The sequence below is a fragment of the Herbaspirillum sp. SJZ106 genome, assembly GCF_006715495.1.
Taxonomy (GTDB): Bacteria; Pseudomonadota; Gammaproteobacteria; order Burkholderiales; family Burkholderiaceae_D; genus Herbaspirillum.
Map to the genome: position 1 here is coordinate 1 of NZ_VFNI01000009.1, position 57,671 is coordinate 57,671.

Annotated in this window: 49 protein-coding genes and 1 pseudogene; 36 read left to right on the plus strand and 14 right to left on the minus strand. The window is 64.2% G+C overall.

Annotated features, from left to right (window positions below; genetic code table 11):
* From FB598_RS19995 to FB598_RS20020, 6 genes and pseudogenes are all read left to right on the plus strand, one after another.
* Positions 1-177, plus strand: a pseudogene (locus FB598_RS19995) (ABC transporter ATP-binding protein); the annotation flags it as partial.
* 203 nt (positions 178-380) lie between these two features.
* A complete protein-coding gene (locus tag FB598_RS20000; protein ID WP_141918218.1) occupies positions 381-1,406 on the plus strand; it encodes an acyltransferase family protein in 1,026 nt (341 codons plus the stop codon).
* A 195-nt stretch (positions 1,407-1,601) separates the two neighbouring features.
* Positions 1,602-5,303, plus strand: coding sequence for a trifunctional transcriptional regulator/proline dehydrogenase/L-glutamate gamma-semialdehyde dehydrogenase (gene putA / locus FB598_RS20005; RefSeq protein WP_141918221.1), 3,702 nt, complete (start codon positions 1,602-1,604; stop codon positions 5,301-5,303).
* Between the two features lie 234 nt (positions 5,304-5,537).
* Positions 5,538-6,074, plus strand: coding sequence for an ATP-dependent protease subunit HslV (gene hslV / locus FB598_RS20010; protein ID WP_141918224.1), 537 nt, complete (start codon positions 5,538-5,540; stop codon positions 6,072-6,074).
* Between the two features lie 89 nt (positions 6,075-6,163).
* Positions 6,164-7,516, plus strand: a complete 1,353-nt coding sequence (hslU, locus tag FB598_RS20015; protein WP_141918226.1) for an ATP-dependent protease ATPase subunit HslU — start codon at positions 6,164-6,166, stop codon at positions 7,514-7,516.
* Positions 7,517-7,522: 6 nt separating this feature from the next.
* The gene (locus tag FB598_RS20020) at positions 7,523-7,729 is read left to right on the plus strand and encodes a hypothetical protein (RefSeq protein ID WP_141918228.1); all 207 of its coding nucleotides are present in this window, start codon (positions 7,523-7,525) and stop codon (positions 7,727-7,729) included.
* Between the two features lie 84 nt (positions 7,730-7,813).
* Here the strand turns inward: FB598_RS20020 and FB598_RS20025 are convergent, their stop codons facing one another.
* From FB598_RS20025 to cyaY, 3 genes are all read right to left on the minus strand, one after another.
* Positions 7,814-9,958, minus strand: a complete 2,145-nt coding sequence (locus tag FB598_RS20025; RefSeq protein ID WP_141918230.1) for a TonB-dependent siderophore receptor — start codon at positions 9,956-9,958, stop codon at positions 7,814-7,816.
* Positions 9,959-10,203: 245 nt separating this feature from the next.
* Positions 10,204-10,671, minus strand: a complete 468-nt coding sequence (gene gspG, locus FB598_RS20030; protein WP_141918233.1) for a type II secretion system major pseudopilin GspG — start codon at positions 10,669-10,671, stop codon at positions 10,204-10,206.
* Between the two features lie 60 nt (positions 10,672-10,731).
* Positions 10,732-11,064: an iron donor protein CyaY gene (gene cyaY, locus FB598_RS20035; RefSeq protein ID WP_050470177.1), complete on the minus strand. Its 333-nt coding sequence runs from the start codon at positions 11,062-11,064 to the stop codon at positions 10,732-10,734.
* A 50-nt stretch (positions 11,065-11,114) separates the two neighbouring features.
* Here cyaY and FB598_RS20040 point away from each other — a divergent pair, with 50 nt between their 5' ends.
* From FB598_RS20040 to FB598_RS20145, 22 genes are all read left to right on the plus strand, one after another.
* A complete protein-coding gene (locus tag FB598_RS20040) occupies positions 11,115-11,339 on the plus strand; it encodes a lipoprotein (RefSeq protein ID WP_141918235.1) in 225 nt (74 codons plus the stop codon).
* Between the two features lie 56 nt (positions 11,340-11,395).
* Positions 11,396-12,679, plus strand: coding sequence for a diaminopimelate decarboxylase (gene lysA, locus FB598_RS20045; protein WP_141918237.1), 1,284 nt, complete (start codon positions 11,396-11,398; stop codon positions 12,677-12,679).
* A 461-nt stretch (positions 12,680-13,140) separates the two neighbouring features.
* Positions 13,141-13,950: a phage tail protein gene (locus FB598_RS20050; protein WP_255464014.1), complete on the plus strand. Its 810-nt coding sequence runs from the start codon at positions 13,141-13,143 to the stop codon at positions 13,948-13,950.
* 262 nt (positions 13,951-14,212) lie between these two features.
* Complete coding sequence (locus tag FB598_RS20055; RefSeq protein ID WP_141918244.1) at positions 14,213-15,670, plus strand: sodium:solute symporter family protein; 1,458 nt, start codon at positions 14,213-14,215, stop codon at positions 15,668-15,670.
* Between the two features lie 232 nt (positions 15,671-15,902).
* On the plus strand, positions 15,903-16,652 hold the full coding sequence (otsB, locus tag FB598_RS20060) for a trehalose-phosphatase (protein ID WP_141918246.1): 750 nt from the start codon (positions 15,903-15,905) through the stop codon (positions 16,650-16,652).
* A gap of 90 nt (positions 16,653-16,742) precedes the next feature.
* Complete coding sequence (locus FB598_RS20065; RefSeq protein WP_141918248.1) at positions 16,743-18,632, plus strand: glycoside hydrolase family 15 protein; 1,890 nt, start codon at positions 16,743-16,745, stop codon at positions 18,630-18,632.
* Positions 18,632-20,026, plus strand: a complete 1,395-nt coding sequence (gene otsA, locus FB598_RS20070; RefSeq protein ID WP_141918250.1) for an alpha,alpha-trehalose-phosphate synthase (UDP-forming) — start codon at positions 18,632-18,634, stop codon at positions 20,024-20,026. Before FB598_RS20065 ends, otsA begins: the two co-directional genes overlap by 1 nt.
* 187 nt (positions 20,027-20,213) lie before the next feature.
* On the plus strand, positions 20,214-20,576 hold the full coding sequence (locus tag FB598_RS20075) for an FmdB family zinc ribbon protein (protein WP_141918252.1): 363 nt from the start codon (positions 20,214-20,216) through the stop codon (positions 20,574-20,576).
* A 25-nt stretch (positions 20,577-20,601) separates the two neighbouring features.
* Positions 20,602-21,237, plus strand: a complete 636-nt coding sequence (locus tag FB598_RS20080) for a DUF502 domain-containing protein (RefSeq protein WP_141918255.1) — start codon at positions 20,602-20,604, stop codon at positions 21,235-21,237.
* Positions 21,238-21,331: 94 nt separating this feature from the next.
* Positions 21,332-23,137 (plus strand): aspartate--tRNA ligase, encoded by a 1,806-nt coding sequence (gene aspS / locus FB598_RS20085; protein ID WP_141918257.1) that lies wholly within the window; start codon positions 21,332-21,334, stop codon positions 23,135-23,137.
* Positions 23,138-23,224: 87 nt separating this feature from the next.
* Positions 23,225-23,725, plus strand: coding sequence for a dihydroneopterin triphosphate diphosphatase (gene nudB / locus FB598_RS20090; RefSeq protein WP_141918259.1), 501 nt, complete (start codon positions 23,225-23,227; stop codon positions 23,723-23,725).
* A gap of 50 nt (positions 23,726-23,775) precedes the next feature.
* Positions 23,776-24,567 carry an endonuclease/exonuclease/phosphatase family protein gene (locus FB598_RS20095; protein WP_141918262.1) on the plus strand — a complete coding sequence of 264 codons (792 nt, stop codon included), beginning with the start codon at positions 23,776-23,778 and terminating at the stop codon, positions 24,565-24,567.
* Positions 24,568-24,694: 127 nt separating this feature from the next.
* Positions 24,695-25,858 carry a phosphatidylserine/phosphatidylglycerophosphate/cardiolipin synthase family protein gene (locus FB598_RS20100; protein ID WP_141918264.1) on the plus strand — a complete coding sequence of 388 codons (1,164 nt, stop codon included), beginning with the start codon at positions 24,695-24,697 and terminating at the stop codon, positions 25,856-25,858.
* A gap of 166 nt (positions 25,859-26,024) precedes the next feature.
* Positions 26,025-27,200 carry an acetyl-CoA C-acetyltransferase gene (locus FB598_RS20105; protein WP_141918266.1) on the plus strand — a complete coding sequence of 392 codons (1,176 nt, stop codon included), beginning with the start codon at positions 26,025-26,027 and terminating at the stop codon, positions 27,198-27,200.
* A gap of 151 nt (positions 27,201-27,351) precedes the next feature.
* A complete protein-coding gene (locus FB598_RS20110; protein ID WP_141918268.1) occupies positions 27,352-27,726 on the plus strand; it encodes an RNA-binding S4 domain-containing protein in 375 nt (124 codons plus the stop codon).
* A 75-nt stretch (positions 27,727-27,801) separates the two neighbouring features.
* Positions 27,802-28,251, plus strand: coding sequence for a hypothetical protein (locus FB598_RS20115; protein WP_141918270.1), 450 nt, complete (start codon positions 27,802-27,804; stop codon positions 28,249-28,251).
* 199 nt (positions 28,252-28,450) lie between these two features.
* A complete protein-coding gene (locus FB598_RS20120; protein WP_141918272.1) occupies positions 28,451-29,164 on the plus strand; it encodes a TetR/AcrR family transcriptional regulator in 714 nt (237 codons plus the stop codon).
* Positions 29,165-29,182: 18 nt separating this feature from the next.
* A complete protein-coding gene (locus FB598_RS20125; protein ID WP_141918274.1) occupies positions 29,183-30,973 on the plus strand; it encodes an acyl-CoA dehydrogenase C-terminal domain-containing protein in 1,791 nt (596 codons plus the stop codon).
* Positions 30,974-31,198: 225 nt separating this feature from the next.
* Entirely contained in the window at positions 31,199-33,586 is a 2,388-nt protein-coding gene (locus tag FB598_RS20130; protein WP_141918276.1) for a 3-hydroxyacyl-CoA dehydrogenase/enoyl-CoA hydratase family protein, read from the plus strand.
* Positions 33,587-33,737: 151 nt separating this feature from the next.
* A complete protein-coding gene (locus FB598_RS20135; protein WP_141918279.1) occupies positions 33,738-34,103 on the plus strand; it encodes an endonuclease domain-containing protein in 366 nt (121 codons plus the stop codon).
* A 27-nt stretch (positions 34,104-34,130) separates the two neighbouring features.
* Positions 34,131-35,327 carry an acetyl-CoA C-acyltransferase gene (locus FB598_RS20140; protein WP_141918281.1) on the plus strand — a complete coding sequence of 399 codons (1,197 nt, stop codon included), beginning with the start codon at positions 34,131-34,133 and terminating at the stop codon, positions 35,325-35,327.
* Positions 35,328-35,424: 97 nt separating this feature from the next.
* Positions 35,425-36,189 (plus strand): enoyl-CoA hydratase, encoded by a 765-nt coding sequence (locus FB598_RS20145; protein ID WP_141918284.1) that lies wholly within the window; start codon positions 35,425-35,427, stop codon positions 36,187-36,189.
* Between the two features lie 93 nt (positions 36,190-36,282).
* Here the strand turns inward: FB598_RS20145 and FB598_RS20150 are convergent, their stop codons facing one another.
* Positions 36,283-37,356 carry a sensor domain-containing diguanylate cyclase gene (locus FB598_RS20150; RefSeq protein ID WP_255464013.1) on the minus strand — a complete coding sequence of 358 codons (1,074 nt, stop codon included), beginning with the start codon at positions 37,354-37,356 and terminating at the stop codon, positions 36,283-36,285.
* Between the two features lie 565 nt (positions 37,357-37,921).
* Here FB598_RS20150 and FB598_RS20155 point away from each other — a divergent pair.
* Entirely contained in the window at positions 37,922-38,317 is a 396-nt protein-coding gene (locus tag FB598_RS20155; protein WP_141918287.1) for a hypothetical protein, read from the plus strand.
* Positions 38,318-38,447: 130 nt separating this feature from the next.
* On the opposite strand, the gene FB598_RS20160 is transcribed toward FB598_RS20155, so the two are convergent.
* From FB598_RS20160 to FB598_RS20200, 9 genes are all read right to left on the minus strand, one after another.
* Entirely contained in the window at positions 38,448-38,804 is a 357-nt protein-coding gene (locus tag FB598_RS20160; RefSeq protein WP_141918289.1) for a 5-carboxymethyl-2-hydroxymuconate Delta-isomerase, read from the minus strand.
* 47 nt (positions 38,805-38,851) lie between these two features.
* Complete coding sequence (locus tag FB598_RS20165; protein ID WP_141918292.1) at positions 38,852-39,832, minus strand: threo-3-hydroxy-L-aspartate ammonia-lyase; 981 nt, start codon at positions 39,830-39,832, stop codon at positions 38,852-38,854.
* A 52-nt stretch (positions 39,833-39,884) separates the two neighbouring features.
* Positions 39,885-40,547 (minus strand): transcriptional regulator, encoded by a 663-nt coding sequence (locus FB598_RS20170; RefSeq protein WP_141918294.1) that lies wholly within the window; start codon positions 40,545-40,547, stop codon positions 39,885-39,887.
* Positions 40,548-40,684: 137 nt separating this feature from the next.
* Positions 40,685-41,923 carry a phospholipase D-like domain-containing protein gene (locus FB598_RS20175; protein WP_141918296.1) on the minus strand — a complete coding sequence of 413 codons (1,239 nt, stop codon included), beginning with the start codon at positions 41,921-41,923 and terminating at the stop codon, positions 40,685-40,687.
* A 32-nt stretch (positions 41,924-41,955) separates the two neighbouring features.
* The gene (locus FB598_RS20180; RefSeq protein ID WP_141918298.1) at positions 41,956-42,600 is read right to left on the minus strand and encodes a MotA/TolQ/ExbB proton channel family protein; all 645 of its coding nucleotides are present in this window, start codon (positions 42,598-42,600) and stop codon (positions 41,956-41,958) included.
* Positions 42,601-42,668: 68 nt separating this feature from the next.
* Positions 42,669-45,071, minus strand: coding sequence for a TonB-dependent receptor (locus FB598_RS20185; RefSeq protein ID WP_141918301.1), 2,403 nt, complete (start codon positions 45,069-45,071; stop codon positions 42,669-42,671).
* 69 nt (positions 45,072-45,140) lie between these two features.
* Entirely contained in the window at positions 45,141-45,872 is a 732-nt protein-coding gene (locus tag FB598_RS20190) for a TonB family protein (RefSeq protein ID WP_141918303.1), read from the minus strand.
* Between the two features lie 2 nt (positions 45,873-45,874).
* The gene (locus FB598_RS20195; protein ID WP_141918306.1) at positions 45,875-46,279 is read right to left on the minus strand and encodes a biopolymer transporter ExbD; all 405 of its coding nucleotides are present in this window, start codon (positions 46,277-46,279) and stop codon (positions 45,875-45,877) included.
* Between the two features lie 141 nt (positions 46,280-46,420).
* On the minus strand, positions 46,421-47,017 hold the full coding sequence (locus FB598_RS20200; RefSeq protein WP_255464011.1) for a hypothetical protein: 597 nt from the start codon (positions 47,015-47,017) through the stop codon (positions 46,421-46,423).
* Positions 47,018-47,218: 201 nt separating this feature from the next.
* Between FB598_RS20200 and FB598_RS20205 the strand changes: the two genes are divergently transcribed.
* From FB598_RS20205 to FB598_RS20235, 6 genes are all read left to right on the plus strand, one after another.
* Positions 47,219-47,581 carry a winged helix-turn-helix domain-containing protein gene (locus FB598_RS20205; RefSeq protein ID WP_141918308.1) on the plus strand — a complete coding sequence of 121 codons (363 nt, stop codon included), beginning with the start codon at positions 47,219-47,221 and terminating at the stop codon, positions 47,579-47,581.
* Positions 47,582-47,695: 114 nt separating this feature from the next.
* Entirely contained in the window at positions 47,696-47,920 is a 225-nt protein-coding gene (locus FB598_RS20825) for a hypothetical protein (protein WP_183405841.1), read from the plus strand.
* Between the two features lie 75 nt (positions 47,921-47,995).
* Positions 47,996-49,252 carry an Hsp70 family protein gene (locus tag FB598_RS20215; RefSeq protein ID WP_141918311.1) on the plus strand — a complete coding sequence of 419 codons (1,257 nt, stop codon included), beginning with the start codon at positions 47,996-47,998 and terminating at the stop codon, positions 49,250-49,252.
* A gap of 857 nt (positions 49,253-50,109) precedes the next feature.
* Positions 50,110-50,955 carry a MurR/RpiR family transcriptional regulator gene (locus tag FB598_RS20225; RefSeq protein ID WP_141918317.1) on the plus strand — a complete coding sequence of 282 codons (846 nt, stop codon included), beginning with the start codon at positions 50,110-50,112 and terminating at the stop codon, positions 50,953-50,955.
* A 481-nt stretch (positions 50,956-51,436) separates the two neighbouring features.
* Positions 51,437-52,882: an MFS transporter gene (locus FB598_RS20230; protein WP_141918346.1), complete on the plus strand. Its 1,446-nt coding sequence runs from the start codon at positions 51,437-51,439 to the stop codon at positions 52,880-52,882.
* A gap of 36 nt (positions 52,883-52,918) precedes the next feature.
* The gene (locus FB598_RS20235) at positions 52,919-53,590 is read left to right on the plus strand and encodes an aspartate/glutamate racemase family protein (RefSeq protein WP_141918319.1); all 672 of its coding nucleotides are present in this window, start codon (positions 52,919-52,921) and stop codon (positions 53,588-53,590) included.
* A 26-nt stretch (positions 53,591-53,616) separates the two neighbouring features.
* Here FB598_RS20235 and FB598_RS20240 read toward each other — a convergent pair whose 3' ends face one another.
* Entirely contained in the window at positions 53,617-54,459 is an 843-nt protein-coding gene (locus FB598_RS20240) for an aldo/keto reductase (RefSeq protein WP_141918322.1), read from the minus strand.
* Positions 54,460-54,928: 469 nt separating this feature from the next.
* Between FB598_RS20240 and FB598_RS20250 the strand changes: the two genes are divergently transcribed.
* On the plus strand, positions 54,929-57,202 hold the full coding sequence (locus FB598_RS20250) for a CHASE2 domain-containing protein (RefSeq protein WP_141918325.1): 2,274 nt from the start codon (positions 54,929-54,931) through the stop codon (positions 57,200-57,202).
* The last annotated feature ends 469 nt before the right edge of the window (positions 57,203-57,671 follow it).

A 57,671-nucleotide genomic window follows, 5' to 3' on the forward strand; every position in this document is an offset into this window, starting at 1 on the left:
CGCAATGTATCGGCGCAGGGGATCACGATCCTGCTGGTGGAGCAGAACGCCAAGCTGGCGCTGGAGGCGGCGCACCGGGGCTATGTGATGGAGTCTGGGCTGATCACCATGGAGGGCAAGGCCGGCGAGATGCTGAACGATCCGCGGGTCAAGGCGGCGTACCTGGGCGAGGGCTGAGACAGCACGCCCATCACGAACTGCAGCACCATGACGCCGCATGTGCCACGCATGCGGCGTTTCTATTGTTGGGCTTATTGATGGGCTGCTGGCCGTTCCCCATTGCCGCCAATCAAGCAAGGTCAGGCGCCGGCGCATCCGCCTGAACTCATGTCCGTTGCACGCTGTCCCTCCACACACCAGGTCACCGCAAAGGACAGCGCATGCAACGCGAGCAATGGATCGACGTTTTCCGCGGCATCGGCATCGTGCTGGTGGTATGGGGCCACGTCTACGGCGGCTACAGTTTCGACCTGATCTTCCTGTTCCACATGCCGCTGTTCTTCTTCATCAGCGGCTACCTGTTCCGTCCGGTCGGCGACATCGCGGCATTCGCCCGCCGCAAGGCGATACAGCTGCTGATTCCTTATGCGGTGTTCCTGCTGGCCATTCACATCCCGCTGGCCATCGACCTGTTTGCCAACAAACCGCACGACCAGGCGGCCCTGCTCGATTTTGCCGGCGACTTGTTGCTGGGCGGCAGCCGCCTGTCGTCGTGGGTGGCGGCGTTCTGGTTCGTGACCTGCTTTTATGCGGTGCTGCTGGTGGAAGCCTGGTTGCTGGGGCGCTATCGCCGCCGCACGCTGCTGTGGCTGCATGCGCTCATGCTGGCGTTGAGTTATGCCAACAGTTGGTTCTTCCCGGCCCTGCAGGTGCCGTGGGCGCTCAATGTGGCGCTGGCGGCGGCGCCGTTCTTCTACGCCGGCTACCTGTTGCGCGCCATGCCGCAGCCACCGCGCACCTACCGCGCAGCGGCACTGGCGGCCGGGCTGGCATGCGCGGTGCTGGTTGCCAACCGCTACTTTGGCTGGAACCTCGGCCTGGGTTACGACATGAAGGTGGCCCACTATGGCGTACCGGTCCTGACCTTCGCCGCCGCCTTGGCCTGCTGCGTGACGCTGGTGCGCATCGCCCGCCACATCGCTTCCGGCGATACGCTGGTTGCGCGTTGCCTGGCCGAACTGGGGCAGGCGGCACTGGTGATCATGTTCATGCACATGGTGTTCACCATGGGCGCGGCGGCGCTGCTTGGCGAGCGCTATCTGTTTGCCCGTTTTGCGCTGGGCCTCATGGGCAGTTACCTGGTGTATCGAGAAAGCCGCAAGCATGTATGGAGCCGCGCCTTGCTGCTCGGCTCGGCGACCGATTTCGCGCTGCTGCGCGGGCGCCGCGGGCAGGCGCACGGCTGAGTCAGGCGGCAGGCCGATGCCGGGCGGTTTCTTGCTTGCCTGATTAAAATTTAATTCAGCAATAAATGGAATGGCTAAATTAAATACTGGTTATGACGATCAAATACAGAATTAATATTGGTTGTTCCCGCATAGAATCCGGGTGCGAAAACCGCTTCCAATTCACCGGCATTCACTGATATTTCCAGTCTATCCATGACCACCGCTGCCCCGACCGCCACCACGGATGACACCTCCGTTTCCTCTCCCGGCCTGCCTTTCGGCGCCTTCCACGCCGAGGTGCAGCACGCTCCCGGCGCGCTGCGCGCGGCCATTACCGCCGCCTATCGCCGCGACGAATCCGAAGCGGTGCAGTGGCTGCTGGGCCAGGTCAAAAGCCAGGCGCCCTGGCAGGAGCAGACGCAGCAGCTGGCCAAAAAGCTGGTGCAGCAGGTGCGCGAGAAGCGCACGCGCTCTTCCGGCGTGGATGCGCTGATGCATGAATTCTCGCTGTCCTCCGAAGAAGGCGTGGCGCTGATGTGCCTGGCCGAGGCGCTCCTGCGCATTCCCGACCGCCAGACCGCCGACCGCCTGATCGCCGACAAGATCAGCAAGGGCGACTGGCGCAAGCACCTGGGCGAGTCGCCGTCGCTGTTCGTCAATGCCGCCACCTGGGGGCTGTTGATCACCGGCAAGCTGGTCTCCACCAATAGCGAAAGCAGCCTGAGCTCGGCCATCACGCGCCTGATCGGCCGCGGCGGCGAGCCACTGATCCGCAAGGGCGTGGACCTGGCCATGCGCATGCTGGGCAACCAGTTCGTCACCGGCCAGACCATCGAGGAAGCGCTCGACAACAGCCGCGACAACGAGAAGCGCGGCTACCGCTATTCCTACGACATGCTGGGCGAGGCGGCACTGACCATGCACGACGCCGACGCCTATTACCAATCCTACGAGGACGCGATCCACGCCATCGGCCTCGCCTCCAACGGCCGCGGCATCAAGGATGGCCCGGGCATCTCGGTCAAGCTGTCGGCGCTGCACCCGCGCTATGCGCGCGCCCAGCAATCGCGCGTGATGGAGGAGTTGCTGCCGCGCCTGAAGCAACTGCTGCTGCTGGCCAAGCAATACGACATCGGCCTGAACATCGACGCCGAGGAAGCCGACCGCCTGGAGCTGTCGCTGGACATGATGGAAGCGCTGGCGGCCGACCCCGACCTGGCCGGTTTCGACGGCCTGGGCTTCGTGGTGCAGGGCTACCAGAAGCGCTGCCCGTTCGTGATCGACTACCTGGTCGACCTGGCGCGCCGCAACGGCCGCCGCCTGATGATCCGCCTGGTCAAGGGTGCCTACTGGGACAGCGAAATCAAGCGCGCCCAGGTCGACGGCTTGGAAGGCTATCCGGTCTACACCCGCAAGGTGCATACCGACCTCTCTTACCTGACTTGCGCGCAAAAGCTGCTGGCCGCCACCGACGTCATTTATCCGCAGTTCGCCACGCACAACGCGCACACCCTGGCGGCGATCTGGAACTGGGCCAGGCTGCACAACATCGACGATTACGAATTCCAGTGCCTGCACGGCATGGGCGAGACCCTGTATGACCAGGTGGTCGGCCAGGACAAGCTGGGCAAGGCTTGCCGCGTCTACGCGCCGGTCGGTTCGCACCAGACGCTGTTGGCCTACCTGGTGCGCCGCCTGCTGGAGAACGGCGCCAACTCGTCCTTCGTCAACCAGATCGTCGACGAAGCCGTGGCGCTGGACACGCTGGTGGCCGATCCCATCGATACCGTGCGCGCCCAGGGCGGGCTGCCGCACCCGGCCATCGCATTGCCGCCTAACCTCTACGGGCAGGAGCGCAAGAATTCGGCCGGCATCGACCTCTCCAACGAAGACCGCCTGCGCCAGCTGGACCAGTTGTTCGGCCGCATGGTCGAGCGCCGCTGGCAAGCCGCGCCGCTGATCGTCGGGGACGTCGCCGCCACTGAAAAGCAGGCCGTGCGCAACCCGGCCGACCGCCGCGAAGTGGTGGGCGAGGTCATCGAGGCGACACTGCCGGATGTTGAAACCGCGCTGGCCGCCGCCACTGCTTTCGCGCCGCAATGGCAAGCCACGCCGGCAGCCGAACGCGCCGCGTTGCTGGAGCGCGCGGCCGACCTGCTGGAAGCCAACATGGCCGAACTGATGGCGCTGGCCGTGCGCGAAGCCGGCAAGTCGCTGCCCAACGCGATTGCCGAAGTGCGCGAGGCGGTGGACTTCCTGCGCTACTACGCCATCGCCTCGCGCCATGACGGCAATGCGCTAGCCTGGGGCCCGATGGTGTGCATCAGCCCGTGGAACTTCCCGTTGGCCATCTTCATCGGCGAGGTCAGCGCCGCGCTGGCCGCCGGTAACGTGGTGCTGGCCAAGCCGGCCGAGCAGACGGCGCTGATCGCGCACCGCGCCGTGCAATTGCTGCATGAAGCTGGCGTGCCGCGCGCCGCGCTGCAACTGCTGCCGGGCCGCGGCGAGAGCGTCGGCGCCGCGCTGACCTCCGACGAGCGCGTCAAGGGCGTGATCTTCACCGGCTCCACCGAAGTGGCGCAACTGATCAACCGTACCTTGGCCAGGCGCAACCATGGTGAAAACGGCGAGCACGGCGACGTGCCGCTGATCGCCGAGACCGGCGGCCAGAACGCGCTGATCGTCGACTCCAGCGCGCTGGCCGAGCAGGTGGTGGTGGACGTGCTGTCATCCGCCTTCGACAGCGCCGGCCAGCGCTGCTCGGCGCTGCGCGTGCTGTGCCTGCAGGAAGACATCGCCGAGCGCACGATCGACATGCTCAAGGGCGCCATGGCCGAACTGCGCATGGGCCGCCCCGACCGCCTGGCCACCGACATCGGCCCGGTGATCGACGCCGAGGCGCAGCACAACCTGCTGGCCCACATCGAGCGCATGCGCGGCAGCGCCCGCTCGGTGCACCAGCTGAAGCTGGATGCCGCCTGCGAGCACGGCACCTTCGTGCCGCCGACCGTGATCGAGATCGACAGACTGGACCAGTTGCAGCGCGAAGTGTTCGGCCCCGTGCTGCACGTGCTGCGCTACCGCCGCGACCAGTTGCCGCAACTGGTCGACGCCATCAACGCCACCGGCTACGGCCTGACCCTGGGCGTGCATTCGCGCATCGACGAGACCATCGATTTCGTGGCCGGGCGCGCGCACGTGGGCAACATCTATGTCAACCGCAACATCGTCGGCGCCGTGGTGGGCGTACAGCCCTTCGGCGGCGAAGGCAAGTCCGGCACCGGCCCCAAGGCCGGCGGGCCGCTCTACCTCAAGCGCCTGCAGCGCAATCCGCAGTTGCAGGAAGAGTTGCAAAAGGCACAGCCGACCGCGGTCGCCAACACGCTGCTGGACAGCCTGCTGCACTGGGCCGGGACGCACGGCCATGAGCGCCTGGCCGCCGCCGGCCAACGCTACCGCGGCGACAGCCTGCTGCAGCGCAGCCTGCTGTTGCCCGGCCCGACCGGCGAGCGCAACACCCTGGCCTTCGCCCCGCGCGGCCTGGTGCTGTGCGTGGCCGGCAGCGTCGGCACGTTGTTGAACCAGTTGGCAGCGGCTTTGGCCACCGGCAATACGGTGGTGGTCGATGCGGCCAGCGCGGCCTTCATCCCGGCCGGCCTGCCGCAGCAGGTGCGCGCCGCCATCCGCCAGTCGGACAAGCTGGAAGGCGAGCCGCTGCAAGCCGCGCTGGTGGACAGCCACGCCGCGCAAGCCTGGCGCGGCAAGCTGGCCGCCCGCGACGGCGCGCTGGTGCCCATCATCGTGTGCAGCGAAGACACGGCGATCCCGCTGTGGCGCCTGCTGGCCGAGCGCGCGCTGTGCGTCAACACCACCGCGGCCGGCGGCAACGCCAGCCTGATGACGATCTCGGTGTAAGGCGTAGCACCCACGATTCGCCCTCCCGCGGGCGCTTCGGCAGCGATGCCGCAGCGCCCGTTTTTATTGCGGGCGTAAAATACCGTCCTCCGATGGCATTCTGGCAATGCCTTGCAATCCGCCCGACCAACCCCATCTCGAAAAAACGCGGACGGCTCGGCCCGCCCGAATGGGACGAGGGGCGACCCGGCATCCGCAGGCAGCACACAACGCACATATTGAACAGAGGCAAGCATGGAACAATTTCACGGCACCACCATCCTTTCCGTTCGCCGCGGCAACCAGGTCGCGCTGGGCGGCGACGGCCAGGTGACGCTCGGCAACATCGTCATGAAGGGCACCGCGCGCAAGGTGCGCAAGCTGTACCACGGCAAGGTCCTGGTCGGCTTCGCCGGCGGCACGGCCGATGCCTTCACACTGCTCGACCTGTTCGAGGCCAAGCTGGAAAAGCACCAGGGCAACCTGATGCGCGCCTCGGTCGAACTGGCCAAGGACTGGCGCACCGACCGCATGCTGCGTCGCCTGGAGGCGATGCTGCTGTGCGCCGACAAGGACACGACGCTGGTCATCACCGGCAACGGCGACGTGCTGGAGCCCAACGACGGCATCGGCGCCATCGGTTCGGGCGGCAGCTACGCGCAGTCGGCCGCCAAGGCGCTGCAGGAAAACACCGACCTGTCGCCGGCCGAGATCGTCAAGAAGTCGCTGACCATCGCCGGCGAACTGTGTATCTACACCAACCTGAACCACATCATCGAAACGCTCGAATAAGGTGAGCGAGAGCTTGGGCCGGGCAGGGCAAGCATGCCTGCCGGCTCCTTTTTCACCCGACGGACCGCCCCAGCGAAAAGAACATTGCCATGAACATGACCCCCAACGAAATCGTCTCCGAACTCGACAAGCACGTCGTCGGCCAGGGCCGCGCCAAGCGCGCGGTGGCCATCGCGCTGCGCAACCGCTGGCGCCGCCAGCAGGTCGAGGAACCGCTGCGCCATGAGATCACGCCCAAGAACATCCTGATGATCGGCCCCACCGGCGTGGGCAAGACCGAGATCGCGCGCCGCCTGGCCAAGCTGGCCGACGCGCCCTTCATCAAGATCGAAGCGACCAAGTTCACCGAGGTCGGCTATGTCGGCCGCGACGTCGACACCATCATCCGCGACCTGGTCGACATCGGCATCAAGCAGACCCGCGAAATGGAAGTGCGCAAGGTGCGCGCCCGCGCCGAGGACGCCGCCGAAGACCGCATCCTCGACATCCTGCTGCCGCCGGCGCGCGACTTCGGCTTCACGCCGGAAGGCAGCGGCGGCAGCGGCGGCGCCGACAAGGACGAGAAGAACACCACCCGCCAGACTTTCCGCAAGCGCCTGCGCGAGGGGGCGCTGGATGACCGCGAGATCGAGATCGAGCTGGCCGAAGGCGCGCCGCAGATGGAAATCATGGCGCCGCCGGGCATGGAAGAGATGACCGAGCAGATCAAGTCGATGTTCTCGGGCCTGGGCAACCAGCGCAAGAAAGCGCGCAAGGTCAAGATCAAGGAAGCCATGAAGTTCCTGATCGACGAGGAAGCCGCCAAGCTGGTCAACGAGGACGAGCTGAAGAAGAATGCGATCGCCAACGTCGAGCAGAACGGCATCGTGTTCCTGGATGAGATCGACAAGATCGCCACCCGCTCGCAGAACGGCAATGCCGACGTCTCGCGCGCCGGCGTGCAGCGCGACCTGCTGCCGCTGGTGGAAGGCACGACCGTCAATACCAAGTACGGCATGATCAAGACCGACCACATCCTGTTCATCGCCTCGGGCGCGTTCCACCTGTCCAAGCCGTCGGACCTGATTCCCGAGCTGCAGGGCCGCTTCCCGATCCGCGTCGAGCTGGACTCGCTGTCGATCGCCGACTTCGAGCGCATCCTGACCGGCACCGACGCCTGCCTGACCAAGCAGTACCAGGCCCTGCTGGCCACCGAAGGCGTGCAGATCGAGTTCGCCGACAGCGGCATCAAGCGCCTGGCGGAGATTTCCTACTCGGTCAACGAAAAGACCGAGAACATCGGCGCCCGCCGCCTGTACACGGTGATGGAAAAGCTGCTGGAAGAGATCTCCTTCACCGCCGGCGAAGCCGGCGTGGGCGGCTTCACCATCGACGACGCTTACGTCAATGAGCGCCTGGGCGAACTGGCGGTCAACGAAGACTTGTCGCGTTACGTGCTGTAAAGAGCGATGGCCAACAAGGGACTGGCGACGCGGCAGAAGCTGAGTTTCCGCGTGGAGCCCTCGCAGCGCGCATCCAAGCCGCGCAACCCGGTGGCCGTCGCCGCGCAGCAGCGCGCCGGCGGCGCCGGGCCGCATCGCAAGAGCCAGTCGGGCGAGCGGCAGCAGCTCAAGTCGGAACTGTTGAAGAAACTGGCGGGTCGCGAAGAAAAGTAGCCGGCCGTTTCGTTGCAGCCTCAAAAAAACCTCCGCAGGATTGCTCCTGCGGAGGTTTTTTATTGCCTGCTATTGCTGCCGTGCTTACATGTGGTAGCGCAGGGTCAGCGCCACGTTGCGCGGCGCGCCCGGCAAGCTCAGGTTGGGGCTGGTGCCGTGGCCGGAGACGATGTAGCCGGTGTTGAAGATGTTGCCGATGTTGAGCTGGATGTCGTACTTGGCGGTGCGGTAGGCCGCCATCGCGTCGGCCGTCACGTAGCCGGGCAGGGTCACGGTGTTGCCGGGATTGGCGAAGCGCGCACCCACGGCATTGGCGCCGCCGCCGACGGTAAAGCCGCTGCCCAGGTCCTTGGTCAGCCACAGGTTGGCGCTGTGCTTGGGCGTGAGGGTGGCGTTCTTGCCTTTGAACGGGACATCGCCGGTACCGTTCACGCTGCGATCCACAGCGATCGAATCGGTAACGACGGCATCCAGATAGGCGTAGCCTGCCATCACCTTCCAGCCGCCCTTGAGGTCTGCGCTCAGGGTGAATTCCATGCCGTCAGTGCGTTGCTTGCCGACCGGCACCACGTTGTTGTTGGTTGGATCGGTGGCCTTGATATTGTCACGCTCAAGACGGAAGACCGATACCGTGGCACTGGCGCGGCCATCCAGGAAATCATATTTGGCGCCTGCTTCGGTGTTGCGGGTCACTTCAGGTGCCAGGTTGGCATTGGTGACCGCCAGCGGCAGCAGTTCGGCGGACGGCTGGAAAGAGCGGCTCCAAGACAGGTAATAGGACTGAGTCTCGGTCGGCTGCCATACCAGTCCTGCGCGCGGGCTGTAAGCATTGTCGGTGCGCGACAGGTTGCCCGGCGCGGTGCCGCCGACGATACGCGATTTCTGCTTGAAGCTGTCGTAGCGCAGGCCGACCAATGCCTTCCATTGCTCGTTCAAAGCGATGCTGTCCTGCAAGTAGGTGCCGAAGGTATCGTAGGTGCCGTAGGTGGTGGTCAGTGCGCCTAGCGTGTTGGGATTGACCACCGGCAGCACCGGGTTGAAGATCGACACGGGCGGGAGTCCGGAGCCCGTACCGGCGACTGGCACGCCGTTGTAGCTATAGGCATCCTTGCTTTGGCTGCCGAACTCGACGCCATACAGGATCTCGTGTTTGGTGGAGCCCAGCTTCAGTTTCTGCGTCAGCTCGCTCTGGTTGAACCAGCCATTCTCGTCGCGCACCAGTTTGGCGTGGCTCATGTTCATCGTACCGGCAGCTTCGTTGACGTTGCCGCTGATGTTGGTGTTGTTACGGTTCAGGTGATAGTCGTAATAACGGAAGCCATTGCGGAACGAGAATTCATCGTTGAAGCGATGCGTGAAGGTCGCCGTGGTCGACATGACGCGCGACTGGCTGAAGTCGGCGTCGCGCGCATTGGCGGCGCCATAGTAGGTGCCCGGATCCACACTGACCGGGCGGCCATGGTAAGACGGGATGCCGAAGTCGGTCAGGCGGCGGTCTTCCAGGTAATCGGCCTGCAGCAGCAGCTTGGTATCGGCGGAGAAACGCAATTCCATCGACGGCGCGATCGCGGTGCGGTCGATGAATTGCTGGGCGCGGTAGCTGTCGCCGCGTTCCACGGCGCCGGTCAGGCGCCAGGACAGCACGCCGTTGTCGCTGGCGCCGCGCCCCAGGTCCAGTTCGGCGCGGCGGCCGGCGGTGCTGTTGGCGGTGACGCTGACATCGGACACGTCCACGCCCGGCTTCTTGGTCATGCGGTTGATCAGGCCGCCCGAGGAGCCGCGGCCATACAGCACGGCCGCCGGGCCCTTGATGACTTCCAGCGTTTCGACGTTGGAGAGGTCGCGGAAATACAGCGCATCGTCGCGGAAACCGTCGACGAACTGGTCGCCGATGGCGGTGAAGCCGCGGATGAACACCTGGTCGCGCTGGCCGTCGCCGGTCGACATGCCCAGGCCCGGCACGTTCTTCAGCACATCCTGCAGCGAGGTGGCGTTCTGGTCCTTGATCACCTGTGCCGGCACGACGTTAATGGTTTGCGGAATATCGCGCAGCGGCGCTTCGCTCTTGGTGCCGCTGACGGCGGTGGGTGCGACATAGCTGTCGTTGGTGCGCGATCCGCTGACCTGCACCTGGGGCAGGCTGTCTGTCGTTTGGGCGAAACCGGGGGCGGAGCATGCGGAGAGGGCGGCCAGCACAGCGAGGCGGCCGGGCTTGAGACGGGACTTCATGGGATGTCGTATTTATTTGGATAGTTAATAGGAATTGTTTTTATTAATATTACTGATTAACTGTAAATCGAGGTAAGGATTTTGCGAGCGGGTGCATGCGTACAACACTCGCGGGGGGATTTGAGGGCGGGGCTTGATGGCAGCGTGGGCGCCATGCTAGGGCCTGTCGGTTATCGCCCGATGGGAATGCGAGGGGCAAAAAAAGAGCGGCCAGTGGCCGCGGCAGGATCGGAGCGGTGTTGTCTTCAGTGCAGGCGGATCACGTGGGCATCGTCTTCGCCGCCTTCGGGGCCGGCTTCGCCGAAAGAGAACAATTGGTAGCTGGCGCCGTCTTCGTCCGCGCCGTACTGGTAGGGGTGGCCCCAGGGGTCGCGCGGCAGGCGTTCGACGTAGCCGCCGATGGCCCAGTTGGCCGGCACCGGGGCGCGCGCCGGCTTGATCACCAGCGCCAGCAGGCCTTGCTGGGTGCTGGGGTAGCGGCCGTTGTCCTTGCGGTATTGTTCCAGGCCGGCGCTGATGTCGCGCATGGCCGATTCGGCCGCTTGCGTTTGCGGGCTGTGGTCGTGGCTGATGCGCGAGACCAGTTGCGGCAGGCCCAGCGCGGCTACCACTGCCAGCACCGTCAGCACGATGATCCAGCGCAGGCGCGCGAGGCCGCGTTGCAGGAACAGGAAGGCAGGGTGCCGTTGGGGAGGAAAGAGGGAACGGCGCATGGGTGCTGCTGGCTTCGGGTCAGGTGGCTGGGGTTGGGAAAGAGGCAAGTATAGGGCGCATCAAGCCTGCAAGGTGACTTGCACGCCGCTCTGGCTGCTGACCACTTCCGACAAGGCGGCGTACATTTCGGAACCGTCGCGGGTGTTGAGCCAGCGTTGGCCGTCGTACTTGTAATGGAAGCCGCCGGAGCGGGCGGCAATCCACAGCTCTTGCATCGGCGCCTGGCTGTTGACGATGATCTTGGAGCCGTTGTCGATGCATTCGATTTCCAGGACGTTGCCGCTGCGGCTGCATTCGACGTCCAGGTCGCCATCGTCGCAGGCCTTTTCCAGCGCGCCTTCGATGGCATTGAGCGTGGCGTCGGCCAAGTCCAGGAATTCCGTTTCCGTCATGCTAAACTCCAAAGCATTCTCAAGATTTTTCAGTAATCCTCCATTCTATCGTGAAGTCACCCAATTCTCCCGTTCGCCGCGCGACCCTGCTGGCAGCTTCGTCGTTGCTCCTGATGCTGGCTGGCTGCGGCCAGAAGGGGCCGCTGTACATGCCCAGGATCCCGCCCGATCCGCTGGCCCAGACTTCGCCCAAACCGGATACCTCCAAACCTGCCGCGACGCAGGCCGCAGGCACTGCCGGCGCCGCGTCCAAACCGGCCGCAGGCAACGAGTAAGCGCTTACCGCCGGCGACGCCGGACCGAACCAACCGATTTCGTTACTCCGACTTCCATGTCCCATTTTTCCTATCGCAATGGCGTGCTGCACGCCGAACAAGTGTCGTTGCAGGCATTGGCCGCGCAATTCGGTTCACCGCTTTACGTCTATTCCAAGGCGGCGCTGGTCGAGAATTTCTCGGCTTACGCCGATGCCTGCCGCGCCGCCGGCCGGGGCGAGGATGGCGCCCTGGTGTGCTACTCGGTCAAGTCCAACTCCAACCTGGCGGTGCTGAACCTGCTGGGCAAGCTGGGTTCGGGCTTCGACATCGTCTCCGGCGGCGAACTGCTGCGCGTGGTGGCGGCCGGCGGCGATGCGCGCAAGGTGATTTTCTCGGGCGTGGGCAAGGGCCGCGACGAGATGAAGCTGGCGCTGGAGCACGACATCCTGTGCTTCAACGTCGAGTCCATTCCCGAAGTGGCGCGCCTGAACGAGGTGGCCGGCGAACTGGGCAAGCGCGCGCGCATCTCGCTGCGCGTGAACCCCAACGTTGATGCCCGGACCCATCCCTACATTTCCACCGGCCTGAAGGAAAACAAGTTCGGCGTGGCCTATGAGGATGCGCTCAACTGCTATCGCACCGCCGCCGCCTTGCCCAACATCGAAGTGGTCGGCATCGACTGCCACATCGGCTCGCAGCTGCTGGACGATTCGCCGTTGCTGGAGGCGCTGGACAAGGTGATCGAGATGGTCGATACGCTGGAAGCGGAAGGCATCGCCATCCATCACCTCGACATTGGCGGCGGCATCGGCATCGTTTATGACGACGAACAGCCGGTCGCAGTCGGCGACTACCTGGCGCGCGTGTTCGCCCGGGTCGATGCCTGGCGCAAGCAGAAATACGGCGGCCGACGGATCCAGGTGATGTTCGAGCCGGGGCGCTCGATCGTCGGCAATGCCGGCGTACTGTTGACCGAGGTGCAATACCTCAAGCACGGTGAAGGCAAGAATTTTGCCGTGGTCGACGCCGCCATGAACGACCTGATGCGCCCGGCCATGTATGAAGCCTGGCATGGCGTGAAGACGGTCAGGCAAAACGCCGGCCATGCCCAGGTCTACGACGTGGTCGGCCCGGTATGCGAATCCGGGGACTGGCTGGCGCGCGCGCGCGAACTGGCCATCGCGGAGGGCGATTTGCTGGCGCTGATGTCGGCCGGCGCTTATGGCATGACCATGGCGTCCAACTACAACAGCCGCGGCCGCGCGGCCGAAGTGCTGGTCGATGGCGAGCGTGCGCACCTGATCCGCCAGCGCGAAAAACCCGCCGACCTGTTTGCCCTGGAAAGCATCGTCGGCTGATGTGAGCGGTTGACGTTTTTGTGCACGGCAGCCCCGGCGACGCGGCTGCCGTTTGTTTTTGTTGACGGTGCGGCAACGCCGCCCGCGCATGACATGGCAACAAGCCCTATGTAGAAATTTTGCTGCACCTGCATTCTTTGTATTTGCCTTTCAGAAATTTGGGCGCAAAATAAACTCCCGTTGAAAAATACGCCCGCAGAAATGCCGGTATCGAGGTTGATATCGGCCACCAAGGAGACCGGGCAGAACATACACAAACGAACGGGAGGTGTCCGGTTCGGTCGGGACGGCGCGGACGGGAGCGTGAACAGGTTTAGAGAGCCTATTCAGGATCTCAAACACAGGGGAAGTCAATGCAGGCCCTGCATCGCAATGGGGAAGGTCGCGATCAAGGTGTAGGCGTCGATGCGCATGCCGACGCCGGCGCCGGCTCGTCCGTGCCGCAGGAGGCAGGCCGCTCCATGTCTGCCGTTGCCGACGATGAACTCGAAATTCGCGCATCCCAGATTACCGCTGCGGCCGTCGCCGCTGCCGCGGTGACAGCGGCGGTGGCTACGGCCGCCGAAGCGGATACGCCTGGCCGCTTCGACGCGCCGGCGACAGCGCCGATTCCCCAGCCACAATCCCGGCTCCAAACAGGGCCGGGAACTGCCGCATCGGTGGCCGATGCGCAGGAGCCGATGCCGCATGGCGCGGCGGCATCGCCGCAACGGGCCTTGCCGGTTTCGCTGCTGACCTTGGTGGCGATCGGCCTGGCCCTGTGGTGGAGCGCCCAATGGCCGTGGCCGGAGCGCGCCTTGAAACCGATGGCGCCGCACTTGCCCTCGTTGAGAAAGCAGAAGGTCGCACCGCCTGTCGCCGCGCCGCTTGCTGCCGCGGCGACAGAATCGCGAGCGACCCTGGCCGGCGACGAGATCGCCATCTTGCAGCAGGAGGCGGAGCAAAAAGCCCAATTGCTGGCGCAAAAGCGGGCCGCCGCCGAGGCCCGCCGCCGGCGCGAAGATACCGCCCTGGCGTTGCGCGAACAGCGTCGCCGCGAAGCCGAAGCCCAATTGGCCGCTGCCCGCGCCAAGGCCGAGCGCATCCAGCAGGCGGCACCCCAGCAGCCTATGGTGGCGGATACCCCGGCCGTTCCCACGCTGGCCGAACAGGTCCAGCAATGCCGCGCGTTATCCCTGTTTGCGCGCGAAGGCTGCCTGTGGAAGTTGTGCAACGGCAATTGGGGCAAGGATGGCTGCCCTTCCTACGAGCGCAATAACGAAGGCGCCTGATCTTGCGGCCGGCCGCGGATGCGGCGCGGCGGCGGGGTTTCCCCCGAACCATCATTCCTGCTCCCGGCCTGCGCATGGGAGCGTTTCTTGCTTATCGACAAACCGACTGTTGGGTGTCCGCCACCCATCGGCGAGCCATGCGTAAATGTGTGGCCGCGAGCGGCTTTTCGCGCCGGACTTGCCGCTATAATGCGCGTTTTTCTTTTACCCCCAAGGCCTCGGCATCTGTCCGCGAACAGCTGCTTATTGCAAGGATCAAGGCATGAATGCACTCCTCTGGTTCGTCGTTCTCTATTGGATCATTTCGGTGGGCATCGGCCTGTATGCCACCAAGTTCGTCAAGAATTCGAAGGATTACGCCGTCGCCGGACGCTCGCTGCCGATGTCGGTGGTGACCGCTACGGTATTTGCCACCTGGTTCGGTTCCGAGGCCGTGCTCGGCGTATCGTCGACCTTCCTGCAGGAGGGGTTGCGCGGCATCGTGGCCGACCCCTTCGGTTCTTCGCTGTGCCTGATCCTGGTCGGCCTGTTCTTCGCCAAGAAGCTGTACCGCATGAACCTGCTGACCATCGGCGACTATTACAAGAAGCGCTACGGCCGCGCCGCCGAAATGCTGGTCACCATCTGTATCGTGATTTCCTACCTGGGCTGGGTGGCGGCGCAGATCAAGGCGCTGGGACTGGTGTTCAATGTCGTCTCCGGCGGTTACATCCCCATGCACTGGGGCATGATCATCGGCGCCGGCAGCGTGCTGATCTATACCCTGATGGGCGGCATGTGGGCCGTGGCGATCACCGATTTCCTGCAGATGATCATCGTGGTGGTCGGCATGCTCTACATCGGCTGGGAAGTCTCCGGCATGGTCGGCGGCCCCGGCGTGGTGATCCAGCATGCGTTCGATGCCGGCAAGTTCGACTTCTGGCCGGCGCCCAACGCCAGGGAGGTGCTGTGGTTCTTTGCCGCCTGGATCACCATGATGCTGGGTTCCATCCCGCAGCAGGACGTGTTCCAGCGCGTGATGTCGTCCAAGAATGAAAACGTGGCCCGCAACGCCTCCATCCTGGGCGGCGTGATTTATTTCTTCTTCGTCTTCATCCCCATCTTCCTCGCTTACTCGGCCACGCTGATCGATCCGGGCATGGTGTCCAAGCTGCTGGAGACCGATTCCCAACTGGTGCTGCCCACGCTGATCATGGAAAAGATGCCGGTGTTCGCCCAGGTGATGTTCTTCGGCGCGCTGCTGTCGGCCATCAAGAGCTGCGCCAGCGCGACCTTGCTGGCGCCGTCGGTGACCTTCACCGAAAACGTGCTCAAGGAAATCCGCCCATGGAAGAGCGACCGCGAATTCCTGCTTTCGATGCGTATCGTGGTGCTGGTGTTTACCGTGGGCGTGACCTGGCTGGCGCTGAGCAGCCAGTCCAGCATTTACCAGATGGTGGAGAGTGCCTATAAGGTCACGCTGGTGGCCGCCTTCGTGCCGCTGGCCTTCGGCGTCTACTGGAAGCGCGCCACCCGCCAGGGCGCGCTGATGGCCATGGTATTCGGCCTGATCTCCTGGATCACGCTGGAGTACACCGCGCCCGAAGGTTTCTGGCCGCCGCAATTGATGGGCCTCTTGTGCAGCATCGGCGGCATGGTGGCCGGCTCCCTGATGCCGCAGTTGCTGGCGCCGATGCCGCCGATGCTGGCCGGCGCGCCCGAAGGCGGCAGCCAGTCCTGATCTTCCGCCCTTCCGCCTCTGTGACACGGCCGCCCGGCAATGCCGCGCGGCCGTTTTCATTGGTCGGGACTGTGGCGTGTCGGGCAGGATTCTTGCTGTATATCGGTATGGCGGACTCAGGCAGTGTTCGCACGGCCCGTCTCCTGGCTGATTTCGTTTTTGTCCTGTAGATCAATGAAAGTTGTTCGATAGGCAATTGGAACTTATTTGCTTTTCATTAACCTGAAATACCATGACTGAGCAAACTCACCCCTACGATTTTGCTGCCGATGCGTTATTTCTGGACTTCGACGGCACACTGGTCGATCTTGCGCCACATCCTGAAGAGATTGTCGTGCCGCCGGAACTGATCACGCTCTTGCAGCGAATACAACAAGAATCCAACGGTGCGCTGGCCATTGTCAGCGGCCGCCCGCTGGATCAGCTCGACTTTTTCCTGGCCCCCCTGCGCTTGCCGCTGGCGGGGGTGCACGGCGCCGAGCGGCGCACTGCCGACGGGCGCATCATCGCCCAGCCGGTGGCCGATGTGCACCACCTGCGCGAGCGACTGCTGCCGCTGGTCAATTCGCATCAGGGCCTGCAGCTGGAGATCAAGCGCGGCGCCCTGGCCTTGCACTATCGCCATGCCGCCCATCTTCAGCAGCGCTGCATCGAGACCATGATCGATGCCTTGAAGCACGAGCCCGGCTTCACCATGCTCAATGGCAAGATGGTGGTGGAGGCCAAACCTCACGTGAACAAGGGCGACGCCGTCGCGGCCTTTTTGCATGAGCCGCCATTCCGCGGCCGGCGGCCGGTGTTCATCGGCGACGACATCACCGATGAGGCCGGTTTTGCCATCGTCCAATCGGAAACCATGAACGGCCTGGGCATCAAGGTGGGGCCGGGACCCAGCCAGGCCTTGGCGCGCGTGGACGATCCGGCCGCCGTGCTCGGCCTGTTGCGCCAGGCGTTGGGCCCATATCGGGCTGCCGCCTTTTAGTTCGCCGCCATCTGCGTCAGGGCTCGTCGGCAGCCCGGCAGCGCATCAGTCTTCCACCAAGAAATCTGGACAACAGAGCATGAGGGAACCATGAGCCAGCCAAGCACCGATCCGCAGCAAGAACCCCAGCCATCGCCGCATTCCCAATCGCAGCACTCCGAACAGCCGCACCTGGCGGCCCAGGCGCACGACAATCCTTCTACTTCCTCCCTCGACCTCGGCGTAATCGGCAACTGCGCCTTCTCGGCGCTGGTCGACAAGATGGGGCGCATCGTCTGGTGCTGCCTGCCGCGCTTCGACGGCGACCCGATCTTCAACGCGCTGCTCGACCCCAGCGACAACGGCAGCCTGTGGGCTTTCCAACTGGAGAATTTCTCGCACAGCGAGCAATGGTATGAACCCAATACCGCGGTGCTGCGCACGCGCCTGTACGACACCCTGGGCCAAGGCATCGAGATCACCGACCTGGCGCCGCGCTTCTACAGCCGCGGCCGCTTCTTCCGGCCATTGCAGGTGGTGCGCCGTATCCATCCGCTGTCGGGCGCGCCGCGCATGCGCGTCATCTTGCGTCCCAAGTTCGACTGGGGCCGCGAAGCGCCGCTGGAAACGCGCGGCAGCAATCACATCCGCTACGTCGGCAATGGGCAGACGCTGCGCCTGAACACCGATGCGCCCATCAGCTACATCGTCGGCGAGACCGCCTTTGTGGTCAGTCGCCCCTTCAATTTCATCCTCGGCCCCGACGAGACCCTGCACGGCGGCATCAACGACACCGCGCGCGATTTCGAACAGGAGACATTGGCCTATTGGCGCAACTGGAGCCGCGCGCTGGCCACGCCGCTGGAATGGCAGGACGCGGTGATCCGCGCCGCCATCACGCTCAAGCTGTCGGTGTTCGAGGACACCGGCGCCATCATCGCCGCCATGACCACCAGCGTGCCGGAAGCGCCCGGCAGCCAGCGCAACTGGGATTACCGCTATTGCTGGCTGCGCGATGCCTTCTTCGTGGTGCGCGCATTGAACAGCCTGTCCGAACTCGGCACCATGGAAGACTACCTGCGCTGGCTGACCAATGTGGTGGTGCGCTCCGGCGGCGGCCATGTGCAGCCGCTGTACGGCATCGGCCTGGAAGAGGCGTTGCCAGAACATATCCTCGACCATCTGCCCGGCTACCGGAACTACCCGCCGGTGCGCGTGGGCAACCAGGCCTACGAGCACTTCCAGCACGACGTCTACGGCAACATCGTGCTCGGCGCGGCGCAGGCCTTCCATGACATGCGCCTGCATCATCGCGCCGGCGCGGAACATTTCCAGCATCTGGAAGCGGTCGGCGAACGCGCCTATGAAGTCTATGACCAGCCCGACGCCGGCATGTGGGAGCTGCGCACGCGCTCGCGCATCCATACTTCGTCGGCGCTGATGAGCTGGGCTGCCTGCGACCGCCTGGCCAAGATCGCCGCGCGGCTGGACCTGGATGAGCGCAAGCAATACTGGCGCGCCCGCGCCGACGAAATCGGCGCGCGCATCCTGGCCGAAGCCTGGAATGAGCAGCGCCAAGCCTACGCCGAAAGTTTCGGCGGCCGCGACCTCGACGCCAGTGTGTTGCTGATGGTCGAAGTCGGCCTGATCGCGCCAACCGACCAGCGTTTCATCTCCACCGTCGACGCATTGGAAAAATATCTGTGCGACGGTCCCTACATGCGCCGTTACGAAGCGCCGGACGACTTCGGCCGGCCCGAGACGGCGTTCAACATCTGTACCTTCTGGCGCATCGACGCATTGGCGCGCATCGGCCGCAAGGAACAGGCGCGCGAGATCTTCAATGCCATGCTCGACGCGCGCAACCACCTCGGCCTGCTGTCGGAAGACACGCATCCGGTCACACGCGAGATGTGGGGCAATTTCCCGCAGACCTATTCGATGGTGGGCATTATCAATTGTGCGATGCGCTTGTCGGCATCGTGGGAGGCGGTGATCTGATGGGCAGATTGGTGGTGGTATCGAATCGCCTGGTCGACCCGCGCAAGCCGGCCGCCGGCGGGCTCGCAGTGGCGCTGGGCGAAACCTTGAAAAAGACCGGCGGCATGTGGTTCGGCTGGAGCGGCAAGGTGGTGGAGCAAGGCACGCCCGGCGAAGGCGAACTGCGCGTGCACCAGGCCGGCACGGTGACGCTGGCCGAGCTCGACCTGTGCCAGGAAGACCACGACGCTTATTACCGCGGCTACGCCAACGGCGTGTTGTGGCCGGTATTCCACTACCGGCTCGACCTGGCCAAATTCGAGTCCGGCCACCTGGGCGGCTACCGCCGCGTGAACCAGCTGTTCGCGCGCAAGCTGTTCCCGCTGCTCAAGCGCGACGACATCATCTGGATCCACGACTATCACCTCATCCCGCTGGCTGCCGAGCTGCGCGCCATGGGTTGCGAGGCGCGCATCGGCTTCTTCCTGCACATCCCGCTGCCGCCGCCGCCGATCCTGGTGGCGATCCCCTCGCATGAATGGCTCATGCGCGCGCTGTTCGCCTACGACCTGGTCGGTTTCCAAAACCATGCCGACCTGCAGCACTTCGCGCAATACGTGCAGGCCGAAGCCACCGCCGAACCGGTCGGCGCCAACCAGTACCGCGCCTTCAACAGCACCGTGCATGCCGGGGCCTTCCCGATCGGCATCGACGTGGCCGACTTCCAGCGCCTGGGCCGCGCCAAGGAAGCGCGCGACACCTTTGAAAGCACCAAGCAGGAATATTCGCGCCGGCGGCTATTGATCGGCGTCGACCGCCTCGACTACTCCAAGGGCCTGCCGCAGCGCATCCGCGCCTTCCGCGAGCTGCTGCGCCTGTACCCGGAGAACCGCCACAGCGCCACGCTGCTGCAGATCGCCTCGCCCAGCCGCGAGGACGTCGAAGCCTACGGCGACATCCAGCGCGAACTGGAAAGCCTGTGCGGCGCCATCAACGGCGATTTCGGCGACTTCGACTGGATGCCGATCCGCTACATCCACCGCACCGTCGCGCGCCGCCGCCTGCCGGGTTTGTACCGCGCCTGCGCGGTGGCGCTGGTCACGCCGCTGCGCGACGGCATGAACCTGGTCGCCAAGGAATTCGTCGCCGCCCAGGATGAAGAAGACCCCGGCGTGCTGGTGCTGTCCCGCTTCGCCGGCGCCGCCGAGCAGATGAAGGAAGCCCTCATCATCAACCCCTACGATACCCACGGCACCGCCCAGGTGATCCAGCACGCCTTGCAGATGTCGCTGACGGAGCGGCGCGAGCGGCATGCGGCGCTGATGAGCAATATCCGCGAGTTTGATGTGCATTGGTGGTGCCGGGAGTTTTTGCGTACGCTGAAAAACTCCCGCCCCCAGGCAGTTGCAGGCTGAGGATTGCCTAAAGGCAAGTGTGGCGGGTCTGATCGGATGGCGTTTTTCCTTGTGTTGCCAAAATGTTCATTGAAGACCGGGACATGGCCCAAAGCGCAGCTTGTGGACAAGCCGCCGCACCGGCCGCAAAAATCCCGCCAAAACCCTTTATAATTCAGGGTTTTGGAAGTTTTTTGCGGAGTTAGTCATGCCGATTTACGCGTATCGCTGCGAAGCGTGTGGTTTTGCCAAGGATGTCTTGCAGAAGATCTCCGACGATGCGTTGACCGTTTGCCCGTCCTGCAACAAGGACAGCTTCAGGAAGCAACTGACCGCAGCCGGTTTCCAGTTGAAGGGTTCCGGCTGGTATGTGACCGATTTCCGCGGCGCCGGCAGCGGCACCGCCAACAGCGTGGGCGCTACCGGCACCGGGCTGGCCTCGGGCGAGGCTGCCGCTAGCGCCGGTTCCACGCCGGCGGCGGCCGCTCCCGCTGCTGCGCCCGCACCTGCTGCGCCCGCTCCGGCTGCAGCTCCATCGACCCCGACCGCTTCTTCTTCCAGCGCCAGCTGAGAAGCAGCGTCACCGACCCCGACCCATGCGCAAATATTTCATTACCGGCCTGCTGATCCTGGTGCCCCTGGCCATTACGGTCTGGGTGCTCAACCTGATCATCAGCACGATGGACCAGTCGCTGCTGCTGTTGCCGCCGAGCTGGCGTCCGGAATCCCTGCTGGGCTTCTACATCCCCGGCCTGGGCACCATCCTCACGCTGCTGATCATCTTCCTGACGGGCCTGGCCGCGCGCAACTTCATCGGCCGCCAGATCGTCTCGGTGTGGGAAGGCATCCTGACCCGCATCCCGGTGGTCAAGTCGATCTATTCCAGCGTCAAGCAGGTATCGGATACGCTGTTCTCGTCGTCGGGCAACGCCTTCCGCAAGGCGGTGCTGATCCAGTACCCGCGCCATGGCTCCTGGACCATCGCCTTCCTGACCGGCACGCCGGGCGGCGAGGTGAAGAACCATCTGACGGGCGACTACATCAGCGTGTACGTGCCGACGACCCCCAACCCCACTTCGGGTTTCTTCCTGATGTTGCCGCGCGCGGAATCGATCGAGCTTGAGATGTCGGTCGACGAGGCGCTGAAGTACATCGTCTCCATGGGCGTGGTGGCCCCGGAAATGCTGGCCGACAAGAAAATCATCACCGAACCGGCGGCGCCCCGCAATTGATGGGGCGGCCGGCGCCATCGCGCCGGCCAGCCCCGCCTTCGCTCCCAATCAATACCTCGAATCACACAAGAACACTGTCAACGGAATCAGAACCATGTCCATGCGAACCCAATACTGTGGCCTCACTACCGAGGCATTGCTCGGCCAAACCGTCAGCCTGTGCGGCTGGGTGCACCGTCGCCGCGACCACGGCGGCGTGATCTTCATCGACCTGCGCGACCGCGAGGGCCTGGTGCAGGTGGTGTGCGACCCGGACCGCGCCGACGTTTTCAAGAACGCCGAAGCGGTGCGCAACGAATTCTGCCTGCGCATCACCGGCGTGGTGCGCAACCGTCCTGAAGGCACCACTAACGCCAACCTGAAGTCGGGCAAGATCGAAGTGCTGTGCCACGAGCTGGAAGTGCTCAACCCGTCGGTCACGCCGCCGTTCCAGCTGGACGACGACAGCCTGTCGGAAACCACCCGCCTGACGCACCGCGTGCTGGACCTGCGCCGTCCGCAGATGCAGAACAACCTGCGCCTGCGCTACAAGGTGGCGATGGAAGTGCGCAAGTTCCTGGACGCGCAAGGCTTCATCGACATCGAAACCCCGATGCTGACCAAGTCGACCCCGGAAGGCGCGCGCGACTACCTGGTGCCCTCGCGCGTGAACGCCGGCGAATTCTTCGCCCTGCCGCAGTCGCCGCAGCTGTTCAAGCAGTTGCTGATGGTGGCCAACTTCGACCGCTATTACCAGATCACCAAGTGCTTCCGCGACGAAGACCTGCGCGCCGACCGCCAGCCTGAATTCACCCAGATCGACTGCGAGACTTCCTTCCTGAACGAGCAGGAAATCCGCGACCTGTTCGAAGGCATGATCCGCCTGGTGTTCAAGAACGCGCTCGACATCGACCTGCCGAACCCGTTCCCGGTGATGGACTTCGCCACCGCCATGGGCATGTACGGCTCGGACAAGCCGGACATGCGCGTGAAGCTGGAATTCACCGAACTGACCGATGTCATGAAGGATGTCGACTTCAAGGTCTTCTCCGGCGCGGCCAACAGCGAAGGCGGCCGCGTGGTCGGCCTGCGCGTGCCGGGCGGCGCGGAAATGCCGCGTTCGGAAATCGATGCCTATACCCAGTTCGTCGCCATCTACGGCGCCAAGGGCCTGGCCTACATCAAGGTCAACGAGAAGGCCAAGGGGCGCGACGGCCTGCAGTCGCCGATCGTCAAGAACATCCATGACGCCGCCCTGGCCGCGATCATCGAAAAGACCGGCGCGCAAGACGGCGACCTGATCTTCTTCGGCGCCGATAAGGCTAAGGTCGTCAACGACGCCATCGGCGCGCTGCGCGTGAAGATCGGCCACAGCGACTTCGGCAAGAAGAACGGCCTGTTCGACGACCAGTGGCGTCCGCTGTGGGTGGTCGACTTCCCGATGTTCGAATACGACGAGGACAACCAGCGCTGGGTCGCGCTGCACCATCCGTTCACCTCGCCCAAGGATGGCCACGAGGACTTCATCTCGACCAATCCGGGCGCGGCCATCGCCAAGGCCTACGACCTGGTGCTGAACGGCTGGGAACTGGGCGGCGGCTCGGTGCGTATCCACCGCGCCGAGGTGCAGAGCAAGGTGTTCCGCGCGCTGAAGATCGACGACGAGGAAGCGCGCCTGAAGTTCGGCTTCCTGCTGGACGCGCTGCAATACGGCGCGCCCCCGCACGGCGGCATCGCCTTCGGCCTGGATCGCCTGGTGACCATGATGGCCGGCGCCGAGTCGATCCGCGACGTGATCGCTTTCCCCAAGACCCAGCGTGCGCAGTGCCTGCTGACCCAGGCGCCGTCGGCGGTCGACGAGAAGCAATTGCGCGAGCTGCACATTCGCCTGCGCAATGCCGAGCCGGCAGTCAAGGCATAAGAACCCGTTCAATATCTTCTTGCCCGCTGTTTTGGGCATAATGAAAGGCGCCGGTTTCCCCGGCGCCTTTTTTCTTTTGCGAGTGCAATGAACGACCGTCCCTACAAGATTCCCGAATCGGTGCTGGTGGTGATCCACACCGCCGAACGCGAAGTGCTGCTGATCGAACGCGCCGACAAGGCCGGTTTCTGGCAGTCGGTGACCGGCTCCAAGGACACGCCGGAAGAAGACCTGTCGGAAACCGCCCGACGCGAAGTGCAGGAAGAAACCGGCATCGTGGTGGCGGCCGCAGGGGCACAATCCCGGCAAGCGCCCGGGAATGCCTTGCCGGCGGCCAACCTGCGCGACTGGCAACTTTCCAACATCTATGAAATCTATCCGGTCTGGCGGCATCGTTACGCGCCCGGCGTGACCAGGAACACCGAGCACGTTTTCGGGCTGCTGGTACCGCGCGATATTCCGGTGACGCTGGCCCCGCGCGAACACACGCGCTACCAGTGGCTGCCGTACCGCGAAGCGGCCGACCGCTGTTTCTCGCCTTCCAATGCGGAAGCGATCCTGCAGTTGCCGGCCTATATGCAAGCTTGAGTGCAAGGCCGAGCCGGGCAGGGTGGCGGGCCGAACAAGAAAGGTGTCCCATGAAGTTGCGTGTCGCGACATACAACATCCACAAAGGCGTGACTTCGTTCGGCGGCCGGCCGCGTATCCTGGCGCTCAAGCAGGCGCTGGCCCAGCTCGATGCCGATATCCTGTTCCTGCAGGAAGTGCAGGGCCGGCACGACCTGAACGCCTTGCGCCACGCCTCCAACTGGCCGCAGCTGGGCCAGCATGAATACCTGGCCGGCGAAACCCATCATTCGGCGTATGGCATGAATGCCGTGTACGACCACGGGCACCACGGCAATGCGCTGATTTCGCGCTTCGCCATCGCTTCCATCCGCAACCAGGATGTCTCCGACCATGCCTATGAATCGCGCGGCATCCTGCATTGCGTGGTGCCGGTGGAGGGCGTCGACGTGCATTGCTATGTGGTCCACCTCGGCCTGTTCGCCGGCAGCCGCCGCCGCCAGACGGCGGCGCTGATCGAGGCGGTGCGCTCTTCCTCGCCGCCCGATGCGCCGTTGATCATCGCCGGCGATTTCAACGACTGGACCAACCAGCTGAGCAAGCTGCTATATCAGCGCCTGGGCGTGATCGAGGTGTTCGACCAGCCGCTCACCAAGGGGCTGATGCAGAGCCTGCGCAGGATGGGCGGATTGTCGGCGCCGATCCGTCCGGCGCGCACCTTTCCGGCGATGCTGCCGTGGCTGCGGCTGGATCGGATTTACCTGCGCGGCTTCAAGGTCGAGACCGCGCAAGTGTTGAGGGAGGGACCGTGGACGCGCTTGTCCGACCATGCGCCTATCGTCAGCGAACTGCACTTGGCGTAGACTTGGAGCCGCCAGCAAAACGCTGCGGGCTGCGTTGCGCCGGCGGCTCGTGGAAGCTGTCTGCAGTACGCCTTTGCTGCCGTTGGCGGTTCGTCCCGACTGAACAGAACCAAGAAAAAAGTCCCGCATGCGCCATCTGAATTTCACCGACGGCAACGAGATTGCGCTGCTGCACAGCGGCGCAGGCTACTACCCCGCGCTGATCGCCGCCATCGACGCGGCGCGCGTGGAGATCTACCTTGAAACCTATATCTTCGCCATCGACGACACCGGCATCCTGGTGCGCGACGCATTGCAGCGCGCGGCCCGGCGCGGGGTGGTGGTGTATGTGATCAACGACTGGCTGGGCACCGGCCGCGTGCAGACCCGGCAGCTCAAGCAGACCCTGGCGGGAGCCGGCGTGCAGCACCGCTCCTTCAACCCCTGGTTCAGGCGCGGCGTGGCGCGCAGCCACCGCAAGCTGTGCGTGGTGGACCGCCAGGTGGCTTTCGTCGGCGGGCTCAACATCAACGACGATTTCCTGTCCGACCGCGATTTTGCGACCGTGCTGCCGGCGCCGCGCTGGGACTTCGCGGTGCGCATCACCGGCCCGCTGGTGCATGAGATCTATCGCGAGATGGATGCCCAGTGGCGGCGCGTGGGTCGCATGAAGCTCAAGGCGCGCTGGGAGAATTTCAAGCGCTTGCGGCATCGCCTGGTGGTGCCGGTCCATGGCGCGGCCCAGGCCGCGCTGGTGGTGCGCGACAACTTCCGCAACCGCCGCACCATCCAGCACGCTTACCTGCAGGCCTTGGGGCACGCGCGCGACAGCGCTTTTCTGGTCACCCCCTATTTCGCTCCGGGGCGCAAGATGCGGCGCGCGCTGGAACAAGCGGCGCAGCGCGGCGTGAAGGTGACCTTGCTGCTGGGCGTGGGCCAGTTCGCCATGCAGGATGCGGTGGCGCATTCCTTCTATCCCAAGCTGCTGGGCGCCGGGGTGCGCATCGTCGAATACATCAAGACCGATTTGCATGCCAAGGTGGCGGTAGTGGACGACAAGTGGTCCACGGTCGGCTCCAGCAACTACGACGGCCTGTCCCTGTTCGTCAACCAGGAGGCCAATGTGGTCATCCAGGACCCGGCGTTCTCGCGCTACCTGAGGGAAGAGATCGAGGCCGGCGCCGCCGAGGGGCGCGTGATCCACCTGTCCGACTTCACGCATGCGCCCTGGTACAAGCGCGCCTGGTATGGCGCCGCCTTCCTGCTTTACCGCACGGTGATCCACATCATCACGCTGGGGCAGGACGCCTGAGGGGCGGCAGCGGCGGTTGCCGGCGCCTGGATGGCGCTGCGCAATGTACGCAAATACCGAAAATTCACCGTATCGCATTCCATGATGAAATGGACTAAGATGGCCGTCCGGGTTTCCCACGGAAGGCCGCGTGGCTTTCCCGCCAATTCAATAAAAGGAGCGCATTATGGATGACGTCGTCATTGTTGCAGCACAGAGAACAGCAATCGGTAAGTTCGGCGGTTCCCTTTCCAAGATCGCCGCCGCCGATCTCGGTGCGCAAGTCATCAAGGCGTTGCTGGCCAAGACCGGCATCAAGCCGGAAGCCATCAGCGAAGTCATCCTCGGCCAGGTGCTGACCGCCGGCGTGGGCCAGAACCCGGCGCGCCAGGCGGTGATCAAGTCCGGCCTGCCCGACATGGTGCCGGCCTTCGTGGTCGGCAAGGTCTGCGGCAGCGGCCTGAAGGCGGTGCAACTGGCGGCCCAGGCCATCAAGTGCGGCGACGCCCAGATCGTCATCGCCGGCGGCCAGGAAAACATGAGCGCCTCGCCGCATGTGCTCAACAATTCGCGCGACGGCTTCCGCATGGGCGACGCCAAGCTGACCGACACCATGATCGTCGATGGCCTGTGGGACGTCTACAACCAGTACCACATGGGCATCACCGCCGAGAACGTGGCCAAGAAGTTCGACATCTCGCGCGCCGAGCAGGACGCCTTCGCCGCCGCCTCGCAGAACAAGGCCGAAGCCGCGCAAAAGGCCGGCAAGTTCAAGGATGAGATCGTCCCCATCGAGATCAAGGGCAAGAAGGAAACCGTGCTGTTCGACACCGACGAGTTCGTCAAGCACGGCGTGACCGCCGACGCGCTGGGCGCGCTGCGCCCGGCCTTCGACAAGGCCGGCACGGTGACCGCCGGCAACGCTTCGGGCATCAACGACGGCGCCGCCGCGGTGGTGGTCACTTCCGCCAGGCTGGCGGCCGAGCTGGGCCTGCCGGTGCTGGCGAAGATCAAGTCCTACTCGTCGGCCGGCCTCGACCCCAGCATCATGGGCATGGGCCCGGTGCCGGCGTCGCAGCTGACCCTGAAGAAGGCCGGCTGGAACCCGCAAGACCTGGACCTGATGGAAATCAACGAAGCCTTCGCGGCCCAGGCCATCGCCGTCAACAAGCAAATGGGCTGGGACACCGGCAAGATCAACGTCAACGGCGGCGCGATTGCGCTGGGCCACCCGATCGGCGCCTCCGGCTGCCGCGTGCTGGTGACCCTGCTGCACGAGATGGCGCGTCGCGACGCCAAGCGCGGCCTGGCCAGCCTGTGTATCGGCGGCGGCATGGGCGTGGCGCTGGCGGTTGAGCGCTGATCCCGGCCCGGGTCTGGCATGAATGGAAAGCGCCGGCGATTCGCCGGCGTTTTTCTTGCCCGGCCGCAATCGCCGCCATCCCGGCGCAGGCCGGCGCATGCGCCGTACAATCCACATCACGCGACATCGCATCATTACCCGCAGGATAACCATGGACACCATCCGCATCGACAAATGGTGCTGGGCCGCACGCTTTTTCAAGACGCGCTCGCTCGCCACCGAGGCCATCGAGCGCGGCCGCGTCAGGCTCAATGGCGAGCGCACCAAGCCCGCGCATAGCGTCAAGGCCGGCGACAGGCTGGCCATCGATAACGGCGCCACCGAATGGGAAGTGGTGGTGACCGGCGTAGCCGACAAGCGCGGCTCGGCCGCCATCGCCGCCACGCTCTACAGCGAGACCGAAGACAGCCTGCGCCGCCGCGCAACAGAGGCGGAGCGGCACCGTCTGTTCCGCGAACCCGCCGCCGAGATCAAGGGGCGGCCGACCAAGCGCGACCGCCGCCTGCTCGACCGCTCCTCATCCTGACCGGTCGCCGCCGCCCGTTGTAAGATGGAGAAGATTTTCCCGGCCAATCTTAGAACCTGTTCAGAGTAGGCGCAGATGTCCCAGGCAGTCCTGTTCCAACCGACCATCCGCAAAGAGTGCCCGCCAGGCGCGTGCGTGTGCGAGCGCGAGCAGTTGATGGACCGGTTGCATTCGGAGGCGGCGCGGGTGCTGCTGCTGACCCGCGAGGAAGAAAAGCGGCTGATTGAGCGCATCATGCGCATCGGTTCCTACGAAGACCTGCTGCATATCGGCCGGCTGATGCGGAAGAACTTGGGCATCGTCCTGCAGATCGCCCCTGCCGCGCTGGAGGTGCGCAGCGTGCGCGGCCTGCAGATCCGGCTGGCCGAACAGCCCGGCCTGTGCCGCAAGACCCGCGAAACCGTCCCGGCCGCCATCCGCAAATGCCTGGAAAACAATCCCGCCATCGTCTACGCCATCCTGGACGCCCATGACCTGCTGGGCGGCTCCGCATCCGCCCCGCAAGAAGGGGCGGACGGGCCCTGAGTTTTCCCGGCGGCAAGCCCGGCGCCGTTGCACGCCGGCTTGTCCGGTTCACGCCGATTTTTTGTTTGACATTTACGGCGCGATGAATAATAGTACGATCGTTCGAATAAATTCCGGAAGCATCGTGCCGCAAAGGGCAGACCTGCCTATCCGAACCGTTCCCGCCGCCTTCCACGCGGCGGATACCAAAGAGACAATGATGACAGAGACAAGCAAGGCGACGACCGCCACTCCTGCGACCACCCGGCCGAAATTCCTGCGCAAGGGCGAGCAGACCCGCGCCGCCATCCTCGACGTGGCGCTGGAGCTGGCCAGCCGCGACGGCCTGGAAGGGCTCACCATCGGCCTGTTGGCCGAGAAGATGAAGATGAGCAAGTCCGGCGTGTTCGCCCATTTCGGCTCGCGCGAAGACCTGCAGATCGAAGTCGTGCGCCTGTACCACAACCGCTTCGAGCAGGACGTGTTCTACCCGTCCATCAAGGAAGTGCGCGGCCTGCCGCGCCTGGAAGCAATGTTCGCGCGCTGGGTCAAGCAGGTCACGGTCGAAATCGCGCTGGGCTGCATCTACATCAGCGGCGCGGTCGAGTACGACGACCGCCCGGGCGCCATCCGCGACCACCTGGTGGCGATGGTCCAGGCCTGGCGCGATGCGCTGGAGCGCTGCATCAAGCAGGCCATGGAAGCCGGCCACATCCGCGCCGATATCGACGTCGGCCAGATGGTCTATGAAATGTACGGCCTGATCCTGGCGCTGCACCACGACGCCCGCTTCCTCAATATTCCCGGCAGCGTCGAACGCGCCCAGGCCAGCTTCGACCGCCTGATCGACAGTTACCGCCCGCTGGACAGCAGCGCCAAGACTGCCGCCACACCCGCCAAGAATTCCAAATCGGCTGCCAAAAAAGCCGCCTAACCTGTTCCGGAGACATACATGCCCCAATACAACGCCCCCCTGCGCGACATGCAATTCGTCCTGCACGAGCTGCTCAAGGTCGAAGAGGTATTCAAAGAGTTGCCGCCGCACGCCGAAACCAACCGCGAGCTGATCGACCAGGTGCTGGAAGAGGGCGGCAAGTTCACCTCGCAGGTGCTGTTCCCGCTGAACCATTCGGGCGACCGCGAAGGCTGCCATTTCGACCGCGAGACCAAGGCCGTCACCACCCCCAAGGGTTTCAAGGAAGCCTACAAGCAGTACGTCGAAGCCGGCTGGGCGGCGCTGTCCTGCGACACCGAATATGGCGGCCAGGGCCTGCCGCTGACGCTGAACAATTCGTTCTACGAAATGCTCAATTCAAGCAACCAGGCCTGGACCATGTATCCCGGCCTGTCGCACGGCGCCTACGAGTGCCTGCACGCGCACGGCTCCGACGAGCAGAAGGCGCTGTACCTGCCCAAGCTGGTCTCGGGCGAATGGACCGGCACCATGTGCCTGACCGAAGCGCATTGCGGCACCGACCTGGGCCTGTTGCGCAGCAAGGCCGAGCCGCAGGCCGACGGCTCCTACAAGATCACCGGCAACAAGATCTTCATCTCGGCCGGCGAAAACGACGTCTCCGACAACATCGTCCACCTGGTGCTGGCGCGCCTGCCGGATGCGCCGCAAGGCTCCAAGGGCATCTCGCTGTTCATCGTGCCCAAGTTCCTGCCCAATGCCGACGGCTCGCTGGGCGCGCGCAACCCGATCTTCTGCGGCGCCATCGAAGAGAAGATGGGCATCCATGGCAACGCCACTTGCCAGATGAACCTGGACGGCGCCACCGGCTGGCTGATCGGCCAGCCGCACAAGGGCCTGCAGGCGATGTTCGTGTTCATGAACGCGGCCCGCCTGGGCGTGGGCATGCAAGGCCTGGGCCTGACCGAAGTGGCGTACCAGAACGCCCTGGTGTACGCCAAGGATCGCCTGCAGATGCGCAGCCTGACCGGCATCAAGGCCGCCGACAAGCCGGCCGACCCGATCATCGTGCACCCCGACGTGCGCCGCATGCTGCTGACCGCCAAGGCCTTTGCCGAAGGCGGCCGCGCCTTCACCTCCTACGTCGCGCTGGAGCTGGACAAGGAACTGTCCCACCCGGACGAGCAGGTGCGCAAGGATTCGGCCGACATCGTCGCGCTGCTGACCCCGGTGATCAAGGCCTTCCTGACCGACAACGCCTGGATCGCCACTTCCGAATGCCTGCAGGTCTACGGCGGCCACGGCTACATCGCCGAATGGGGCATGGAGCAATACGTGCGCGACGCCCGCATCAACATGATCTACGAAGGCACCAACACCATCCAGTCGCTGGACCTGCTGGGCCGCAAGATCCTGATGGACAACGGCGCCAAGCTCAAGAAGTTCGGCGCGCAGATCCAGGCCTTCGTCGAAGAGAACGGTACCGACGAAGCCATGTCCGAATTCATCACGCCGCTGGCCGACATCGGCGACAAGGTCACCAAGCTGACCATGGAAATCGGCATGAAGTCCTTCGCCAACCAGGATGAGGCCGGCGCTGCCGCCGTGCCTTACCTGCGCGTGGTCGGCCACCTGGTGTTCTCCTACCTGTTTGCCCAAATGGCCAAGATCGCGCTGGAAAAGCAGGGCTCCGGCGATACCTTCTACACCGCCAAGCTGGCCACCGCGCGCTTCTACTTCGCGCGCCTGCTGCCGGAAACCGCGATGCTGATCCGCCAGGCGCGCTCCGGCGCGGCCAACCTGATGGCGCTGGACGCGGATTTGTTCTGAGTTGTCGAGTAAGGACGCGGGGCGGCCAGTTTGGCGCCTTGCGACATTGATCTGCCGCAATAAGATAAGACAAGGCCGTGGCATGGCGTCATGGCTATGTCACCCCGGCACGGCATGCTGTAGAAAGCGGTCGGAAGGCGTACAGTAACGGCACGCCTTGCGCCACGTTTTGCATTGCCCTGCCCCGAATTCATGTTTGAAGCATCAGCAAAAAAGGAGACTTGCGTGTCCAATTTCATCGTCAAAAAAGTGGCCGTGCTCGGCGCCGGCGTCATGGGCGCCCAGATTGCCGCGCACTGCATCAACGCGCGCGTGCCGGTCGTGCTGTTCGACCTGCCGGCCAAGGAAGGCCCGAAGAACGGCATCGTGCTGCGCGCCATCGAGAACCTGAAGAAGCTCAGCCCGGCGCCGCTGGGCAACAAGGATGACGCGGCCCTGATCCAGGTCGCCAACTACGAGGACGACCTGGCGCAGCTGGCCGGCTGCGACCTGATCATCGAAGCCATCGCCGAGCGCATGGACTGGAAGCACGACCTGTACAAGAAGGTCGCGCCGCACATCGGCCCCAACACCATCTTCGCCTCCAACACCTCGGGCCTGTCGATCAACGCGCTGGCCGAAGGCTTCGACGCCGAGCTGAAGGCGCGCTTTTGCGGCGTGCACTTCTTCAACCCGCCGCGCTACATGCACCTGGTCGAGCTGATCCCGACCACCTCCACCCAGCCGCAGATCCTGGACAAGCTGGAAGCCTTCCTCACCACCACCCTGGGCAAGGGCGTGGTGCGCGCCTTCGATACGCCGAACTTCGTGGCCAACCGCATCGGCGTGTTCGGCATCCTGGCCACCGTGATCGAAGCCGAGAAATATGGCCTTTCCGTGGACGTGGTCGACGACCTCACCGGTTCCAAGCTGGGCCGCGCCAAGTCCGGCACTTTCCGCACCGCCGACGTGGTGGGCCTGGACACCATGGGCCACGTCATCAAGACCATGCAGGACAACCTGAAGGACGACCCGTTCTATGCTGCCTATGCCACGCCGCCGCTGTTGGCCAAGCTGGTCGAGCAGGGCGCGCTGGGCCAGAAGAGCGGCGCCGGCTTCTACAAGAAGGTGGGCAAGGATATCCTGCGCATCGACCCGGCCAAGGGCGACTACGTCCCCGGCGGCGCCAAGGCCGACGACATCATCGCCCGCATCCTGAAAGAAAAGGACCCGGTCAAGCGTATGAAGGCGCTGCACGATTCGACCAACCCGCAAGGCCAGTTCCTGTGGGCCATCTTCCGCGACGCCTTCCATTACATCGCGGTGCACCTGGAGTCGGTCGCCGATAACGCGCGCGACCTCGACTTCGCCATGCGCTGGGGCTTCGGCTGGAGCGTCGGCCCGTTCGAGACCTGGCAGGCCTCCGGCTGGAAGCAGGTCGCGCAGTGGGTCAAGGAAGACATCGACGCCGGCAAGGCGCTGTCGAGCGCGCCGCTGCCGGATTGGGTATTCGATGGCCGTGATGGCGTGCACAGCGCCAAGGGTTCGTACTCGCCCTCCAGGAAGGCCGATGTGGCGCGTTCCGAACTGCCGGTCTACCAGCGCCAGCCTTTCCGCGCGCCGCTGGTGGGCGAAGGCGCAGCCGACGGCAAGACCGCCGGCGCCACCTTCTTCGAAGACGACTCGGTGCGCATCTGGCACCAGAACGACGAAGTCCTGATCCTGTCGTTCAAGACCAAGATGCACGTGATCGGCCAGGGCGTGATCGACGGCATGAACAAGGCCGTCGACGAAGCGGAGAAGAACTTCAAGGGCCTGGTGATCTGGCATCCGGATGCGGCCGAAGGCGGCGCCTTCTCGGCCGGCGCCGACCTGCAGTCGATGCTGCCGCTGTTCATGTCGGGCGGCGTCAAGGCTATCGAGCCGGTGGTGCACCATCTGCAGCAGGCGCACCAGCGCCTGAAGTACGCCAGCGTGCCGGTGATCGCTGCGGTGGCCGGCCTGGCCCTGGGCGGCGGCTGCGAGCTGCTGCTGCACACCGCCAAGCGCGTGGCCTCGATCGAGTCCTACATCGGCCTGGTGGAAGTGGGCGTGGGCCTGATCCCGGCCGGCGGCGGCCTGAAGGAAGCGGCGGTGCGCGCGGCCAAGGAAGCCAAAGGTAACGACATCCTGCAATTCCTCAAGGAATACATGCTGGCCGCGGCCACCGCCAATGTGTCGAAATCGGCGCTGGAAGCGCGCAAGCTGGGCTACCTGCGCGAAGACGACGTGATCGTGTTCAACCCCTATGAGCTGCTGCACGTGGCCAAGGTCGAGGCGCGCGCGCTGTTCGACGCCGGCTACCGCCCGCAATTGCCGCCGCAGGTGCCGGTCATCGGCCGTAACGGCCTGGCCACCATCATGGCGCAACTGGTCAACATGCGCGACGGCGGCTTCATCTCGGCGCACGACTACAAGCTGGGCAAGATGATCGCCGAGACGGTCGCCGGCGGCGAAGTGGAAGAAGGCAGCATCGTCAACGAACAATGGTTGCTCGACATCGAGCGCAAGTTCTTCATGGAGTTGCTCAACAATCCCAAGACGCAAGAGCGGATCATGGGAATGATGCAAACCGGAAAACCAGTGCGTAATTAAAGAGTCTGGTGACTGGAACGCGTTGCACCCATCCCCACCCTAGCCCTCCCCTTGAAGGGGAGGGGACGTGGAGGTGGTGAATTGAGATCGAAACTCCCTCCCCTTCAAGGGGAGGGCTAGGGTGGGGATGGGTTACGCAGGAGCAGTTCCAATGCAAGGCCAAACCAACGCGTTCACGAAACAAGCAGCAAAGGCGTTGCGCAAGACGATGACCGAAGCCGAACAGCGTCTGTGGCATCGCCTGCGCGGCCAGCAAATGGATGTGAAGTTTCGCCGTCAACACCCCTTTGAAAATTATGTATTCGATTTTGTCTGCCTGGAACGGCGCCTGGTAATCGAAGTGGACGGTTCGCAGCACGTCAACAATCAGCATGACGAGCAACGAACCCAGAGATTGAATCAGGCTGGCTTCACGGTTCTGCGTTTTTGGAATAACGAAGTATTGAATGAGACGGATGTGGTCGTTCAGGAAATCTGGAATGCCTTGAACCCATCCCCACCCCAGCCCTCCCCTTGAAGGGGCGGGAGCCCAAGGAGATTTGTAATGAGTAAACAACTGCAAGACGCCTACATCGTCGCCGCCACCCGTACCCCGATCGGCAAGGCGCCGCGCGGCATGTTCAAGAACACGCGCCCGGACGACCTGCTGGTGCGCGCCATCCAGTCCGCCGTGGCGCAAGTGCCCGGCCTGGATCCGAAACTGATCGAGGACGCCATCGTCGGCTGCTCCTTCCCCGAAGGCGCGCAAGGCCTGAACATGGCGCGCAACGCCGTGCTGCTGGCCGGCCTGCCCAATACCATCGGCGGCGTCACCATCAACCGCTACTGCGCCTCCGGCATCACCGCGATTGCCATGGCGGCCGACCGCATCCGCGTCGGTGAGGCCGATGTCATGATCGCCGCCGGCGCCGAGTCGATGTCGATGGTGCCGATGATGGGCTTCCACCCGTCCATCAACATCAACGCCTTCAAGGATGAGAACGTCGGCATGGCCTACGGCATGGGCCTGACCGCCGAGAAGGTGGCGCAGCAGTGGAAGGTGTCGCGCGAAGCGCAGGACGAGTTCTCGCTGGCTTCGCACCAGAAGGCGATCGCCGCCCAGCAGGCCGGCGAGTTCAACGACGAGATGACCCCGGTCGAGATCGTCGAGCGCTTCCCCAACCTGGCCAGCGGCCAGATCGACATCAAGACCCGCACGGTGAACCTGGACGAAGGCCCGCGCGCCGACTCCAACATCGCCGCGCTGGCCAAGCTGAAACCGGTGTTCGCCGCCAAGGGCAGCGTCACCGCCGGCAACAGTTCGCAGACCTCGGACGGCGCCGGCGCGCTGATCATCGTCTCGGAAAAGATCCTCAAGCAATTCAACCTGACCCCGCTGGCGCGTTTCGTCTCCTTCGCGGTGCGCGGCGTGCCGCCGGAAATCATGGGCATTGGCCCCAAGGAAGCGATTCCTGCGGCACTGAAGGCCGGCGGCCTGACCCAGGACCAGATCGACTGGATCGAGCTGAACGAAGCCTTCGCCGCCCAGGCGCTGGCGGTGATCGGCGACCTGGGCCTCGATCCGTCCAAGGTCAACCCGATGGGCGGCGCCATCGCCCTGGGCCACCCGCTGGGCGCCACCGGCGCCATCCGCGCGGCCACCACCATCCACGCCCTGCGCCGCAAGAACCTGAAGTACGGCATGGTGACCATGTGCGTGGGCACCGGCATGGGCGCGGCCGGCATTTTCGAACGCGTGTAAGCGACGTCCGAAGCCGACCATCCCCAAGCCGCACTGCTCGCGCCGTGCGGCTTTTTTCATCGTCGTTACTGAATAACAAAGACACAGCAGGAGACCCATGGATATCCAACTGAGCAAGGAAAACGGCATCCTCACGATCCACTTCGATCGCGAAGCCAAGAAGAATGCCCTCACCGCCGCCATGTACCAGCAACTGGCCGATGCCCTGAAGGAGGCCGAGGCCGACAGCGCGGTGCGCGCCATCCTGTTCACCGGGAAACCGCAAGCCTTCTCGGCCGGCAACGACCTGGAAGATTTCCTGAAGAACCCGCCCAACAGCAAGGACGCGCCGGTGTTCCAGTTCCTGTGGCAGATCAGCCATGCCGCCAAGCCCATCGTGGCCGCGGTGTCGGGCGTGGCGGTGGGCATCGGCACCACATTGCTGTTGCATTGCGACCTGGTCTATGCGGCCGACAATGCCCGGTTCTCGCTGCCGTTCACGCAATTGGGGTTGTGCCCGGAGGCGGCCTCGTCGCTGTTGCTGCCGCACCTGGTCGGCTACCAGCGCGCCGCCGAGAAGCTGTTGCTGGGCGAAGCCTTCCTCGCCGCCGAAGCGCAGGAGATGGGCATCGTCAACCGCGTGCTGCCGCTGGAAGAGCTGCTGCCCTATGCCCAACAGCAGGCCGCCAAGCTGGCCGCGCTGCCGGCCGGCTCGATCCGCGTCACCAAGCAACTGATGAAGAAGAACCGTGTGGCCGCCACCGAGCAGCAGATGACGGCCGAGATCGAGCACTTCGCCAGGATGTTGACCGGGCCGGAAGCCAAGGAAGCGTTTACCGCTTTCCTGGAAAAGCGCAAGCCGGACTTCAGCAAGTTCGTCTGAGAAAAAACCTGGGGGAAGGTCATCCGGAAAGTAAAAATGCCGCTGGCGTCAGCGGCATTTTCTTTGGAACATCCGGCATCCGGAGAGAGAAGCTCAGGCGTGCCCGCCCGGATTGCGCCCATGCTTGCGCAGGTACATCGCCTTGTCGGCCGCTTGCAGCAGCGCGTGGAAATCGCACATCTCGGACGGCGTGACGGTAGCCGCGCCCAGGCTGATCTCGATCTCGGTGTGCGGCCATTTCACCATCGATACCGCGCGCTTGATGCGCTCTGCCACCTGGTGGGCGCCGATCTCTTCGGTGTCGGGCAGGATCAGCGCGAACTCATCGCCGCCGTAGCGCGACAGGAAGTCGCTGGCGCGCAGGGGCGAGCGCAGCACGCGCGCCAGTTGCGCCAGCAGCGCATCGCCGGCCGGATGGCCGTAGGTGTCGTTGTATTGCTTGAAGTAATCCACATCCACCATCAGCATCGACAGCGGACGCGCATTGCGCAGGTGGCGCGTCCATTCCTCGCGCAGGCGCAGGTCGAAGCTGCGACGGTTGCCGATGCCGGTCAGGGCATCGGTCAGCGTCTGCTGCTCCAGTTTTTGCATGGTGCGGCGGCTGTCGAGCTGGCTTTCCAACTGGCGGCCCAGCTTCAAGAAGGCGTCGCGCTGGGAGGGCGACAGCGTGCGCGGCTGGCGATCCATCACGCACAGCGTGCCCAGCACGTCGCCGTTGGCGGCCACCAGCGGCACCGCGGCGTAAAAGCGCACCTGGGGCGGATTGTTGGCCAGGGCCGATTCGCCGAAGCGGCTGTCGGCGCGCAGGTCGGCAATCTCGGCCAGTTCGCGCGGGCGGCGGGCGGCGGCTTCGCATACCGAGAAATCCACCGCGGTGCGCGACACGCCGGTCTGGCCGGGGAAGCGCCACCATTGGTTGCGGATGTCGCCGCGGCCGTTGGCCACCGACACGAAGGGCTCCTGCAAGCCGATGTCGGCATGCAGTTGCGTCATCATGCCGAACGGGGCATCGCACAGGTTGCAGGCCAGCGAGATGAAGTCGGCCAGCATCGGCTCCAGCCAGGCGTCGGCTTGGCCGCCGTTATTGGCCAGTGGGATGCGCGAGCCGGAGACGGTGCGCTTGAAGGCGCTGTCGGGTGTGAAAAAGGAGCGCAGGTTTCTGGTCATGGTGCGAGTCAGATGGTTAATCTGCCGGAATGTGATTGACAAGCCATGTACTGAGGCGAAGTCCCGGGGGCGGATGGTTTATCCGTTGCGGCAAGACACGGGACGGTTCCACGTTCGCCTTTTGTTTTTCGACTGTTTGCGAACGCGCCTTATTGCCTTGCAACATCAAATTAGCAGATGGGATTGCGAAGTAAACATGCTGGAACATCCTCTTACAATTTAAACCGGCTTGTAGCAGAAACGATGTATTTTCAATCACATTGGCCGACATTGGGGTGATCATCGTGACAATTGGCGCTTTGCCATCAGCCCGGCAATGCATCTTCAAGAACCGACAGTACGCTTTTGCGCTGTTGTTGTGGGTAGGATGACGGCGCTAACGCGTGTCGGAAAAGTCTGATATTGCGAAGCAGCATGGCATCGAAAACAATGTCGCCCGCAGGCGACAAGCTCGCATGTTGAACCCGGGGTTTCCCCCGGCATGGGAATGTGGATGGACAGGCTTGCCAACCGCTGCCGACAAAAATAAACTCTGCCGTTTCGTTCTTCGTTTTTGAAAGCAGAGATGTCGACCCAGCCCAAAGCAGGCGCAGTCCTGTTTGCCAAAGATGTAGCCCGCCTTGCCGCATTCTATGCGCAGGTGCTGGCGGTGGTGCCCAAGCATGCCGAGTCCGAGAAGGTGGTGATCGAAGCGCAGGATTTCTTGCTGGTGATCCACGCCATGCCGCCGGCCGTCGCCGCCAAGGTGCAGATCGCTACGCCGCCGGTATTGCGTGAAGCGGTCCCCGTCAAGCTGTTCCTGCCGGTGCGTTCGCTGGCGCAGGCGCGCATCGGCGCGCAGGCCCAGGGCGGCGGCGTCAAGCCGGTCGAGGCCGAATGGAGTGCGGCGGATTTTCGCGCCTGCGACGGCTTCGATCCCGAAGGCAACGTGGTGCAGTTCCGCGAAGCGCTGGCGCACTGACACTGGAACGCTGAACTCCGCATCGGTTTCCGCATGAAAGCAGCCGTGGCGACTGGCGTCGGCACGGCTGCTTGTCGGTACGCCTTGTCCATCCCCTTCCGCTCCAGGACGGAAGGGGATGGACAGGTTGTTACAGCTTCAGCTTTCCGTAAATCTCGCGCTGCATGTCGCTCACGTCCGCCGTGATCTGCACCTGCATTCCGTCCGGCCATTCCTGCTCTTTTTGCACGGTCGCCACCAGCAGGTCGGTGATCTCTTTCTTCACTTCCAGCGTCCGTCCAGAAAGGATGGTCAGGCGCAGGTGCAGGAAGGCGCGCCTGGCTTGCGGCTGGGTGCCGACGACATAATCGTCCAGCCGGATGGCGCGCGCCTTGATGGAGTTCTCGTCGAAGTGGCCGCTGCCGACCAGCGCCTCATTGAGGCGCAGCAGGGTGGCTTGGGTGTCGATGTTGAGGTTGTCGGTATATTCAAGAAAGAGATGGGGCATGGCGGTTCCCGTCGTTAAAAATCTGGAGTGAAGAATGCAGGCGCGGTTCAGTGCGCCAGGTAGGCGGAGAGTTTGCCGAGGTCGATATTGCCGCCGCTGACGATCACGCCCACGCGTTTTCCCTGCAATTGCGCGCGGTGCTTGCGCGCCGCCGCGAAGGCCAGGCAGCCGGTGGGTTCCACCACCATCTTCATGCGCTCGGCGAAGAAGCGCATGCAAGCCACCAGTTCCTCGTCGGAGACGGTCAGGATGTCGTCGACATCGCGCTTGATGACGGCAAAGGTGTATTTGCCCAGGCTCTGGGTCTGGGCGCCGTCGGCAATGGTCTTGGGCGTGGCGATGCTGACCAGGCTGCCGCTGCGCAGGGATTGCTGGCCATCGTTGCCGGCTTCCGGCTCCACGCCATAAATCTTGCAGCCCGGCGCCAGGGCGCGTGCCGCCAGCGCCGCGCCCGAGAGCAGGCCGCCGCCGCCCACGCAGACGAACAACGCATCCAGCGGGCCGGTTTCTTCCAGCAATTCCTTGGTAGCGGTGCCCTGGCCGGCCATCACATGCGGATGGTCGTAGGGCGGGACCACGGTCAATTTCTTTTCTTCGGCCAGGCGCGCGCAGATCTGTTCGCGGTCTTCCGTGTAGCGGTCGTAGGTGACGACGTTGGCGCCATAGCCGCGGGTGGCCGCCACCTTGGCGGCGGGCGCGTCCAGCGGCATCACGATGGTGGCGGGAATGCCCAGCAGTTGCGCCGCCAGCGCCGTGCCTTGCGCGTGGTTGCCGGAGGAAAAGGTGATCACGCCGGCGCGGCGCTGCGCCTCATCGAATTGCGCCAGCGCATTCATCGCGCCGCGGAACTTGAAGGCGCCCATGCGCTGGAAGTTTTCGCACTTGAAGAACAGGCTGGCGCCGAGCTCGGCGTCGGCGGTGCGCGAGGTCAGCACCGGCGTCCGGTGCGCCCAGGGTTTGATGCGCTCGGCCGCCAGCAGGACGTCGGCGAAGGTAGGCAATTCGGTGGCGCTTGAAACGGGGATCACGGCAGCTTCCTTTCGATCGGAGATGTCATTAGGGATGTCGGAGGGGAAAGCTTCAATCCCGCTCGTCGTTGTAGACAGTGGCGCGCGATACGCCCAGGTGGGCGGCGACCACCTCGGCCGCGCGCCGCACCTCCATGCAGCCGGACTCGCGCAGTTCGCGCATCAGCGCGCGCCGCTCGTCGGCCTTGAGGCTGCGCGGCGTGGCCGACAGGCGCGCCGCGAAGGCGTCGATCTTGTGGCGGATCGCCTGGGCGCCGGTCGGCTCCAGCGTTTCCGCCACGCGCGCGTTGCCGTCGATGCCGCCGAACTGGCGCAGCATGCCTTGCAGCGCGCCGAACAGGGTCAGGTCGATGTTCATGCACAGCGCCGCCACGTACTTGCCGTCGGCATCCTTGATGCCGACCGACGTGCTCTTGGCCTGGCGGCCGTCGGGCAGGCGGTTGGCGTAATTGGCCAGCACTTGCGGATAGGATTCGTCGGCGATGCGCGCCAGCCCCAGTTCGGTGGTGGCGTCGCCCACCTCGCGGCCGGACAGGTTGTTATGGATGGCGACAATGGAATGGTCGGCATCGCGCAAGTCGTGCAGCACCACTTCGCAAAAGGGGGCGAAGGTCTCGCCCAGGCCCTGGGCGACCTGCCTGAGCTGCGACATCAGCAGTTCGTGGTCGGGGCGGGGTGGCGGGGCGGCCTTTTTCTTGCGGGCGTCGGTTTTCATGATGCATACATATTATCTAAAATTAGATTTTATGTATAGATGCCGTTTTACCCGATCCTCGCGGAAATAAAAAAGCGGCAGCCCGCAGGCTTGCCGCCGATGTCGCCTTGTCGTTTTTCTTGCCTGGATGCCGTCGGCTATTCCTTGCCTTTGACCGGTTTCGGATACTGCCGCAGCACATCGATCGCCTCGGCATAGGGCGAGCTCCAGGTCTGCTCGTGCAGCTCGGCGATGCGGTGCGCCATCTTTTCGTCGTGCAGCACCACTTCCAGGTTGCGCGACTTGTCGAGGTATCCGCCGGCCCAGTTGCTGGTGCCGATCCAGGCGACGCGCCCGTCGATGCTCATGGCCTTGGTGTGGATCACCCGGGCGAACGGGATGAAGCCGGTGGAGGCGCGCGGCAGCGTGACGATGCGGATTTCCACGTTGGGCAGCACGGCCAGGCTTTGCAGGTAGCGGATCGCCGGCTGTTCGGTATTCCAGTTCGACACCATCAGCTTGATCTTGACGCCGCGCGCGGCTGCGGCGCGGATGGCATTGTCGATCACCGCGTAGTAAGGGCGGGTGCGGTTGGGGCCGTAGGACAGCGGGGCGTAGTCCAGCAACTGCACGCGCACTTCTTGTCTGGCGCCGGCCACCAGCCGCACCAGTTCGCTTTCCGAGTCGCCCACGCCGGGAGGATTGAAGGCGTTGGGGCTGGCCACCAGGTAGTTGCCGCGGCTTTCGTCGGCCAGCACGGTGGCATGGTTTTGTATTGCCGGCGCCTGGCCGGCCGCGATCGCGGCTTGCGCTTGCCAGTCGATCTCGAAGATCTGCTGCACCTGCGCGGCGATGGCGGCATCGGTGATCTTCAGGCCGGTCTCATGGATGTGCGAGAACGAGCGCCAGTCGAAGTTCTGGCTGCCGACATAGGCGCTGGCGCCATCGACCACGAAGTACTTGGCGTGGATGATGCCGTTGCCGGTCATCCTGGAATAATCCAGTTGGCGGAATTCCAGGTTGGGAATGCGCTTGAGCTGCTCGATGGTCGCCGCCACCGAGGCGAACTCGCCCTTCTTTTCCATCAGGAAGCGGATCTTCACGCCGCGCCGTCCGGCCGCGTCGAGGTGGGCGATGATGTCGCCCAGCGCCTCGCCGTCCTGGCCGGCCACGTAGAACTGGCCGAAGTCGATCTCGCGTTTTGCGCTGTCGAACATCTCTTTCCACACCAGCGCGGCATCGCGCAGGTCGGGGGTGCTCAATGTGGTTTCGCGCGGCACGGTATGCACCAGCTCGAAACCGGGAATGGCGAATTCGGCGTGGGCCTGGCCTTGCAGCGACAAGGCCAGGCCAATTGCCGTGGCCAGCCTGGATAACAGGCGTAAGGGGTGATGCATGGGGTCTCCCGGTTGCTGGCGTGGTCGGGCGGTCAGGCGATATGCAGTTTTCCGTGCGCTTGCTGGACGCTGGCTTGCTGTTCGGCGGTACGGCCGACGCAGGCGCGCAGCATCAACACTTTGAGGTGGTCGTTGATGCGTTCGATGCGTTCCTGGAACAGGTTGAAGAAGAACATGCCGACCACCGCGATGCCGATGCCCAGCGCCGTGGCATACAGTGCGGTGCCGATGCCCTGCGACACCTGGCCGGGATCGGACACGCCCGAGACGGCCAGCGCCTTGAAGGTGTCGATGATGCCGAGGATGGTGCCCAGCAGGCCCAGCAGCGGCGCGGCGGTGACGATGGTGTCGAGGATCCACAGGCGCTGCTGCACTTCGCCGCGCTTGGCGATGTAGACCGATTCGCTGAAATCTTCCAGGTCCTTCTCGCTGTGGAGGTTGTGTTTTTCCGACAGGATGTCGGTGACCAGCGCCAGCGGCAGGCTGGGGCGGGCGGTCAGCGCGGCAGGCAATTCCTGCACATGCTGCACGGCGTGGGTCATCGCCTTTTCCAGGCCGGTGGCGCAGCGCATGGTGTAGCCGAAAAACAGTCCGCGTTCGACGATGACGAAGATCGCCAGCGCAGCGCAGGCATACATCAGGTAGAAAGCCAGTTCGTGGAGTAATTGCATGTTCATGATTGCCTCTTTTGCAGGTATTCAGGGCGGCGGCCCTTGCGCGCCGCCGCCCCTGGGGTTGGCCGCGATCAGAAATCCGCGGTCAGCGTGACGGTGAAGGTGCGCGGGGCGCCGATATAGAACGATGGCGCAGTGCCGGCGATGCTGCCCACCGCGTTGGCGTTGGTGGTGAACTGGCTGCCGCTGCCCGAGCTCAGGTTCAGGTATTGCTTGTCGAACAGGTTGTAGAGATTGAAGCGCAGGGTCGGTTTCTTGAGCCAGGAGGTCGACGCAAAGGTGGCGCCGGCGCCGGCATTGAACACGGTGTAGCCGCCGATGGCGTCATCGTTGACCAGCGTGGTGTAGCGGTTGCCGGTGTACTTGGCCTGGCCGAACACATACCAGCCGTCCTGCTGGTATTGCAGCGCGAGGCCGGACAGCCAGTTCGGCGTATCCGGATACTCCTTGCCGCTGGTGGGCAGCGAGTTGCTGGCGTCAACCTTCATGTTGTCCTTCATCTTGCTCTTGATGTAGGACAGCGAACCGTACAGCGACAGGTTCCTGGTCAGCGCATAACCGGATTCCAGTTCCAGGCCCTTGGAGGTCGAGTCGCCGACGTTGTAGTCGGTCTTGGTCGCGGTCTCCGGGTTGTAGGCGGTGGCGATGCGGTTGCGGTAGTCGATGTAGAACACCGAGCTGGAGAAGGTCCACTTGTCGGTGTTGTAGCGGTAGCCGAGGTCGTAGTTCCAGGAGGTCTCCTTGTCCACCGGGACGTTGCGCACGGTGCCGCCGGTATAGGCGCCGTTGACGAAGCTGCCGCCCGAGATCAGGCCGAAGTAGGAGAAGTTGCCCGGCGCCTTGAAGTTCTTGGCGGCGTTGAAGAACACCGACTGCGTCTGGTCGAGCTGGAAGCGCACGCCCACGCTGGGCAGCAGGTCGGAGTAGGACTTCTTCACCGTGTAGAAGCCGCCGGCGCTCTGGCTCGGGTTGTTGGTGAAGTCGCGGTCGATGCTGGAATAGCGCGCGCCGAGCTGGACGTTGAGCTTGTCGTTCATCAGGCTGATGCTGTCCTGGAAGAACGCCGACTTGCCGGTGCTGATGGTGAGCGTGTCGCGATATTGCACGACGCTGCCGTCCTGGTTGCGCAGCCACAGGTCGGGATTGTTCTGCCACATGTCGGCGATGTTGCCGTTGTTGTCGATGGTGGTGTACTGGCCGGTTTGCTGGTGGCGCGCGCGCTCGTACCAGTAGCCGAACATCAGCTTGTGGTTGTCGATCTGCTGGTTGTACTTGAGCGTCACGCCGGGGCGATAGGTGCGGGTGCGGCTGCCTTCGTAGGCGAACACGGTGTCCCTGGTGTCGCCGTCGCCGTTGACGTCGCGCACGCCGCCGCCCAGCAGGTTGCCGGCATTGCCTTCGGTGATGGTCTGCAACTGGTTGCCGCCGGTGCCGAAGCCGTACCAGAAATAGGGGCTGACATCGACGCTGGCCGTCGGGCTCAACTGGAAGTGGCCGTTGACGGTTGCCAGCCAGTTCTTGAACGGGTTCAGGTTGTACGCGTAGTACAGGTCCTTGTTGCCGATGTTGATGCCGGCGTTGGGCGCGTAGGTGCTGTCGTTCTGGGCCGTGCCGTTCACGCCCGGCTGGTGCACCGGCACCTTGGTGCCGAAGTCGTAGTTGGGGCCGAACTGGGCAATCTGGGCCTTGGTCAGCGAACGGTAGTTGTTGTTGATCGCGTTGTTGTACATGAAGCCGGCATCGATGAAGCTGCCCTGGCCGAGATCGAGCTTGCTGTTGAAGTCGATGTGCTGCTTGTCGGCGCCGCCGGCGCCCTTGAACTTGTCGGCCGTGGTCTTCGAATACGACAGGAAGAACTTGAAGCGGTCATTGAACAGCTTGCCCGAGTCGAAACGCACATAACGCTTCCACAGGCTGTTGGAGCCGACCGAGGTGGAGACGCGCACGCGCTGCTGGTCTTCCGGCGCGCACATGGTCATGCCGATGTTGCCGCCGGAGGCGCCTACGTGCGGCGCTTCGGTATCGGTCGAGCCCTGGGTGACGAAGATGTCGCACAGGTTTTCGGCATCGGTGTATTCCTGCGGGTAGACCGCGAAGCTGCCGGAGTCGTTGACCGGGGCGCCGTTGATGGTGAAACCCAACTGGTCGCTGTTGAAGCCGCGCACGCGGATGTTGCCGCCGAACAGGCCGCTGCCGTCCTGGTCGTAGGTGTTCACGCCCGGCAGCAGGCTGATCATCTGGTACGGGTTGCCGGTCGGGCTTTGCTTTTCCATGTAGTCGCGGTTGACCGAGCTGCGCGCCTTGGGAGATTCTTCCTGCTGGATCAGGCCGGTGGCCTGGGCGGTGCCGCCATTGCCTTGCACGGTCACGGTGCCGACGTCGGTGGTGCCGGCGGTTTGGGCGTAGGCGGCCGTGCCGGCCGCCATGAAGATCCCGGAGATCAGCAGCGATAGCCGGGTAAGTTTGCAGTGCATATTATTTCCCCTGAGAGTGATGGTGATGCATTTGTAGGAATACCGCCGCCGGGCCCGGCGGCGTTGGAACTATCCGGAAACAGGAATGAATTCCAGGTCGGCGGTGAAGCGATGCGTGTTCTCTCCGCTCCAGCTGCCTTCCGGGAAGGCGGCGAAGGCGGCGCGATTGATCGTTTTGCGCGCGGCGTCGTCGAGCAGCATGGAATTGGACGATTCATCGATGCCCAGATCGACCACCGAGCCGTCGCGCTTCAACACGAACCAGACGCGCACCTTGCCTTGCGGCCTGAGCTGGCTGGCTTCGCGCCCGGTCGGATAGCGCTTGATGCTGTTGAGGTGGGCGCGCAGTTTGGCCACGTATTGCGATTCGGCGTTGGCGGTATTGGGTTGCGGCGCAGGCGCCGGCTGTGGGGCCGCCGGTTGCGGGGCTGCGGCAGGTGCGGGCGCCGATGGCGGCGCGGTGCTGGCAACCGCTTGGGGGAGCGCCGCCAATGGCGCGGGCCCCTGGGTCAGCGGGCGCTCCTGGGTTGGCGGGGCAGGCGTGGGTTTGGATGCCGGCACGGGTTTGGCCTGCGGCTTGGGCGGCTCGACCTTTTTCGGCGGTTCGGGCGGCGGTGGAGTTTCAATCTTGGGCGCCGGCAGGGCTTCTTCGAACAGCGCGATCTGCATCGGCGTCGGGTCTTCGTGGCGCTTGAGGCGCGTGCTTTGCTGCACGCCGGCCAGCACCAGCGCCAGCAGCACCAGCAGCGACGGCAGGCTTGCCAGCGATTCGCGGAAGCGGAAAAGGAAAGGCGTGCGCATGGTCACTGCTTGCGGGTGGCGATCGAGATCGAATCGAAGCCGCCGTGCTTGAGCTGGTCCATCACGTCGACCAGCTTTTGCACTTCCACGCCGCGGTCGCTGTTGATGATCAGGTTCAGCTTCTCGCCTTCCTTGGGGATCTGCTTGAGACGGGCCACCAGGCCGTCGACCGGCGTATCCTGGCCGTCCACCTGCAGCGCGTCCCTGGTGATGGTGATGATGGCCTTGGCCTGGGGCTTGAGGTCTTGCGCGGTGCTGGAGCCGGGGAGCTGGGTCTTCAGGCCGAGCGCGGGGATCACATTCATGCTGATGAGCACGAAAAACACCAGCAGGAACATCATCACGTCGATCATCGGAATGATCTCGACGCGGGCTTTTCGTTTCTTGGGTTCATCCCAGCTACGCATGCTGCAACTCCTCGGAAGCATTGTTATACGATCCATAACGCTATAAGTTTTATAGCGATGCGCAGCGTACCGAGAAATTATGTCGTGCGTATTACATCAACCGGGTTGGTGTAAGGATCTGTTGGCGAGGAAGGCGCGGACTTACCTGCGCGGCAAGCGGATGAAGGACAGCAGGAATTTGAACAGATAGGCAACGATGATGGAGCCGGACAGATCGCCGATCGACATCACGATCAGCCCGCTCCAGAAATGCGGGGAGACGCCGCGCATGACGAACCAGATCAGCTGGAACAGCGGGTTGGTCAGCGCATACAGCAGGATGCAGGCCATCAGCCGGGTGGTGGTCAGGTTCGCCAGCGAGCGCCGCAAGTCCATGCCCGAAAGGGTGAAGCGGTAGGCGAGATAAGGCGCCGCCGCCGAGATCAGGCAGTAGCCGGCAGCCGTGATGGGGTCATGCGGGAACAGCCGGTAAGTGGCGGCGGTGGCCAGCGAGCCCAGCAGCAACCCGGCGCAGCCGGCTTCGGCAAACAGCAGGGTGCAGATCAGCCGCACGCCGGCCGGCAGGTAGATCCAGGCGATGCCTTCGGTGAATTCGGTCTGGCGGAATAGCCATTCGTTGAGGCTGTAGAACAGGAAATAGCAAATGGCGGTGCCTGCCGCGGCGGCAAGGTGGGCGCGCAAGGTCGACTGGGGATTGGGCGAGGCATCCATGACGGCGCGTATGTTACCGATTTCCATGCTGCCCTGCAGCAGGCAATCCCGCGCTGTGGTGAAATCGCCCGCACGGCGCGGCGGAAAAGCGGGCAATGTTGCGCGATGGCGGCGGCGCGCGTATGATCCGCTATCGAATCTGGAACAATCTGGGCCAGATCGGCTGCCAGCAGCGATATAGCGAAACTAACAACGCGAAACTGACAACGCGACATCAACAGCGTGGCTATGGGTAAAGACAAGAGGCCTGCGGATATCTATCTGCGTTTCCTGCAATTGGCCGATGCATTACGGGGATTGCCTTCCTTGGCATCGCTGGATCCGCTGGAAGACCGGATCCTGGCGTTCATCGCCCGTGCCGGCCAGGAGCAGCAGCGCCTGTCGGTGCGCGACCTGATGGCGCAGAGCGAATTCGGCTCGCCGGCGATGCTGCATACCCGCCTCAAGTCGATGCGGGAAAAAGGCTGGATCGTGCTGGCCGACACCGAAGACCCGCGTCGCAAGCAGGTCGAACTGAGCCAGGCCGCCTGGCTGCATTTCGACAAGCTCTCCAAATGCCTGGTGCAGGCAACCCGCAACGCCGACGACTGAATTCCCGCGCGCCATCGCCTGCGCGCATTTTCTTGCCATCCCCGCATCACCTCCCGCATCGTCACACGGGCGACGCATCCGGCCGCCGCGCGCGACGCCTTTGCCGCCTCCGCCATGGCGGCGCAGTCGCTGCTGCTGACCGGCGTGCGACTGCAAGACGGCGGCCACGGTTTTTTCCTGGTCAACATGCCGGTCAACTTCGACCTGCAGGAAAGCGGCAGCGGGTTTTCGCCAATGATGCCGGAGCGGCAGGCGCGTCGCTCCGGCATTGTCATTTGGCGGGCGCGTATCGTGTTGCCGACAAGGAAACATGGCCCGGCGGCATGTTGCTTGCTTTGAACACGGCGGCAATGCCGTGCAGACAAGCATGCCCCTTTTCTATATGATTGCCGGCCCAAAATGAAGGAGTAATCGATGGCCAACGCATGCGGGGTGGATTTCGGCACCTCCAATTCCACCGTCGGCTGGCTGCGTCCCGATGCGGGCCAGTCCCTGCTGCTGCCGCTGGAAGACGGCCGGGCGACGCTGCCATCGGTGGTGTTCTTCAACGCCGACGAAAACGAATTCAGCTACGGCCGCAGCGGCCTGAACGAATACCTGTCCGGTTATGAAGGCCGCCTGATGCGTTCGCTGAAGAGCCTGCTCGGCTCCGGCGCCATCGACGGCCAGACCGAGGTCGGCGGCCGGGCCTTGCCTTACCGCGGCCTGCTGGCGCAATTCATCGGCGAACTGAAGAAGCGCGCCGAACGCGCCGCCGGCACATCCTTCTCGCGCGTGGTGATGGGGCGTCCGGTGCATTTCGTCGACGACGACCTGGCCGCCGACCAACTGGCGCAGGATACGCTGGAAGAAATCGCGCGCAGCGTCGGCTTCACCGATATCGAATTCCAGTTCGAACCGATCGCCGCCGCCTTCGATTACGAGTCGCGCATCGACGGCGAAGAGCTGGTGCTGATCGCCGACATCGGCGGCGGCACCTCGGACTTTTCGCTGGTGCGCCTGTCGCCGCAGCGCGCGGCGCGCCAGGAGCGGCGCGACGATATCCTGGCCAACGGCGGCGTGCACATCGGCGGCACCGACTTCGACAAATATTTCAGCCTGTCCTGCGTAATGCCGTTGCTGGGCCTGGGCGGTCGCCTGGCTGGCAACGCCGAGGTGCCCTCCAGCTATTACTTCAACCTCGCTACCTGGCACACCATCAACCAGCTTTACACGCGCAAGACCTGGCAGCAATTGCAGGATGTGGCGCGCGAAGCGGTTGACCGCGAGCGCTTCGCGCGCCTGCTCGACGTGGTGGAGCAGCGCTGCGGCCACTGGCTGGCGCTGCAGGTGGAAGGCGGCAAGATCGCCCTGTCCTCGCAAGAATCCGCCACGCTGGACCTGCAGCGCCTGCGTCCGGCGCAAACGCTGGAACTGAACCGTGCCGATTTCGATACCGCCGTTGAGCACCTGGTGCAATCGGTCGAGCAGACGGTCTCGGGCCTGCTGCGCCAGGCCGGACTGCGTGCGTCCGATATCGACAGCGTGTTCTTCACCGGTGGCTCTTCCGGCGTGAACCTGCTGCGCCAGCGCATCGGGGCGCTGGTGCCGGATGCCAAACATGTTGAGGGGGATTTGTTTGGCAGTATCGGTAGTGGTTTGGCAATTGATGCTGCGCGTAAGTTTGGCTAGATTGTTGGGTGTCTGGAGTTTGATGTTTTTTGGGTAGTCTGGTCTTGCTTCATGCAGATGTACTGGTTCTATGCTTTTCTTTCTCCGGTCGGAGCGGAGCGCCGGGAGCGGCCCGGCAGCCGCTCACTTTCTTTGCTTCGCCAAAGAAAGTAAGCAAAGAAAGGCGACCCCTAAGTGCCAGCCCCTTCGGGGTACCCGTTGGAGCGTCATGAAAAATGGGCGAGGCAGAGTCGCTACGCTCCGACTGCCTCGCTGATCCATTTTTCATGACACTCCAACGGCTGGCCCACAAGGGGAGAAAACCTGGACGCCTCGCCTGCGGCATCGGGCTTGGGAGGGGAGTTGCGCGTTGGCGCCATTCCTTGAACCAAGCCAGTCGCAAGCACCGCGATGCCGAAGGCGAGCCGGACAAGACGTCGCATCTAACCAGCCGGCGGATCGGGCAAAAAAATGGATCAGAAAAGCAGTCGGAGCGAAGCGACTCTGCTTTTCCCATTTTTTTGTCCGATCCGTCGGGAACCCCGAAGGGGCTGGGTAGTTGCGTCGCCTTCTTTTGCTTACTTTTCTTGGCGAGACAAGAAAAGTGAGCGGCTGCCGGGCCGCCCCCGGCGCTCCGCTGCGACCGGAGAAAGATAAGCATAGAGCCAGTACATCTGCACGTAGCAAGAGCAGACTACCCAACAAAACCTCAATTCAACACACCAACACGCAGCAAGACCAAACTACCCAAAGCTCGTACACCAACATAGCCCAATGCCATTCAACGATTAAGCATTTCATAAAATCATGAAACCGGCAGCACGGCTATCCATATACAATGCGCCGATCGTGACTCCAGGATGGCCCGCCCGCACTTCATGAGACCTTCTTCCGAATCCTTCGTGCGCCGCGTGCGCAGCAAGCTTGATGAACTGTCGGCCACCGAGCGCCAGCTGGCGGATTTCCTGCTGGAGTTTCCCGGCGAGCTGGCCAGTTATGCCGGCAACGAGCTGGCGCAGCTGGCCGGCGTGTCGCCGTCGACGGTGAGCCGCTTCATCCGCCACATCGGCTACGACAGTTATGAAGAGGCGCGCCGCCACGTGCGCGAGGAGCAGGAAGTCGGTTCGCCGCTGTTCCAGCCATCCTCGGGCGCGGCGCGCCATGTCAGATCGGTGGCGGCGCATTTCCAGCAATCGCAGGCCAACCTGGCCGGCACCTTCGAACGCCTGTCCGACGCTACCATGGCCGAGATCGCCAAGGCCATCGCCGGCGCGCCGCAGGTGCTGGTGTTCGGCAGCCGCAGCAGCCATGCCTTCGCGGTCTACCTGCGCTGGCAGATCATCCAGGTGCTGCCGCGCGTGACCGCCATCCCCGGTCCCGGCGAGACGCTGGCCGAACATACCGCCGGCCTGAGCGAGCGCGATTGCGTGATCGTGTTCGGCACGCGCCGCCAGACGCGCCAGATGGAACGCGTGCTGGATGCCGCCAGCCGCGCCGGCGCCCGCATCCTCTATATCAGCGACCAGGCCTCGCCCGATTACGCCGGCGCCACCTGGTCGCTGCAATGCCAGTGCCGCGGCCCCGGTTCGCTGGATAACCACGTGGCCGTGATGGCCCTGTGCGACCTGCTGGCCACCATGGTCATCGACGCCAGCGGCGCGGCCGGGCGCAAGCGCCTGGCGGCCGTGGAGCAGGGCCATGACGAGCTGGACGACTTCGGCTGAACGTTTCTCCCTCCAGTTTCCTGCCTGGAATTGGGATTTCAGCATGCCGGGCAGATTGAATCCCCATTTTCTTCCAGGCGCCGCACGCTGCCGGTGCGGCGGCGCGGCTGGCTTCACCAATTGAAGGCGGCCAGCGTCGGGAAGACTTGCGCCCGGGCAAAGGACTCTCCCGTCTCCCATCCTGCGGATTCGGCGCGATTGCGCCTCCGGCGTGGGTTTTGCGCCATCCGCATCAGCGCCATTGCGACAATGGCATACCAGCCCCGATGCTGGCACGGCGATTGCTATATGCCTCTCAGGAATGAAATTTAAATTTCAGTAAAAAATTAATTCTGAAATTGTCATTCCATTTGTCGACGCGGTGGACTAAAGTAAGTTACGCAGCGGCGGCCGTATCGGTCGCCGGGTTCCACAGCCATGACGCAGTAGCAAGAATCGAAGCATGACTTTCGTTTGCCATCCCACGCACGAGGAGCTGACCATGGCCGGACCCACACTTTCATCGCCGGATACCCCGCGCATCGCCGAGCTGGACGGCGCGCTGGACAAGATCGGCGTCACCCGTTCGCACCACACCATCATTTTCCTGATCCTGATCGGTTGCCTGTTCGACAGTTTCGAGCAGAACGCCATCGGCCTGGTCGGCCCCATGCTCAAGCAGCAATGGGGGCTCACCACCGCCGACATCGGTTTGCTGAATACCGTCACCTTCGCCAGCGCCGCCATCGGCCGCATCGTCTCCGGCCTGGTGGCCGACCGCTACGGCCGCCGCGTGATGCTGAGCCTGGACCTGTTGCTGTTTACGCTGGGCGCCGGCATCTGCGCGCTGGCGCCGGACCTGACGGTCATGGCCATCGGCCGCGCCATCGTCGGCTTCGGCCTGGGCGGCGAGATCGCCATCGCCGTCACCATGCTGGCCGAGTTCTGTTCCAGCAAGTTCCGCGGCACCGCGGTGGGGCTGGTCAACGTGGGCGCCGGCGGCCTGGGCAACTTCCTGGCGCCGGCCTTCGGCCTGCTGGTGTTTACCCTGTTCCCCGGCGAGAACAGCTGGCGCTGGCTGTTCTTCTGCCTGATGGTGCCGGCCCTGCTGGGCGCGTTCTACCGCCGCTATATCCCGGAAACGCCGCGCTTCTTGCTGTCGCGGCACAAGATCGCCGAAACCAACCAGGTGTTGTCGCGCCTGGCCAGCGGCAAGCTGTCCGGCCCCGCGCCTGAAGCGACGGCGTGGATCGCCGACGATGGCTGCCGCGAGCAGGCCGCGCGCGTGAAGGTGCGCTCGATGGAAATCTTCCAGGGCCCGCTGGCGCGCCGCACCGTGCCGCTGTGCATCGCCATCTGGATGACCTATGGCGCGCAGATATCGGTGCTCACGCTGATGCCGACCATCCTGGTCAGCCTGGGCTACAGCATGTCCAAGAGCCTGCTGTTTACGATGGTGATGCAAAGCGGCAGCCTGCTGGGCGCGATCGCCGCCTCGGCCTTCGGCTTCCACATGCCGCGCAAGCGCGTGCTGACCGTGGGCGCGGTGTGCGCCTGTGCGGCGGCGCTGGCGATCGGTTTCGTGGCCAAGAACATCGCCATGATCCTGGTGGCCGGCGCGGTGTTCCAGTTCTTCGTGCTGCTGTTGAACACCACCATCTGGATCTTCGCCCCAGAGCTGTATCCGACCCGCGTGCGCGCCTTCGGCACCGCCTTCATCCTGGCGACCGGCACGGCCGCCGGCGCCTTCATGCCGCTGGCGGCGGGGCGCCTGTTCGACGCCTTCGGCCTGGCCGGCGTGTTCGGCATGATCGCGGCGATGTATGCCATCTTCACCATCGCGGTGCGTACCGTGCCGGAAACCTACGGCAAGTCGCCCGACGCGCCGTTGGCGGATGGACCGGAGCAGGCCCCGGTCGAAGCCGCCGCGCTCGCCGGCCGCGGTTGATGCCGCCGCATTGAATCTACTTAACCCGAGCCGAGCATGCGCCATATCCTGCTGATCAATCCGAACTCTTCTGCTGCCACCACCGAGATGATGGTGGCCATCGCCGCCGCCGAACTGCCGCCGGGCTTTTCGGTCAGCGGGGTGAGCGCGCGCAGCGGGCCGGGCATGATCGTCAACAGCGCCGAGCTGGAGGCGGCAGCGCCCGAGGTGGAGCGCAACTGGCAGGAGTTCGGCCGCCAAAGCGCCGGCGTGATCGTCAGTGCCTTCGGCGACCCCGGCATCGAGCGTGTGCGCGCCGCCGGCAAGACGCCGGTAGCCGGCATTTGCGAAGCGTCGATGCTGGAGGCGGCGCAGGGCGGACGGCGCTTCGGCGTGGCGACGGTGACGCCGGAACTGGCCGGCGCCATCGCCGCCAAGGCGCAGCAACTGGGATTGGGCGGCCTGTACACCGGCATCCGCCTGACCGCAGGCGATCCGCGCGCACTGGCGGCCGACCCGCAGGCGCTGGAACAGGCGCTGGCGCAGTCGGTGCGGGAATGTGTGGAACTGGACGGCGCGCAGGCGGTGGTGATCGGCGGCGGACCGCTGGGCCAGGCGGCGATCGCATTGGCCCGGCGCTTCACGGTGCCGGTGATTGCGCCGATTCCGGCCGCCGTGCGCGACCTGCTGCGCCAACTGAACCTCGTCGATGCGGCGGCCGCGGCCTGAGTGTCCAGGGGGCTTGTTGACAGGCCCTAGAGCATCGCCAGGGGCAGCTTGCGGCGCGGCGGCGGGAAGGCGGCGTCGAGTTCCCTGAGGTCGGCGTCGGCCAGGGCAATGTCGAGGCTGGCGCGGTTTTGCCGCACGTGCTCCTGGCTGGCCGCCTTGGGGATGGCGATCACGCCGGGGCGGCGCAGCACCCACGCCAATGCGACCTGCGCCGGCGTCACGCCATGCCGCTGGGCGACGGCGGCCAGCGCGGCATTCTTCAGGATGCGCCCCTGTTCGATCGGCGAGTAGGCCATGACGGGCACGCCGCGTTCCAGCGATTGCGGCAGCAGGTCGTATTCGATGCCGCGCCGCGACAGGTTGTACAGCACCTGGTTGGTCAGGCACTGGTTGCCGTTTTCTTCTTCCAGCAATTCATCGATGTCGTCGGTATCGAGGTTGCTCACGCCCCAGCCGCCGATCTTGCCCTGCGCCGCCAGCGCCTGCATCGCCTCCACCGTGGCCGACAACGGGTGCGAGCCGCGCCAGTGCAACAGGTACAAGTCGATGCGGTCGGTGCCCAGGCGTTTCAGGCTGGCTTCGCAGGCGGCGATGGTGCCGCGCCTGGAGGCGTTTTGCGGCAGCACCTTGCTGACCAGGTAGACCTGGTCGCGGCGGCCGGCGATGGCGCGGCCGACGATCTTTTCGGCGCCGCCGTCGGCGTACATCTCGGCGGTGTCGATCAGCGTCATGCCCAGCTCCAGTCCGGCTTGCAGCGCCTTCACCTCGGCCGCCGCATGCGCGGCCGACTCTCCCATGTTCCATGTGCCCTGGCCCAGGGCCGGCACCTGGTCGCCATTGCGCAGCTTGACCAGCGGGATTTGCTTCATGCGTCCTCCTCTTGATAGGAATGCGCCGCCGGCGATGCCTTCACCCGATCCGGCGACGAAAATGCATTAGACCCCATTTTGGCTCCGGCTTCATCCCGCACCGCACATCGCATGGCGCCAATGCATGGCGGCAACTTTTCGATGGTTTTGTGGCCCCATGCCGGCGCCGCGATTGTGGTCGCGGGCAACTGCTGGCATGATCGCAACCAAGAAAAACCAAGGGGATTTATCCTAGATCCGGCAGTTGACCGCTTGCTATTATTTTTGGAGAGCCGTATGAACACAAACACTGGCAGTATCAATACCGTTCTCCTTGCTGGTGAGAGCGCTATGCATTCGCCGGCACCGCGCTCGCCGCACCATGCGGCGTTGTTCCTCCTTGCGCACAGCAGTGCGCCGCGTCGTCGCGCCTTGCCTGGCACGACGATCACGGCACCGGCGAACGCATTCAACCACCGGCTCTAGGATCATGTTCCATCGTTTGCGTCAGGCCTGCGCCAAATACTGGGCGCGCTGGTTGCTGGCACTGGTGCTGACCGGTGTGGCGGCTGCACAGGTGGTCGGCATGCTGCCGGGCGAGTGGGTGGGGCGGCTGGACCTGTTCTTCTACGACTTGCGCATGCGCGTGGCCAAGGCCGAGCTGGATCCGCGCATCGTCATCGTCGACATCGATGAAAAAAGCATCGCCGACATCGGCCGCTGGCCCTGGAGCCGCGACGTGGTGGCCGAGCTGGTCCGGCAGATGACGCAGACCTACCAGGCGCAGTCGGTCGGTTTCGATGTGGTGTTCGCCGAACCGGATACCAGTTCCGGTTATGCCCGCCTGGAAGAATTGGCCCAGGGCGAATTGAAGGATGTGCCGCAATTCACCCGCCAGTTGCAAAGCCTCAAGCCGCAGATGGACTACGACGCGCGCCTGGCCGAAGCCCTCAAGGGGCAGCCGGTGGTGATGGGCTACAACCTGTCCAACGAAGTGGGCGCCATCGCCAAGGGGCAACTGCCGGCGCCGGCCTTCACCGTGGTCGATCTCGGCGGGCGCCGGCTGGACGTGACGCACTGGCGCGCCTACGGCGCCAACCTGCCGCAGTTGCAGCAGGCGGCGCGCTCGGGCGGCTTCTTCAACCCGCTGCCCGACGAGGACGGCCTGATCCGCGCGGTGCCGCTGGTGGCCCAGGTCGGGGACAATTTCTACGAATCGCTGGCGCTGGCCACCGCGCGCGTGGCCCTGAACGGCAAGCGCATCAAGCCGGTGTTCCTGCAGAACGACGCGGTGCTGTCGGACGAACAGTTGCGCGACTATGGCGCGCTCGATTCCATCGCGGTCGATGTCAAGCCCGAGCTGCTGTTCATCCCGGTCGAACGCCACCTGACCACGCTGGTCACCTACCGCGGCCATGGCGGACCGGCCGGCGGCGCCTTCCGCTATGTGCCGGCGGTGGACGTGCTCCGCGGACGTGTGCCGCACGACCAGCTGGACGGCCGCATCATGCTGGTCGGCACTACCGTGCCGGGCCTCAACGACTTGCGGGCCACGCCGGTCAGCCCGGTCTATCCCGGCGTGGAAGTGCACGCCAACCTGATCGCCTCCATTATCGACGGCGAGTTCAAGCAGCGCCCGGAATTCGCGGTCGGCTACGACCTGGTGCAGATCCTGGTGATTGGACTGGCGCTGGGCATCCTGTTGCCGATGCTGGGGCCGCTCATGTCGATCCTGCTGACGGCGGCCGCCGGCGCCGGCATCGGCGCTTTCAATTTCTGGCTGTACAACGCCGGCGGCCTGGTGCTGCCGCTGGCCACCGCCTTGCTGCTGATCGCCGCGCTGTTCGTCTGCAACCTGGGCTGGGGCTACCTGTTCGAATACCGCAACCGCAAAGCCATCGTCAACCTGTTCGGCGAATACGTGGCGCCCGAACTGGTGGCCGAGATGGCGGCCAATCCCGAGAGCTACAACATGGAAGGCGAGATCCGCGAGCTGACCGTGATGTTCTCCGACGTGCGCGGCTTCACCACCATCTCCGAAAGCCTGCAACCCAACGAGCTGCGCGAATACATCAATCTCTACCTGACCGCCATGTCGGAAGACATCCGCGGCAACCGCGGCACCCTGGACAAGTACATCGGCGACGCCGTCATGGCCTTCTGGGGCGCGCCGCTGGCGCTGCCCGACCACGCCGCGCGCGCGGTCGCCACCGCGCTGAAGATGCAGCAGACCGTCATCGCGCTGAACCGGGAGTTCGCCAAGCGCAACTGGCCGCCGCTGAAGATCGGCATCGGCGTCAATACCGGCTCGATGCGCGTGGGCGACATGGGTTCCAGGATCCGCAAGGCGTACACGGTCATGGGCGACGCGGTCAACCTGTCTTCGCGGCTGGAGTCGATCACCAAGGTCTACGGCGTGGGCGTGCTGGTCGGGCAAGCCACGCGCGATGCCGCGCCGGGATTCGTCTACCGCGAGCTGGACCGCGTGCGCGTCAAGGGCAAGAACGAACCGGTGCCGATCTTCGAGCCGCTGGCGCCGGACGGCGAACTCGATGCCGGCCTGCGTGCCGAGGTCGGGCAATGGCATGCGGCGCTGGGGGCCTTGCGCGCGCAGCGCTGGGATGAGGCCGAGCGTGCGATTCTCGCGCTGCAGGAAAAATCGGCGCATGGCCTGTATGCGTTGTATCTCGGGCGCATCGCCCGTTATCGCAGCGAGCCGCCTCCCGCCGATTGGGATGGCGTCACCACGTTCGACACGAAATAAAACGACGATAAAGGCGTGACAAGCGTTCAAGCCGGCAATGGCTTGATGCATCTTTGCGCGAAATCATCAGAATAGTTTCCAGGCAGACAAAAATCCGACGCGTGAAAATGCCGTCGCGGCAGAGCGGGTGTGTTTTTTGATCGAATCTTGTCGACGCTGAAGAACCGAATCCCTATACTTTACATACGTCAAGAAAGGCTCATGCCGCGCAAGGGTTGGGCCGGTACTGACGATTCTGCTTCGAGGGGATTCCACCGTTTTCAATTTGCCATGCGCCGCAACGCAGCGGATGGCGCGCGCGTTTTTGCGCATCGGAGCGAGGATATTCCGGCGGCGGGGATCCAGGGAGACAGCCGAGACGGCACGATCCGCCGCGCCAGCGTTGCGTACTTGCGTACATGCATTCAAGAAAAAAAAGGGGAGGCGGGCCATACAGGCAACCGCTCGCACATATGATGAAACGCAGCTT

What these genes read in the sequence shown, in the direction of transcription:
- FB598_RS20825 (WP_183405841.1), top strand. Translation starts at nt 47,696, where the DNA reads ATGGCGGCGCAGTCGCTGCTGCTGACCGGCGTGCGACTGCAAGACGGC.
- FB598_RS20125 (WP_141918274.1), top strand. Translation starts at nt 29,183, where the DNA reads ATGCCCCAATACAACGCCCCCCTGCGCGACATGCAATTCGTCCTGCAC.
- gspG (WP_141918233.1), bottom strand. Translation starts at nt 10,671, where the DNA reads ATGCGCCGTTCCCTCTTTCCTCCCCAACGGCACCCTGCCTTCCTGTTC.
- FB598_RS20170 (WP_141918294.1), bottom strand. Translation starts at nt 40,547, where the DNA reads ATGAAAACCGACGCCCGCAAGAAAAAGGCCGCCCCGCCACCCCGCCCC.
- FB598_RS20160 (WP_141918289.1), bottom strand. Translation starts at nt 38,804, where the DNA reads ATGCCCCATCTCTTTCTTGAATATACCGACAACCTCAACATCGACACC.
- lysA (WP_141918237.1), top strand. Translation starts at nt 11,396, where the DNA reads ATGTCCCATTTTTCCTATCGCAATGGCGTGCTGCACGCCGAACAAGTG.
- FB598_RS20075 (WP_141918252.1), top strand. Translation starts at nt 20,214, where the DNA reads ATGCCGATTTACGCGTATCGCTGCGAAGCGTGTGGTTTTGCCAAGGAT.
- FB598_RS20050 (WP_255464014.1), top strand. Translation starts at nt 13,141, where the DNA reads ATGTCTGCCGTTGCCGACGATGAACTCGAAATTCGCGCATCCCAGATT.
- FB598_RS20135 (WP_141918279.1), top strand. Translation starts at nt 33,738, where the DNA reads ATGCAAGGCCAAACCAACGCGTTCACGAAACAAGCAGCAAAGGCGTTG.
- FB598_RS20105 (WP_141918266.1), top strand. Translation starts at nt 26,025, where the DNA reads ATGGATGACGTCGTCATTGTTGCAGCACAGAGAACAGCAATCGGTAAG.
- FB598_RS20150 (WP_255464013.1), bottom strand. Translation starts at nt 37,356, where the DNA reads ATGACCAGAAACCTGCGCTCCTTTTTCACACCCGACAGCGCCTTCAAG.
- FB598_RS20175 (WP_141918296.1), bottom strand. Translation starts at nt 41,923, where the DNA reads ATGCATCACCCCTTACGCCTGTTATCCAGGCTGGCCACGGCAATTGGC.
- FB598_RS20185 (WP_141918301.1), bottom strand. Translation starts at nt 45,071, where the DNA reads ATGCACTGCAAACTTACCCGGCTATCGCTGCTGATCTCCGGGATCTTC.
- FB598_RS20120 (WP_141918272.1), top strand. Translation starts at nt 28,451, where the DNA reads ATGACAGAGACAAGCAAGGCGACGACCGCCACTCCTGCGACCACCCGG.
- FB598_RS20200 (WP_255464011.1), bottom strand. Translation starts at nt 47,017, where the DNA reads ATGGAAATCGGTAACATACGCGCCGTCATGGATGCCTCGCCCAATCCC.
- FB598_RS20000 (WP_141918218.1), top strand. Translation starts at nt 381, where the DNA reads ATGCAACGCGAGCAATGGATCGACGTTTTCCGCGGCATCGGCATCGTG.
- FB598_RS20140 (WP_141918281.1), top strand. Translation starts at nt 34,131, where the DNA reads ATGAGTAAACAACTGCAAGACGCCTACATCGTCGCCGCCACCCGTACC.
- FB598_RS20180 (WP_141918298.1), bottom strand. Translation starts at nt 42,600, where the DNA reads ATGAACATGCAATTACTCCACGAACTGGCTTTCTACCTGATGTATGCC.
- nudB (WP_141918259.1), top strand. Translation starts at nt 23,225, where the DNA reads ATGAACGACCGTCCCTACAAGATTCCCGAATCGGTGCTGGTGGTGATC.
- FB598_RS20215 (WP_141918311.1), top strand. Translation starts at nt 47,996, where the DNA reads ATGGCCAACGCATGCGGGGTGGATTTCGGCACCTCCAATTCCACCGTC.
- hslV (WP_141918224.1), top strand. Translation starts at nt 5,538, where the DNA reads ATGGAACAATTTCACGGCACCACCATCCTTTCCGTTCGCCGCGGCAAC.
- FB598_RS20065 (WP_141918248.1), top strand. Translation starts at nt 16,743, where the DNA reads ATGAGCCAGCCAAGCACCGATCCGCAGCAAGAACCCCAGCCATCGCCG.
- FB598_RS20155 (WP_141918287.1), top strand. Translation starts at nt 37,922, where the DNA reads ATGTCGACCCAGCCCAAAGCAGGCGCAGTCCTGTTTGCCAAAGATGTA.
- FB598_RS20240 (WP_141918322.1), bottom strand. Translation starts at nt 54,459, where the DNA reads ATGAAGCAAATCCCGCTGGTCAAGCTGCGCAATGGCGACCAGGTGCCG.
- aspS (WP_141918257.1), top strand. Translation starts at nt 21,332, where the DNA reads ATGTCCATGCGAACCCAATACTGTGGCCTCACTACCGAGGCATTGCTC.
- FB598_RS20055 (WP_141918244.1), top strand. Translation starts at nt 14,213, where the DNA reads ATGAATGCACTCCTCTGGTTCGTCGTTCTCTATTGGATCATTTCGGTG.
- FB598_RS20230 (WP_141918346.1), top strand. Translation starts at nt 51,437, where the DNA reads ATGGCCGGACCCACACTTTCATCGCCGGATACCCCGCGCATCGCCGAG.
- cyaY (WP_050470177.1), bottom strand. Translation starts at nt 11,064, where the DNA reads ATGACGGAAACGGAATTCCTGGACTTGGCCGACGCCACGCTCAATGCC.
- FB598_RS20025 (WP_141918230.1), bottom strand. Translation starts at nt 9,958, where the DNA reads ATGAAGTCCCGTCTCAAGCCCGGCCGCCTCGCTGTGCTGGCCGCCCTC.
- putA (WP_141918221.1), top strand. Translation starts at nt 1,602, where the DNA reads ATGACCACCGCTGCCCCGACCGCCACCACGGATGACACCTCCGTTTCC.
- FB598_RS20205 (WP_141918308.1), top strand. Translation starts at nt 47,219, where the DNA reads ATGGGTAAAGACAAGAGGCCTGCGGATATCTATCTGCGTTTCCTGCAA.
- FB598_RS20110 (WP_141918268.1), top strand. Translation starts at nt 27,352, where the DNA reads ATGGACACCATCCGCATCGACAAATGGTGCTGGGCCGCACGCTTTTTC.
- FB598_RS20195 (WP_141918306.1), bottom strand. Translation starts at nt 46,279, where the DNA reads ATGCGTAGCTGGGATGAACCCAAGAAACGAAAAGCCCGCGTCGAGATC.
- FB598_RS20020 (WP_141918228.1), top strand. Translation starts at nt 7,523, where the DNA reads ATGGCCAACAAGGGACTGGCGACGCGGCAGAAGCTGAGTTTCCGCGTG.
- FB598_RS20095 (WP_141918262.1), top strand. Translation starts at nt 23,776, where the DNA reads ATGAAGTTGCGTGTCGCGACATACAACATCCACAAAGGCGTGACTTCG.
- hslU (WP_141918226.1), top strand. Translation starts at nt 6,164, where the DNA reads ATGAACATGACCCCCAACGAAATCGTCTCCGAACTCGACAAGCACGTC.
- FB598_RS20190 (WP_141918303.1), bottom strand. Translation starts at nt 45,872, where the DNA reads ATGCGCACGCCTTTCCTTTTCCGCTTCCGCGAATCGCTGGCAAGCCTG.
- otsA (WP_141918250.1), top strand. Translation starts at nt 18,632, where the DNA reads ATGGGCAGATTGGTGGTGGTATCGAATCGCCTGGTCGACCCGCGCAAG.
- FB598_RS20145 (WP_141918284.1), top strand. Translation starts at nt 35,425, where the DNA reads ATGGATATCCAACTGAGCAAGGAAAACGGCATCCTCACGATCCACTTC.
- FB598_RS20080 (WP_141918255.1), top strand. Translation starts at nt 20,602, where the DNA reads ATGCGCAAATATTTCATTACCGGCCTGCTGATCCTGGTGCCCCTGGCC.
- otsB (WP_141918246.1), top strand. Translation starts at nt 15,903, where the DNA reads ATGACTGAGCAAACTCACCCCTACGATTTTGCTGCCGATGCGTTATTT.
- FB598_RS20250 (WP_141918325.1), top strand. Translation starts at nt 54,929, where the DNA reads ATGTTCCATCGTTTGCGTCAGGCCTGCGCCAAATACTGGGCGCGCTGG.
- FB598_RS20235 (WP_141918319.1), top strand. Translation starts at nt 52,919, where the DNA reads ATGCGCCATATCCTGCTGATCAATCCGAACTCTTCTGCTGCCACCACC.
- FB598_RS20225 (WP_141918317.1), top strand. Translation starts at nt 50,110, where the DNA reads ATGAGACCTTCTTCCGAATCCTTCGTGCGCCGCGTGCGCAGCAAGCTT.
- FB598_RS20100 (WP_141918264.1), top strand. Translation starts at nt 24,695, where the DNA reads ATGCGCCATCTGAATTTCACCGACGGCAACGAGATTGCGCTGCTGCAC.
- FB598_RS20115 (WP_141918270.1), top strand. Translation starts at nt 27,802, where the DNA reads ATGTCCCAGGCAGTCCTGTTCCAACCGACCATCCGCAAAGAGTGCCCG.